47 protein-coding genes, 1 tRNA gene and 2 pseudogenes (1 of these 50 running past the window's edge) are annotated in these 56,274 nt (G+C 72.8%); 19 read left to right on the top strand and 31 right to left on the bottom strand.

Going from position 1 to position 56,274, the window contains the following annotated elements:
- Positions 1-635: the 3' portion of an aldo/keto reductase gene (locus P9K36_RS08220; RefSeq protein ID WP_053609750.1), read on the top strand. It extends 475 nt beyond the left edge of the window; the window shows 635 of its 1,110 coding nt (coding positions 476-1,110); its start codon lies off the left edge, out of view; its stop codon occupies positions 633-635.
- Between the two features lie 62 nt (positions 636-697).
- Here the strand turns inward: P9K36_RS08220 and P9K36_RS08215 are convergent, their stop codons facing one another.
- Positions 698-2,971: a xanthine dehydrogenase family protein molybdopterin-binding subunit gene (locus P9K36_RS08215; protein WP_278306880.1), complete on the bottom strand. Its 2,274-nt coding sequence runs from the start codon at positions 2,969-2,971 to the stop codon at positions 698-700.
- 239 nt (positions 2,972-3,210) lie between these two features.
- On the bottom strand, positions 3,211-3,780 hold the full coding sequence (locus P9K36_RS08210; protein WP_043382364.1) for a PepSY domain-containing protein: 570 nt from the start codon (positions 3,778-3,780) through the stop codon (positions 3,211-3,213).
- Positions 3,781-3,990: 210 nt separating this feature from the next.
- On the opposite strand from P9K36_RS08210, the gene P9K36_RS08205 reads away from it, so the two are divergent.
- Positions 3,991-4,239, top strand: a complete 249-nt coding sequence (locus P9K36_RS08205) for a hypothetical protein (protein WP_043355542.1) — start codon at positions 3,991-3,993, stop codon at positions 4,237-4,239.
- Between the two features lie 4 nt (positions 4,240-4,243).
- On the opposite strand, the gene P9K36_RS08200 is transcribed toward P9K36_RS08205, so the two are convergent.
- A complete protein-coding gene (locus tag P9K36_RS08200; protein WP_236952901.1) occupies positions 4,244-5,008 on the bottom strand; it encodes a 3-hydroxyacyl-CoA dehydrogenase in 765 nt (254 codons plus the stop codon).
- A 379-nt stretch (positions 5,009-5,387) separates the two neighbouring features.
- On the opposite strand from P9K36_RS08200, the gene P9K36_RS08195 reads away from it, so the two are divergent.
- Together P9K36_RS08195 and P9K36_RS08190 are read left to right on the top strand one after the other, a co-directional pair.
- Positions 5,388-6,164: an SGNH/GDSL hydrolase family protein gene (locus P9K36_RS08195; RefSeq protein WP_278306879.1), complete on the top strand. Its 777-nt coding sequence runs from the start codon at positions 5,388-5,390 to the stop codon at positions 6,162-6,164.
- A 26-nt stretch (positions 6,165-6,190) separates the two neighbouring features.
- Positions 6,191-6,478 (top strand): hypothetical protein, encoded by a 288-nt coding sequence (locus P9K36_RS08190; protein WP_244538853.1) that lies wholly within the window; start codon positions 6,191-6,193, stop codon positions 6,476-6,478.
- A gap of 11 nt (positions 6,479-6,489) precedes the next feature.
- Here the strand turns inward: P9K36_RS08190 and P9K36_RS08185 are convergent, their stop codons facing one another.
- Both P9K36_RS08185 and P9K36_RS08180 read right to left on the bottom strand, forming a co-directional pair.
- Positions 6,490-7,269: a GNAT family N-acetyltransferase gene (locus P9K36_RS08185; protein ID WP_278306878.1), complete on the bottom strand. Its 780-nt coding sequence runs from the start codon at positions 7,267-7,269 to the stop codon at positions 6,490-6,492.
- The gene (locus P9K36_RS08180; RefSeq protein WP_278306877.1) at positions 7,266-10,214 is read right to left on the bottom strand and encodes an amino acid adenylation domain-containing protein; all 2,949 of its coding nucleotides are present in this window, start codon (positions 10,212-10,214) and stop codon (positions 7,266-7,268) included. Before P9K36_RS08180 ends, P9K36_RS08185 begins: the two co-directional genes overlap by 4 nt.
- A 185-nt stretch (positions 10,215-10,399) precedes the next feature.
- Between P9K36_RS08180 and P9K36_RS08175 the strand changes: the two genes are divergently transcribed.
- Genes P9K36_RS08175 through P9K36_RS08165 form a run of 3 tightly spaced genes read left to right on the top strand, consistent with a single transcriptional unit; the run spans position 10,400 to position 14,176 of the window.
- A complete protein-coding gene (locus P9K36_RS08175; protein WP_244538854.1) occupies positions 10,400-11,404 on the top strand; it encodes a GNAT family N-acetyltransferase in 1,005 nt (334 codons plus the stop codon).
- A gap of 31 nt (positions 11,405-11,435) precedes the next feature.
- On the top strand, positions 11,436-12,767 hold the full coding sequence (locus P9K36_RS08170; protein ID WP_043354124.1) for a lysine N(6)-hydroxylase/L-ornithine N(5)-oxygenase family protein: 1,332 nt from the start codon (positions 11,436-11,438) through the stop codon (positions 12,765-12,767).
- Positions 12,764-14,176 (top strand): MATE family efflux transporter, encoded by a 1,413-nt coding sequence (locus tag P9K36_RS08165; protein ID WP_043382375.1) that lies wholly within the window; start codon positions 12,764-12,766, stop codon positions 14,174-14,176. Before P9K36_RS08170 ends, P9K36_RS08165 begins: the two co-directional genes overlap by 4 nt.
- 24 nt (positions 14,177-14,200) lie before the next feature.
- Here the strand turns inward: P9K36_RS08165 and P9K36_RS08160 are convergent.
- Positions 14,201-14,632, bottom strand: a pseudogene (locus tag P9K36_RS08160) (sigma factor); the annotation flags it as partial.
- Between the two features lie 429 nt (positions 14,633-15,061).
- Between P9K36_RS08160 and P9K36_RS08155 the strand changes: the two are divergent.
- Entirely contained in the window at positions 15,062-15,457 is a 396-nt protein-coding gene (locus P9K36_RS08155; protein ID WP_043756514.1) for a DUF3307 domain-containing protein, read from the top strand.
- A gap of 34 nt (positions 15,458-15,491) precedes the next feature.
- Here P9K36_RS08155 and P9K36_RS08150 read toward each other — a convergent pair whose 3' ends face one another.
- Positions 15,492-17,747, bottom strand: coding sequence for a cyclic nucleotide-binding domain-containing protein (locus P9K36_RS08150; protein WP_182592963.1), 2,256 nt, complete (start codon positions 17,745-17,747; stop codon positions 15,492-15,494).
- 296 nt (positions 17,748-18,043) lie between these two features.
- Here P9K36_RS08150 and P9K36_RS08145 point away from each other — a divergent pair, with 296 nt between their 5' ends.
- Complete coding sequence (locus tag P9K36_RS08145; protein ID WP_278306876.1) at positions 18,044-19,489, top strand: hypothetical protein; 1,446 nt, start codon at positions 18,044-18,046, stop codon at positions 19,487-19,489.
- 4 nt (positions 19,490-19,493) lie between these two features.
- Here P9K36_RS08145 and P9K36_RS08140 read toward each other — a convergent pair whose 3' ends face one another.
- The 14 genes from P9K36_RS08140 to P9K36_RS08075 all read right to left on the bottom strand — a co-directional run bounded on the left by P9K36_RS08140 (position 19,494) and on the right by P9K36_RS08075 (position 34,265).
- Positions 19,494-19,763 (bottom strand): hypothetical protein, encoded by a 270-nt coding sequence (locus P9K36_RS08140; RefSeq protein WP_043357569.1) that lies wholly within the window; start codon positions 19,761-19,763, stop codon positions 19,494-19,496.
- 149 nt (positions 19,764-19,912) lie between these two features.
- Complete coding sequence (gene ssuD, locus P9K36_RS08135; protein ID WP_043382379.1) at positions 19,913-21,088, bottom strand: FMNH2-dependent alkanesulfonate monooxygenase; 1,176 nt, start codon at positions 21,086-21,088, stop codon at positions 19,913-19,915.
- Between the two features lie 19 nt (positions 21,089-21,107).
- Positions 21,108-21,959 carry an ATP-binding cassette domain-containing protein gene (locus P9K36_RS08130; RefSeq protein ID WP_278306875.1) on the bottom strand — a complete coding sequence of 284 codons (852 nt, stop codon included), beginning with the start codon at positions 21,957-21,959 and terminating at the stop codon, positions 21,108-21,110.
- Entirely contained in the window at positions 21,959-22,741 is a 783-nt protein-coding gene (gene ssuC, locus P9K36_RS08125; RefSeq protein ID WP_043357563.1) for an aliphatic sulfonate ABC transporter permease SsuC, read from the bottom strand. Before ssuC ends, P9K36_RS08130 begins: the two co-directional genes overlap by 1 nt.
- On the bottom strand, positions 22,741-23,763 hold the full coding sequence (locus tag P9K36_RS08120; protein ID WP_043382385.1) for a sulfonate ABC transporter substrate-binding protein: 1,023 nt from the start codon (positions 23,761-23,763) through the stop codon (positions 22,741-22,743). Before P9K36_RS08120 ends, ssuC begins: the two co-directional genes overlap by 1 nt.
- Before the next feature lie 18 nt (positions 23,764-23,781).
- Positions 23,782-24,741: an aliphatic sulfonate ABC transporter substrate-binding protein gene (locus tag P9K36_RS08115; RefSeq protein ID WP_179698516.1), complete on the bottom strand. Its 960-nt coding sequence runs from the start codon at positions 24,739-24,741 to the stop codon at positions 23,782-23,784.
- An 8-nt stretch (positions 24,742-24,749) separates the two neighbouring features.
- A complete protein-coding gene (msuE, locus tag P9K36_RS08110) occupies positions 24,750-25,325 on the bottom strand; it encodes an FMN reductase (protein WP_043355222.1) in 576 nt (191 codons plus the stop codon).
- A gap of 445 nt (positions 25,326-25,770) precedes the next feature.
- Positions 25,771-26,133 carry a hypothetical protein gene (locus tag P9K36_RS08105; RefSeq protein ID WP_043382391.1) on the bottom strand — a complete coding sequence of 121 codons (363 nt, stop codon included), beginning with the start codon at positions 26,131-26,133 and terminating at the stop codon, positions 25,771-25,773.
- 145 nt (positions 26,134-26,278) lie between these two features.
- Positions 26,279-27,319: a sensor histidine kinase gene (locus P9K36_RS08100; protein WP_278306874.1), complete on the bottom strand. Its 1,041-nt coding sequence runs from the start codon at positions 27,317-27,319 to the stop codon at positions 26,279-26,281.
- The gene (locus tag P9K36_RS08095; RefSeq protein ID WP_179698514.1) at positions 27,306-28,814 is read right to left on the bottom strand and encodes an ATPase domain-containing protein; all 1,509 of its coding nucleotides are present in this window, start codon (positions 28,812-28,814) and stop codon (positions 27,306-27,308) included. The genes P9K36_RS08100 and P9K36_RS08095 overlap by 14 nt, the downstream gene beginning before the upstream one ends.
- Positions 28,815-29,062: 248 nt before the next feature.
- Positions 29,063-30,601, bottom strand: a complete 1,539-nt coding sequence (locus P9K36_RS08090) for a carbohydrate porin (RefSeq protein ID WP_278306873.1) — start codon at positions 30,599-30,601, stop codon at positions 29,063-29,065.
- Positions 30,602-30,700: 99 nt separating this feature from the next.
- Positions 30,701-31,627, bottom strand: coding sequence for a Gfo/Idh/MocA family oxidoreductase (locus P9K36_RS08085; protein WP_075379945.1), 927 nt, complete (start codon positions 31,625-31,627; stop codon positions 30,701-30,703).
- Between the two features lies 1 nt (position 31,628).
- Complete coding sequence (gene araD1, locus P9K36_RS08080) at positions 31,629-32,609, bottom strand: AraD1 family protein (RefSeq protein WP_278306872.1); 981 nt, start codon at positions 32,607-32,609, stop codon at positions 31,629-31,631.
- 72 nt (positions 32,610-32,681) lie between these two features.
- Positions 32,682-34,265 (bottom strand): aldehyde dehydrogenase (NADP(+)), encoded by a 1,584-nt coding sequence (locus P9K36_RS08075; RefSeq protein WP_278306871.1) that lies wholly within the window; start codon positions 34,263-34,265, stop codon positions 32,682-32,684.
- Between the two features lie 174 nt (positions 34,266-34,439).
- On the opposite strand from P9K36_RS08075, the gene P9K36_RS08070 reads away from it, so the two are divergent.
- Positions 34,440-35,180, top strand: coding sequence for a FadR/GntR family transcriptional regulator (locus tag P9K36_RS08070; RefSeq protein ID WP_043756504.1), 741 nt, complete (start codon positions 34,440-34,442; stop codon positions 35,178-35,180).
- A gap of 40 nt (positions 35,181-35,220) precedes the next feature.
- Here P9K36_RS08070 and P9K36_RS08065 read toward each other — a convergent pair whose 3' ends face one another.
- Entirely contained in the window at positions 35,221-37,020 is a 1,800-nt protein-coding gene (locus tag P9K36_RS08065; protein WP_043756503.1) for an IlvD/Edd family dehydratase, read from the bottom strand.
- Positions 37,017-38,180, bottom strand: coding sequence for an aldose epimerase family protein (locus tag P9K36_RS08060; RefSeq protein ID WP_278306870.1), 1,164 nt, complete (start codon positions 38,178-38,180; stop codon positions 37,017-37,019). Before P9K36_RS08060 ends, P9K36_RS08065 begins: the two co-directional genes overlap by 4 nt.
- 160 nt (positions 38,181-38,340) lie before the next feature.
- Here P9K36_RS08060 and P9K36_RS08055 point away from each other — a divergent pair, with 160 nt between their 5' ends.
- Positions 38,341-39,666, top strand: coding sequence for a sugar MFS transporter (locus P9K36_RS08055; RefSeq protein ID WP_278306869.1), 1,326 nt, complete (start codon positions 38,341-38,343; stop codon positions 39,664-39,666).
- A gap of 29 nt (positions 39,667-39,695) precedes the next feature.
- Positions 39,696-40,559: an SMP-30/gluconolactonase/LRE family protein gene (locus P9K36_RS08050; protein WP_043352263.1), complete on the top strand. Its 864-nt coding sequence runs from the start codon at positions 39,696-39,698 to the stop codon at positions 40,557-40,559.
- A 292-nt stretch (positions 40,560-40,851) separates the two neighbouring features.
- On the opposite strand, the gene P9K36_RS08045 is transcribed toward P9K36_RS08050, so the two are convergent.
- Complete coding sequence (locus P9K36_RS08045) at positions 40,852-41,073, bottom strand: hypothetical protein (RefSeq protein WP_043382412.1); 222 nt, start codon at positions 41,071-41,073, stop codon at positions 40,852-40,854.
- Positions 41,074-41,311: 238 nt separating this feature from the next.
- Here P9K36_RS08045 and P9K36_RS08040 point away from each other — a divergent pair, with 238 nt between their 5' ends.
- Both P9K36_RS08040 and P9K36_RS08035 read left to right on the top strand, forming a co-directional pair.
- Positions 41,312-41,518 carry a hypothetical protein gene (locus P9K36_RS08040; RefSeq protein ID WP_043382414.1) on the top strand — a complete coding sequence of 69 codons (207 nt, stop codon included), beginning with the start codon at positions 41,312-41,314 and terminating at the stop codon, positions 41,516-41,518.
- A 563-nt stretch (positions 41,519-42,081) separates the two neighbouring features.
- A complete protein-coding gene (locus tag P9K36_RS08035; RefSeq protein ID WP_278306868.1) occupies positions 42,082-43,146 on the top strand; it encodes a LacI family DNA-binding transcriptional regulator in 1,065 nt (354 codons plus the stop codon).
- Positions 43,147-43,184: 38 nt separating this feature from the next.
- Here the strand turns inward: P9K36_RS08035 and P9K36_RS08030 are convergent, their stop codons facing one another.
- From P9K36_RS08030 to P9K36_RS08020, 3 genes are read right to left on the bottom strand one after another with little or no spacing between them, the layout of a single operon-like run.
- Positions 43,185-44,933 (bottom strand): ABC transporter ATP-binding protein, encoded by a 1,749-nt coding sequence (locus P9K36_RS08030; protein WP_278306867.1) that lies wholly within the window; start codon positions 44,931-44,933, stop codon positions 43,185-43,187.
- A 13-nt stretch (positions 44,934-44,946) separates the two neighbouring features.
- Positions 44,947-45,711 (bottom strand): siderophore-iron reductase FhuF, encoded by a 765-nt coding sequence (gene fhuF, locus P9K36_RS08025; protein WP_278306866.1) that lies wholly within the window; start codon positions 45,709-45,711, stop codon positions 44,947-44,949.
- A complete protein-coding gene (locus P9K36_RS08020; protein ID WP_043382488.1) occupies positions 45,708-46,952 on the bottom strand; it encodes an MFS transporter in 1,245 nt (414 codons plus the stop codon). Before P9K36_RS08020 ends, fhuF begins: the two co-directional genes overlap by 4 nt.
- A 222-nt stretch (positions 46,953-47,174) precedes the next feature.
- Here P9K36_RS08020 and P9K36_RS08015 point away from each other — a divergent pair, with 222 nt between their 5' ends.
- From P9K36_RS08015 to P9K36_RS08005, 3 genes are all read left to right on the top strand, one after another.
- Positions 47,175-47,393, top strand: a complete 219-nt coding sequence (locus P9K36_RS08015) for a hypothetical protein (RefSeq protein ID WP_043356299.1) — start codon at positions 47,175-47,177, stop codon at positions 47,391-47,393.
- Between the two features lie 153 nt (positions 47,394-47,546).
- Positions 47,547-50,408, top strand: a complete 2,862-nt coding sequence (locus P9K36_RS08010) for a PAS domain-containing protein (protein WP_278306865.1) — start codon at positions 47,547-47,549, stop codon at positions 50,406-50,408.
- A gap of 6 nt (positions 50,409-50,414) precedes the next feature.
- Positions 50,415-52,178: a sensor histidine kinase gene (locus P9K36_RS08005; protein ID WP_278306864.1), complete on the top strand. Its 1,764-nt coding sequence runs from the start codon at positions 50,415-50,417 to the stop codon at positions 52,176-52,178.
- A gap of 228 nt (positions 52,179-52,406) precedes the next feature.
- On the opposite strand, the gene P9K36_RS08000 is transcribed toward P9K36_RS08005, so the two are convergent.
- From P9K36_RS08000 to P9K36_RS07985, 4 genes and pseudogenes are all read right to left on the bottom strand, one after another.
- Positions 52,407-52,796 (bottom strand): phage holin family protein, encoded by a 390-nt coding sequence (locus P9K36_RS08000; protein WP_278306863.1) that lies wholly within the window; start codon positions 52,794-52,796, stop codon positions 52,407-52,409.
- Positions 52,797-52,875: 79 nt separating this feature from the next.
- Positions 52,876-53,298 carry an RNA polymerase sigma factor region1.1 domain-containing protein gene (locus tag P9K36_RS07995; protein WP_278306862.1) on the bottom strand — a complete coding sequence of 141 codons (423 nt, stop codon included), beginning with the start codon at positions 53,296-53,298 and terminating at the stop codon, positions 52,876-52,878.
- A gap of 61 nt (positions 53,299-53,359) precedes the next feature.
- Positions 53,360-54,406, bottom strand: coding sequence for an acyltransferase (locus P9K36_RS07990; RefSeq protein WP_278306861.1), 1,047 nt, complete (start codon positions 54,404-54,406; stop codon positions 53,360-53,362).
- A gap of 582 nt (positions 54,407-54,988) precedes the next feature.
- Positions 54,989-55,154 (bottom strand): annotated as a pseudogene (locus P9K36_RS07985) (IS3 family transposase); the annotation flags it as partial.
- Positions 55,155-55,216: 62 nt separating this feature from the next.
- Here P9K36_RS07985 and P9K36_RS07980 point away from each other — a divergent pair.
- Together P9K36_RS07980 and P9K36_RS07975 are read left to right on the top strand one after the other, a co-directional pair.
- Positions 55,217-55,996 carry a hypothetical protein gene (locus tag P9K36_RS07980; protein ID WP_278306860.1) on the top strand — a complete coding sequence of 260 codons (780 nt, stop codon included), beginning with the start codon at positions 55,217-55,219 and terminating at the stop codon, positions 55,994-55,996.
- A 70-nt stretch (positions 55,997-56,066) separates the two neighbouring features.
- A tRNA-Arg gene (locus tag P9K36_RS07975) sits at positions 56,067-56,143 on the top strand.
- Positions 56,144-56,274 lie beyond the last annotated feature (131 nt).

Genomic DNA, 56,274 nt, shown 5'->3' with positions numbered 1-56,274 from the left:
GGATCGACCTCGTCCAGCACCACGAGATCCTGCGCTTCGACGACCCGGACCGGGTCTTCGCCGAGGGCGGGGCGATGGAAGGCTTCCTGGAGGCCAAGAAGGCCGGCAAGCTGCGCTACATCGGCTTCACCGGCCACAAGGACCCGCGCATCCACCTGCAGATGCTGGAGGTCGCCGCCGAGCGCGGCTTCCACTTCGATTCCGTGCAGATGCCCGTCAACGTGATGGACGCGCATTTCCGCTCGTTCAGCCACCTCGTCCTGCCCTATCTCGTGCAGAACGGCATCGCGCCGCTCGCCATGAAGACTTTTGGCGACGGGGTGATCCTGAAGGCGGACGCGCCGATCAAGCCGATCGAGTACCTGCACTTCTCGTTGAACCTGCCGGTCTCGGTGGTGATCACGGGCATCCAGAACCAGCGCGACCTCGACCAGGCCTTCGAGGCGGTGAAGACCTTCAAGCCGATGGACAAGGCGGCGGTGGCCGAGCTGCTGTCGCGGTCGAAGCCCTATGCGCTGGAGGGCAAGTACGAGCTGTTCAAGACGAGCGCGACCTTCGACGGCACCGCCAAGAACGCGGCATGGCTGGGCGAGGACGTGGCAAGCGTGAAGAAGCTCGCGCCGACGATGGAGTAGAGCGGGTCGCAGAATGGCGCGCCCTCCCTCCCCCGCAGAGGGGGAGGGAGAAGCGGCCGGCGTTACGCCACGTCCTCCAGCCGGATCGGCAGGCTGCGGATGCGGCGGCCGGTGGCGTGGTGGACGGCGTTGGCGATGGCGGCGTTCACCCCGATGATGCCGAGTTCGCCCAGACCCTTCAGGCCCAGCGCGTCCACCCGGTCGTCGGGATCGGGTAGCAGCAGCGCCTCGACCTCCGGCGCGTCGGCCGCCGTGGGGACGAGGTATTCGGCCAGATCCGGGTTGCGGTAGGCGGCACCGTCGAGCACCGTCTCTTCGAGCAGCGCCGAGCCGAGGCCCCAGATCATCCCGCCCGTGAGCTGGCTCCGCGCGGTCAGCGGGTTGAGGATGCGCCCCGCCGCGAAGGCGCCGGTGAGCCGGGCCACCCGGATCTCCCCGGTCTCGGCATGGACGTGGATCTCCGCGAACTGCGCGCCGAAGCCCCAGGACACGGCTTTCCCGCCCCCGCCCAGGCTGAGCCCGATATGGCCCTGCCGCAGGCCCGCGAGCGCCGTCTCGCGGTCGCCGCCTTCGGGCACGAACGCCGCGACGGTCTCCACGCCCGCCGGTCCGACCGCCTCGGCCAGCGCGATCCCGGCCCCGTCCGGGGCCACGAGCCGCCCGTCCGCGAGGCGCAGCGTCCCCGGATCATGGCCGGCGAGGCGGCCGCCCTGCCCGGTCGCGGCCTGCGCGAGGGTCTCGCGGATCTGCCCGCAGCCCAATGCCAGGGCGTTCATCAGGCTGGTGGTCGTGCTCGATCCGCCCGAGATGCCCGCGGCCGGCAGCTCCGTGTCGCCGAGCCGGACCGTGACCCGCTCCACCGGCACCCCGAGCCCGTCCGCGGCACCCATGGCGAGCAGCGTGGTGATGCCGTTGCCGATCTCGTGGTGCGCGCAGGCCACCTCCGCGGACCCGTCCGGGCCCAGCCGGACCCGCATCGTCGCGGCGGCGATCTTCACCGGCCGCACCGAGGTGGCGCAGCCGAGACCCACCCGCCAGGGACCGTCGCGCATCGAACCCGGACGCGGCACCCGGCGCGACCAGCCGAAGGCCTTGGCGCCCGCATCGAAGCAGGCCATCAGCGGCCGGGTCGAGAACGGCTTTCCGCTGACCGGATCCACCGCCGTGTCGTTGAGCCGGCGCAACTCGATCGGGTCCATGCCGAGCGCCGCCGCCATCTCGTCGACGGCGCTCTCCAGGGCGAACAGGAACGGGACCTCCGGGGGCGCCCGCATCGGCCCCGGCGTGTTGCGGTCGACCCGCACGGCCCGCTCCTCGGTCCGGATGTTCGGGCAGGCGTAGAGGCTCGCGGTCACCTCCGCGCCCTCCATGACGAAGGGATCGAAGCGCGAGGTCACGGTGTCGGCTTCGTGGACCAGGGCGGTGAAGCGGCCCGTCCGGTCGGCGCCGAGCCGGATACGGTGGCGGGATTCCGGCCGGTAATTGGCGATGGTGAAGCATTGCCGCCGGCTCGGGACCAGGGAAACCGGCCGGCCGAGGCGCTTGGCCGCCAGGGCGACGAGCGCCGTGTGCTGCGACAGCGCGAATTTCGAGCCGAAATGGCCGCCGATCAGGCCCGCCACGACCCGCACCTGCGCGGGATCGAGGCCGAGCTGCGCGGCGAGTCCGTGCTGGACCGCGCCGACGTAGCGGGTCGGCTCGTGCACCGTGAGCCTGTCGCCGTCCCAGGCGGCCCGGGTGGTGAACAGCTCGATCGGGTTGTGGTGCTGGACCGGCGTCTCGTAGCGCGCCTCGATCCGGACGGCCGCCGTATGCAGGGCGGCTTCGGCATCACCGCGGGCGATGTCCTCGTGATGGGGCTTCAGGTCGGCCAGCCGCACGGTCTCGGCGCCGGGCGCATCGAAGCCGCCGGCGGCGGGCTCGGCCGCGTAGGCGACCCGGACCGCGCCCGCCGCCGCCGCGGCCGCTTCCTGCGTCTCCGCCACGACCAGCGCCACGATCTGGCCGGCATAGGCGACCGCGTCGGAGTCGAGGGGGCGGTGCGAGCTGTTGGCGAAGCCGCCGGCCATCAGGTGCTTCACCGGCGCCACCGCGCCCGCGAAATCCCGGTGGGTGAAGATCCCCAGGAGACCCGGCACCCGCCCGGCGGCTTCGAGGTCGAAGCCGGTGATGCGGCCCCGGGCGATGGTGCTGGTCACCAGGGCGGCGTGGGCCGTGGCGGTCTCCGGGCCAATGCGGTCGGAGCTGTAGAGGGCCCGGCCCGTGACCTTGTCGGGGCCCTCGACCCGGGTATGGGCCCGTCCGAGATGACCCTCGTCCAGCGCGCGTGCGTCCATCCTGCCCTTCCCGTCCGCGGCCGCTCCGGCCGCCGCTTACGAACGGAATGGACGAGACGGTGGTTCGGGTCCGCTCGCCGCGGGGCGACAGGTTGCAGCGGCCGCTCCGGCCGAGCCGTCCTCGCGCATGAAGCGCTTCGGGGCAGCGCGGCCTGGATCGGCCGGGCGTCCCCCGGATTGCCGCGCGCCCCGCGCGAGGACGGGGCGGGCTGCGGCGGCCTGCGCCGCAGCCCGGCGCCTCAGTTCAGGACCTTGCCGTCCGGCCCGACCTTGATCTCCTGCTCCTTGTCGGCGCCGGCGACCTTGATCTCGTACTGGACCGCGGAACCGTCCTTCTCGACCTCGGCCTCGTAGGCCTTGCCGCCGCCGGCCTTCTGCTCGGCGATGGCGAGCGCGTCCTTCAGCGAGGTCTTGGCGTTCTGGAAGTCGGAGGCCTTCAGCCGGGTGAAGTAGCGCTCGATCGGCTGGTTCTCGGTCTTGTAGAGGGCGCCGGTATCGGCGTTGATGCCGTATTCGACCAGCTTGCCGCTCGGGTAGACGACCTTGATCGCGTAGTGGGCCGGATCCTTGCTGTCGGCCTTCTCGAAGTCGGCGTCGATGGCGCGGCCGCCCTTCTCGTCGCCCTGCGACTCGGCGGTGGCGAGCGCCTGGGCGAGGCCGACCTTGGCGACCTTGGCGACCTGCCACTCCTTCAGGTTGCTGTCGGCCTTGGTGGCGGGTTCGGCGGGGGTCGCGGTGGGGGTCTGGGCCACGGCGAAGCTGGCGGAGAGGGCGAGCAGGCCAGCGGCAGCGGTGAGGCGGGTGATCATGGCGGGTAGTCCCTTTGCGGGCTCGTTCACGGGAGCGTGAAACGTCGGGTCCGGAAATCCGGTTGCCCGCGCCCGGAAAAAATTCTGCCGCCGTCGCCCCGGAGCGCGGCCGGGCGCCCCGCGAGACGGGCGGCCGGGGCCCCTGTATGAGACGCTGACGATCCGGCGTGCCCCTCGGCGACGGCGGAGCCCTCACGGATGGAGCAGGCCATGACCGCGCACGAGCCCGAGCCGCTGGACGATTTCACGCGCCTGCACGCCAAGCTGTCCGCCCTGGAGATCGTGCTCGGCGTCCTGATCGGGCGGCTCTCCGAGGAGAACCCGGAGATCCGCGAGGACGTGAAGCGCGACGTGGCGGCGATCCTGTCGGATATGCCGATCGACGGTCCGAGCGAGGAGATGATCGCCGCCGAGGTCCGCCGGGCCGCCGCGGTTCTGACCAGCGTGTCGATCGGCTGAGCCGTCAGCGCGGCGGCATCCGCAGCGCCCCGTCGAGGCGGATCGTCTCGCCGTTCAGCATCGGGTTCTCGCAGATGTGGCGGACGAGGTCCGCGTATTCCGACGGGCGGCCGAGGCGCGGCGGGAAGGGCACGCTCTGGCCGAGGGTGTCCTGCACGTCCTGGGGCAGCCCCGCCATCATCGGGGTCTCGAAGATGCCCGGCGCGATGGTCACCACCCGGATGCCGTGCCGGGCGAGTTCCCGGGCGAGGGGCAGCGTCATGGCGACCACGCCGCCCTTCGAGGCCGCGTAGGCGGCCTGCCCGATCTGGCCGTCGAAGGCCGCGATCGAGGCGGTGTTGACGATCACGCCCCGGGCGCCCGCCGCGTCCGGCGCCTCCCGGGCGATGGCGTCGGCCGCCAGCCGGATCATGTTGAAGGTGCCGACGAGGTTGACCGAGACCGCCCGCGCGAAGGTCTCGAGCCGGTGCGGCCCGTCGCGGCCGACCACCTTCTCCCCCGGCGCGATGCCGGCGCAGTTCACGAGCCCGTGGAGGTGCCCGAAGGCGTCCAGCGCCGTCCGGACCGCCGCCGCGCCATCGGCCTCGCGGGTGACGTCCGTCTCGACGAAGCGCGCCTGCGTCCCGAGATCCGCCGCCACCCGGGCGCCGGCCTCCCGGGCGATGTCGGCCACGACAACCCGGGCCCCCGCCGCCGCGAGGCCCCGCGCCGTCGCCTCCCCGAGGCCGGAGCCCGCGCCCGTGACGATGAAGACCCGATCCCTGATCATCTCGCTGGCCATCCTGGCCCCCCGACGGTTCCGGGCGACCGACGGCGCCCCGCGGCCACCGACCTAGCGCGGCGCCGCAGCGGCCGGAAGTCGTCCCCGTTCGGATCCGGGACCGATCCGTTCCGCTGGCCGATTGACGTGTGAATTTTTCCCACATAAAACATGCGAAGACGATCTGCGGTCGCGGATCGGATGTCCCCGTGTTTCCCGCGCTTCGGTGCCCGGTCGCCAAGTCATGCCGTGTCCATGTCAGGGAACGGCCAAGTCATGGTGCGGCCGAGTCGTGCGGTCGTGACGGTTCTGTCGCGGGCCGCACCCGTCATTCTCCGGTCCCGGCCATCCGGGAGCGGCCGAGCCCTCACGCCTGATCAGGACAGTCATGGACGTCCCCTGGATCGAGACCGCCGCCCGGCACTGGCGGCATGGGCGGATCGTCGGGCGCCGGTTCGCCGACCGGCGTCCCGGCATCCGCGCGGCCCTGCGGGCGGCCGCGCCGGACAGCGTGCTGCTGGCCGGCAACTCCCACGCGGAGTTCGTCGGAACGCCGGATCTCGGCGGCCGGGCCTGCATCAACATCGCCGTCGGCGGCAGCACCGCGGCCGATTGCGGCCGCCATCTCGCGGAGCTGCGCGTTCCGGCCCGCTGCGCGGCCGCGGTGCTGATCATCGGCACCAACGACCTCCAGCGCTGGCGGCATCCCGAGCGGGCCCGCGTGGTCGACCGGTTCGAGGCCGATGTCCGGCGCATCCTGCGCAGTCTGGAGGCGTGGTCGGCACAGGTGTTCGTCGCCGCCGTACCGCCGGTCGGAATCGGGGCGACCGGCCGGGATCCCGCCGCCGTCGCGGTCTTTTCGGACCGCTTGGGGAGGCTGTGTGCCGAGGGGGGCCACACCTTCTTCGACCCGTTCGCGGCGTGGCGCGCCGGCACCGGGGGGCTCGCCGGCCCCGGTCTCCACCGGGACGGCGTGCATCTGGCCGATTACGCGCCCCTGGCCGCGGCGCTCTCCCGCGCGGTGGCGGGCATGGTCCCTCCGGCCGGGCGGCCGCTCCGCCCGGATGTGCCCTGTCCCGGGCCCCGCCCGACGCCCGTCGCGACCGCGCCTGCCGCGACGGCGCCCCTGCGGGTCCTGCGCGCGGCCTGGGTCGGCCGGCCGTGAGGATCCGCGCGCTCCGGGTCGCGGCCATGCGCCCGCCCTCGCGCGGCGACAGGCCGTCCCTGCCGCGCCGGGTCTGGCCCGCCGACGCGGCGGCGTGGCGCGACGAGAACGGCGTCCGGCAGCCCCGGGCGGCGCGGCGCACCCTCGCGGCGCTGGCGGCCCTCGAGTCCCGCGGACGGTACGACGCCTGGGCGGAGGGCGAGGGCAAGGTCGTCGCCGGGCCGGTCAGCGCGCTGGTCCTGGGCGACGCGGAGGCGGAGATCGGGTTCGTCTTCAGCCTCACGCCCGACGGGTATGGCGCGGAGCCGTTCTGAACGGATCCCGATCAAGGCGGGCTCGTGCACAGCAGGGTGGGCGCGCAGACCGTCCGGAAGCCCGCCCGGACGTAGAGCGCCTCGACCGCGCCGCCGGCCGGGCATTGCAGGAAGACCTGGGTGGCCCCGCGGACCCGCGCCTCGCGCAGGGCCGCGACGGTCACGGCGGTGCCCAGGCCGCGACGCTGCCGGTCGGCCCGCGTGCTGACATTGTACAGCCCCGCCCTGTCGCCGCGCAGGTAAAGGCTCGCGCAGGCCGCCGGACCGGTGGCGTCGCGCAGGACGAGGTGCAACGGCGCGAGTCCGGTCCTGCTCCGGGCCGCGCGCAGGGCCGGGATATAGAAGCGGCGCAGATGCGTCCGCACGCCCGGGTCGTCGGACAGGTGAGCGAAGACCCGCTCGAAATCCGGCCCCGGTGCGGGCGCCGCCTGCACGGTGATCGCGCCACCCGCCGCGGACGACGACGGCCGCGGCCACGCCACCATCCAGCTCGCCGGGTAGAGCGCCGCCGGCTCGAACAGATCGCGCAGCAGCGCCACCTCCGCGTCGTCCCGGGCCAGGAAGGCCGGCGCCCGGGCACGCCCGAGGGCCGCGGCCCCCGCCCAGGCGAACTGGTCGGGCCGATGCACCCCGAAGGCGAAGTTCAGGGTCGGGTCCGGAATGCTCCGCGACCAGACGTAACCCGCCCCCCCGGGGCCGTGCTCGACGCCGTCGATCAGGGAGCCGGTGAGCGCGGCCACATGGGCGTCGCGCAGGGCCTCGAAGGTCAGATCGGGATCCCGCGGAGTCATGCGGCGGTCCCGGCGGCGGCTCCGGCGGCAGTCCCGGCGACGGTCCGCGCGGCCCGGCCCCATGCCCCGGCACCGGGCGCCATCAGCGCGGCGATCCGGTCGTGGAGATACGGCGACAGGACGATGTCGAGATGATCGGTTTCCGGTACGGTCTCCACCGCGAGAAGCCGGCTGGTGAGCGGGGACCAGTCGATCACCGGCAGGCCGCGGGTCAGGGACTCCGCCGCCACGAAGCTGTGGACCGGCACCGCGGCGGGTTCCAGCTGGAGGCCGCGGAACTGAATGGCGTGGTCGACCAGCGTCCAGAGCATCCGCTCCCGGCTTCCGACCTCGGGTCCGTCGGTCGGCAGGGGCTGCGGCTCGGCGGCCAGGAAGCGCAGGAACTGCAGGTCGGCCTCCGGGTCCATGCGGGCGCGCAGAGCCGCCCAATGCGCACGCATCGGCGAGCGCTCGAGCCAGGCGCCGACCAGCGATTCGTGGGCCGCCCGCTCCTCGGGCGCGATCGGCCGGCCGGCGCCGGGGGCGAAATTGGCCTCCAGGCCGCAGGCATCGAGCATGCCGACGCACGCCAGGGGGAAGCCGGGGCCGAGCCGGCGGGCGGTCTCGTAGGCCAGCACTCCGCCCCAGGACCAGCCCAGGAAGACGCACGTGCCGGCGCGGCCGCGCATCAGGCCGCGCACCCGCTCGGCATAGGCGTCGGCGAGGTCGGCCACCGCCGGCAGCGGCCGGACCGCCTCCACCAGGGAGGCGCACAGGAAGCCGTGCGCCTCCTGCCCGGGACCGAGATGGGCCACCAGGGGCTCGTATTCCCGGGTGCTCACCAGGAGTCCCGGGAACAGCACCAGCACCGGCCGGTCGCTCTCCGGCCGCCCGGCGGACAGCCGGACCGTGGGGGCGAGGCCCTCGTCGGCGGCCTCCGATCCGGCATCGATCCGCGCCGCCAGCTCCCCGATGGTGGGATCGCGCAGGAGGTCCGCCACGCCGATCCCGCCCCGGGGCGCGATGAGGCGCAGGCGCGCCACCAGCCGCAGGGCCGACAGGGAATCGCCGCCGAGTTCGAAGAAGCGCCGGTCCGCCACCCGGACCGGAAAGCCCAGGACCTCGGACCAGATCCCGGCGAGCCGCCGCTCCGTGGCGGAGCCGGGGGGCCGCCCGCGCCGGTCGTCGGCGGCGGGGTCCGGCAGGGCGTGGCGGTCGAGCTTGCCGTTGGCGGTCACCGGAAGCCGGTCGAGGAGGGTCAGGCTCGCCGGCACCATGGGCTCCGGCAGGGTGCGGGCGAGGCCGGCGCGCAGGCGGCCGGGCTCCGGGCGGCGCCCGCGTGACGGCACGACGTAGCCCGCGAGATAGGCACCGGCCGGGCCCTCCCGGCGCAGGACCACGGCCTCCGCGACGCCCGGCAGCCCCCGCAGGGCCGCCTCGACCTCGCCGATCTCGATCCGGTGGCCGCGGATCTTGACCTGATCGTCCGCCCGTCCGGCGAAGGCGAGGCTGCCGTCGGGGCGGCGCCGCACGCGGTCGCCGGTTCGGTACATCCGGCCGCCGCCCGCGGCGAAGGGGTCCGGCAGGAACCGCTCGGCGGTGAGCGCCGGACGCGCCCAATAGCCCCGGGCGAGGCCGCCGCCGATGTAGAGCTCGCCGGTTTCCCCCGCGCCCACGGGTTCGAGATCGGGCCCCAGCACGTAGGCCGCCCGCGCGCCCACCGGGCCGCCGATCGGCGCGTAGGGCTCGTCGAAGGTCGCGTCCGGCGGCACCGCCCAGATCAGCGGCGAGATCACGCATTCGGTCGGGCCGTAGCCGTTGATCAGCAGCCGGGGCTTCAGGGCGCGTCCGAGCCGCGCGAAGGTCTCCCGGGGCATCCCCTCCCCGCCGAAGGAGTAGACCTGGACCGAAGGGGCCTCGCCCAGGCGCTCGGCCCAGTCGGCGAGCTGGCCGATGAAGCTCGTGGGGAAGCCCGCATGGGTCACCCGGTGCCGGCGGATCTGCGCCAGGGTCTCGGCGGCGGTCCAGAGGTCGGGGCCGCGCAGCACGATGCAGCCGCCGGCCACGAGGGGCGTCATCCAGCGCTCGTGGGCGCCGTCGAACGCGAAGGACAGGACATGGAGCTCGCGCGACTCCGCGTCCATCGCGTAGGCCGCGGCCGTGGTCCGGCAGTGCATGGCGAGCGGGCCGTGTTCCACGAGCACGCCCTTCGGCATGCCGGTGGAGCCCGACGTGTAGATCAGGTAGGCGGCATCCCCCGGCTCCGGCATCACCGGGGCGGCGGCGGCTCGGTCGGCTTCCAGGGCGGCTGGATCGAGCCGGGCGAGGCCCGCCGGAAGCTCCAGGCGCGCGGCGATCGCCGGCGTCGTGACGCAATGCGCGATGCCGGCATCCGCCAGCATCAGCTGCACCCGGGCGGCGGGGTATGCGGGATCGAGGGGCAGGAAGGCCGCGCCGGCCCGCAGAACCCCGAGCAGCGCCACGATCATCTCCGGCGACCGCTCCAGCGCCACCGCGACGCGGTCCCCGCGCCCGATCCCGCGGGCCGCGAGCCCGGCCGCGAGGGCGCAGGCCCGGGTGTCGAGCTCGCCCCGGGTGAGCGTCCGGTTCCCGAACACCACCGCCGGCCGCCCGGGCTCGGCCGCGGCGAGGCGGGCGAGCCGGGCCGGGACGCTCTCGCGGTCGGCGTCGGGGGCTGGCTCCGACAGGGGGACGGCTTCGGGCGCGTGCGCCGGATCGGCGATCCAGTCCCGCGCCGCCGCGATCCCGCAGGGGCCGTATGCCCGGCTCCAGCCGGCGGGCAGCGCCCGGCCGGCCGGCCAGAAGGCGCCGTGCCCGGCCCGGTCGAAGGCCACCACCACCGGTGCCAGGGTCCAATCCCCGGCCGCGTCCGCGGTCGTGTCCGCGCCCGTGTCCGCGATCGCCGCCTCGTCCGCCATCGCCGCCTGGCCGGTCTGCCTGTCCATCCGCTCGCTCCTGCGCCGCTCCGGGCCTCGATGAACTGACGGTTGAGGCGGGGGGCCGTTCACGGCGGCGCCCCGGGGCCTCCGGGCCGCGCCCGCACGAAAGGTCTGAACGCCGGGCGGCCCCATCCGTCAGGGAGGTGCCGGCGACACGCGGAGGACGGATGACGGACGCTTCGAGGCCCAGCATGTCCAGGGACGGGATGCACGACGACACGGCGCACGCCGACGCGCGGGTGCCGCTGACCCTGGAGGGGACCCGGGAGGTGCCGGTGATCCGCCTCGCCGGATCGGTCGAGCCGGCGGCCGCCGTGGATGCGATCCTGGCGCGCGCCGAGGCGCTGACCGCCGAGGACACGCGGGTCTTGCGCATCGCCGTGACGGCCGATCCGGCGACGACCGGGCGGCTGCTCGACCTCGGCGCGGCCCGGCGCAGCGGCGACGGGGTCGAGATCCTGCCGGGGCTTCTCTGGCAATGCGCCGCTCGCTGGCTTCCCGCGGTCCGGCCGCCGTTCCCCGAGCTGTTCACCGCCACGGACGGGCGCCGCCACCCGCTGCGGCCCGGGACGCCCGCCGGCACGGTCTACGCGCGGGCGATCCCCTGGCTCGGCCGCACCGTGAGCTTCCGCACGATGACGGAGCCCGGCGACGTCGCCCTGTTCTCCGCCTGGATGAACGATCCCCGGGTCGCCGCGATCTGGCAGGAGACCGGCACCCTCGCGGCGCATGCCGCCTACATCGCCAAGCTCCAGTCCGACCCCGCGACCCTGCCGCTGTTCGGCTGCCTCGACGGGAAGCCGTTCGGCTATTTCGAGCTGTACTGGGCGCGGGAGAGCCGCCTCGGGCCGCTCTACGAAGCCGGGCCCTACGACCGCGGCTGGCACGTGGCGATCGGCGACGAAGCCGTCCGCGGGCGGCCCGTTCTCTCGGCGTGGCTGCCGTCGCTGATGCATTACCTGCTCCTCGACGAGCCGCGCACGCAGCGGATCGTCGGCGAGCCCCGGGCCGATCACGCCCAGCAGATCCGGAATCTTCACGCCTCCGGCTTCGCGACGATCGCCACCGTCGACTTCCCCCACAAGCGGGCGGCCCTGGTCGCCCTGTCGCGCGAGCATTTCGTCCGCGACCGGCTCTGGGTGCCGGGCGCGGCCGCCGCCGACGCCGCGCCGCGGCCCCCCGCCGTGCCGGCCTAGACCGCCCCCCGAGCGAACAGAGATGCGAGCGATGACGGATCACCCCGCGACCGACGACATCATCGGCATCGGCTTCGGCCCGGCCAACCTGTCCCTGGCCATCGCCCTGCGGGACGCGATGGGCGACGGGCCGCCGCGGACGTCCCTGCGGTTCATCGAGCGGCAGGATCGGTTCGGCTGGCACCGGGCGATGATGCTGCCCGGCGCCGACATGCAGATCAGCTTCGTGAAGGACCTCGTGTCCCTGCGCGATCCGACGAGCCCGTTCAGCTTCCTCAACTACCTGCACGTGAAGGGGCGGCTCAGCACCTTCCTCAACCTCAAGACGTTCAACCCGTCTCGGGTCGAGTACAACGACTACCTGGCCTGGGCGGCGGACCATTTCTCGGACGTGGTCGCGTATGGCGAGACCGTGGAGGCCGTGCGGCCGGAGATCCGCGACGGCCGGCTCGCCGCCTTCGTGGTCGAGGCCCGGGACGGCGCCGGGACGCGCCGCCTGCGCCGCTGCCGTCACCTCGTCGTGGCCGCGGGCGGCGACCCGGCGATCCCGGCCCCCTTCGCGGCCCACGCGCAGGACCGGCGGCTGATCCACTCCTCCTGGTACCTGCCGGGGATCGCGCAGGCCCTCGGGGCGCCGCGCCTGGACGGGCCGGAGCCCCGCATCCTAGTGGTGGGCGGCGGCCAGAGCGCCGTGGAGATCGTCACCGATCTCGGCGCACGCTACCCGCGGGCGCTCGTCGACCTCGCGATCCGCGGGCCCGCCCTGAAGCCCGCCGACGACAGTCCCTTCGTCAACGAGATCTTCGACCCTGCGGCCGTCGACCGGATCCACGGCGCCCCCGCGCCGGTCCGGGCCGAGCTGATCGCCGCCCACCGCGCCACCAACTACGCGGTGGTCGACGCCGACCTGATCCAGGACTTCTACGCCACGCTCTACGAGCAGACGGTGAGCGGCGTGACCCGCTACCGGCTGCGGCGGAGCACCCGGGTGGTGGCCCTGGAGGCGGCATCGGAGGGCTTGCGCGCGACCCTGCGCGACGACGTCGCCGGCACCGAGGAGCGGCAGAGCTACGCGGCGGTGATCTGCGCCACCGGCTACCAGCGCGCCGCGGTGCCGGCGATCCTCGATCCCGTGCGCCCGTTCATGGCCGGCGAGACCGCGGACCGGCACTACCGCCTGCCGCTGGAGCGCGCCGAGCCCCGGGTGAGCCTGCACCTCCAGGGCTTCAGCGAGCCGACGCATGGTCTGACCGAGACGTTGCTGTCGATCCTGCCCGTGCGGGCCGGCGCCATCGCGCAGACGATCCTCGAAGAGGAACGCGCCGCCCGGGCGGCCATCCGGTCGGCTGCGGCGGCCCCGTGAGGCGGCCGGTCGATCTCGACCAGGACCGGGTCGTCGCCCTCGTCCTGCGGTTGTCGGGGCCGGCGATCCTCGGCATCTCGGCCCACGCGCTGCAGATGCTGGTCAATGCGTGGTTCGTGGCCGATCTCGGCGCGGCCGCGATCGCCACCATCGCCATCGCGTATCCGGTCACGCTGCTGGTCGCGGCGCTCGGCTACGGGGCGGGGATCGCGGCGGCCTCGCAGGTCTCCCGCGCCCTCGGGGCGGGGGACGACGACCGCGCCGCGGCCTCTGCCGGCCTGGGCTTCTGGCTGAGCCTGCCGGCCGGGCTCGCCGTCACGGCCGCGATCGTCGCCGACACGCCGTTCTGGCTGCGCCTCCTCGGCGCCGATGCCGCCCTCGCCGCGGAGGCCGCGCCCTACACGGCGCTCGCCACGGTCGGCACGGCGCTGATGCTGGTGATGATCGTCGGCGGCTTCATCGTGCGCGCCCAGGGCCATGCGCGCCTCAGCGGCGCCGTCATGGTCGGCAGCTTCGGCCTCAACATCCTGCTCGACGGGGTGCTGATCCGGGTCTGCGGTCTCGGCACGGCGGGAGCCGGCTGGGCGGCGATCGGCGCGCAACTCGCGGGGGCGGCCGCTTACGGCCTGCATTTCGCCCGGGCGCGGGGGCCGGACCGCATCAGCGTCCGGTGGCCCGGCAGCCGGGTCGGGCGGGCGGCTCTCGCCGAGGCCCTGACCCTCGCCGTGCCGGCCACCGGCTCCAGCCTTCTCGCGGCCGTCGCGATGGCGCTGTTCGTGGAGGCGGCCGCCCCCTATGGCGACGCCGCCGTCGCCGCGCAGGGCATCGCCCTGCGGCTGACCCTGGTGGCGGCGCTGCCGCTCCTGGGGACGATGGCGGGCGCCCAGGCCGTCCTCGGCCACGCCGCCGGTGGCGGCCGCCGGGATCGCCTGCACCGCGCCCTCGCCTTCGTGCTCACCGCCGCCCTCGCCTATGGAGCCATCGTGGGCGGCCTGATGATCGTGCTGGCCGAGCCCCTCGCGGGCCTGTTCGCGCAGGATCCGGGGACCGCCCGGGAGGGTGCGCGCGCCACCGCGATCTTCGCCGTGGCCTTCATGCCGGTGGGCCTACAGCTCACGGCCGCGACCCTGTTCCAGGCGATCGGCGCGCCGCGCCGGGCCGCCGCCGTGTCGCTGGCGGCGCAGGGGTTGGCGCTGATCCCGCCGCTCCTGATCCTGCCGCCGCTCCTCGGCTATACGGGGGTGCTCGCCAGCCGGGTCGCGGCCGAGTTCCTGGCCGACGGGATCGGCTTGGCGCTGATGCTCGCGTGGTGCGTCGGTGCGCGCCGGACAGGCGGCGCAGCGCCGGTCGAGGGCCGCGAGGCAATGCAGGTGGCCGCGGCGCACGAGGCCGCACACCAGGGCACGTGAGACCCCGAGCCGGGCCGCGATCTCGATCTGCGGAACGCCCTCGACCCGGTGGAGCTGGAAGGCGGTCCGCACCGGCTCCGGCAGCTCGGCCACCGCGGCCTCCACCTGCCGCAGGGATTCGCGCGACGCCGCGGCCGCCTCGGGGGTTCCGATCCCCGGGTCGGCCGGATCCGGGGCGGCATCGAGGCCGGTGAACAGGCGCCGCTCGAAGCCCTGCCGCCGAGCCCGGTCGAGGGCGAGGTTGCGCACCATCCGCCCGACATAGGCGGCCTGGACCGCATCCCCGGCCTCAGGCGGATCCGCGATGAGCCGGAGCAGCACGTCCTGCACCACGTCCTCGGCCTGGGCCGGGCAGCCGAGGATGCGGCGCGCGCTCGCCAGATAGGCGGCGCGATGGCGCTCGAACGCCGCGAGGTTCCAGGATCCGCCGGGCGGCTGCCGGCCGGAGCCGGGCACGGGAGCCGCCGTGATCCTCTGGCCGGAGAGGCCAGCGTCGTAATTCCGGGCCGCCACGATCCCGCTCACATTGTCCCGCCTGCGTAGCTCACGCAGCCGGGACAGCTATCATGCGGTCGATTTGGACAACAATGTCTATCTTCGTGAATTAGAATGATTAAAATATTCGCTGTTCGGGATTTATTCGCAGCGATTATCGAAAAGATCTGATTTCCGGGTGCGAAGAAGGTCGTGACGACTTTCTGGGTCTTGAATCCTGCGGTCCGGCGTCTGGTGTCTGGCGTCCGGTGCCGGAGCGGCCGTGGGATCGGATTTCCGTCCGCGCCAGGGCCGGTCGGCGCGTGTATGCTGGCGGCCTGTCGATTCGGAGCGCGGGATGCGCATCCGAACCCTTCCCCGCAGGATCGCGTCAGGAGAGCCGGGGCCGCGATGCCGTCCGTCGATACGCTCGTCCCGGTGGGTGCCTTCGCGCTGCTGGTCCTCGCGTTCGCCGTGAAGCACCTCGCGGCGGATTTCCTGTTCCAGACCAACTGGATGGCTGAAGGCAAGCAACGGCCGTCCGCGTGGCTCGTCCCGCTCTGCGCCCATACCGGCCTGCACGGCCTCGGCACGCTGCTGATCGCCCTCGCGGTGAAGCCGGCCCTGTGGTGGCTGGCGCTGGCGGACTTCGCGATCCACACGGCGATCGACCGCGGCAAGGCGCTGGTCGCCCAGCGGACGCGCCTGCCCACCACGGATGCCCGGTTCTGGTGGCTGGTCGGCATCGACCAGTTCCTGCATCAGGTCACCCATCTCGGGTTCGCCGTGATGCTGGCGGCGGCCTGATCCGCGGTGCGGAGGGCGGGCGCCGCCGGGCGCGTCACAGCATCTCCGCCTCGAGCAGCCGGTTCGTGTCGGAGACCTTGCCGGCGAGTTCCAGCATCAGGAAGCGCTGGAAGGTGAGCGCCAGATCGGGGCGCTCCCGCTCCATGCGGGCGAGTCCGGCGCGGTCGATGCCGACCACCCGGCAGGGGCTCTCGGCGATGGCGGTGGCGGTGCGCCGGCCGCCCTGGACCAGCGCGATCTCGCCGATCACCGTGCCCGCGGTGGTGGTGCGCAGGCGCAGGTTTCCGCGGCCGGGAACCTCCATCTCGATGGAGACGACGCCCTGCTCCAGGAAGTAGAGGGCGTCGGCCGCCTCCCCCTGGCGCATCAGCGTCGCCCCGGCCGTCAGGTCGCGGACCGTCAGATACGGTGCGAAGTCGTCCGGCCCGAACGTGCTGCCCAGCCGATCGGCCATGTGCCGGGCGAAGACGGCGACCTCCCCCGGGCCGGCCCCCCCGGCCTCCGCCAGCAGGGTGGCCTCGGCTTCGCGCAGGGCCTCGTCCAGGGTGTCGCGGATCCGGATATGCGGGTCCGCGGTGAGGCCGTTGCGGGCGATCTGCAGGCGTGCGGCCGGATCGAGATGGACCAGCAGCACGTCGAAGCCCCGCTGCTCGGCGAGCTGGCCGACCTTGCGGAACGCGATGAGCGCCGAACTGTCGAGCCCGACCGTCTCGCGGAAATCCAGGATCAGGACGCGCAGATCCCCGGCCTCCGCGCCGGCGCGCCGGTAGATCGCCTGTGCGTTGAGGAAGAACAGGTAGCCCTGCAGGGTGTAGATCCGGGTGCGGCCGCCGGCTTCCTGCAGTCGCGCCGCGGCGTCGGGACCGCGGATGACGCTGCTGCGCCGCTCCGCCCCAGAGAGCGACCGGCGGATCGCGCCGATCTGCCCGTACTGGACCCCGAAGATCAGGATCGCCAGCAGGACGCCGACCAGGAAGCCCGTGGTGGCTCCGAAGAACGCCGTGGCGGCGCACACGACCAGCGCGATGGCGATCTCCCAGCCCGGAAGGGTCCGGCAGGCGATGTTCAGGTTGAACAGCAGCCCGATGCCGATGGCGATCAGGGCGCCGCCGGCCAGCGGGCGGGGCAGAAGCGCCAGGGGGCTCGCGCCGACGATGAGCAGCGCCGCCATGACGGCCAGCGTCAGCCACCAGCCGAGCCAGTGGCCGCCGCCGATGTTGTGCAGCAGGAGCGTCGAGGTCCGGCCGAAGCCCATCGCGGAGCTGCCGAACAGGCTTCCGACCATGTTGGTGGCGCCGGAGGCGACGAACATCCGGTCGATGTCGAGGTCGCGCCGGATCTCCAGCTCGACGCTCACCACGTAGAGGATCTGGATGATCACTGCCACGACGACCAGGGTGGCGATCTTGGGCCAGATCGGCAGGAGCAGGTGCGGGTCGAAGGCCATGAGGCTGCCGATGGCGGGCGGCCGCAGCAGCGACCCCGCCGGCAGCGGCTCGATCAGCCATCCCGCGGCCTGCCCGGCGGCGACGCTGGTGCCGGTCCAGGCCAGTCCGAGATGGACCACGGCGAGACTCGACAGGATGACCGTGGGATAGGTCCCCCAGTGCCGGACGATCCGGGGCAGGTAGAAGGCGCAGAAGCCGATGCCGAGGGTCAGGGCGATGCGCGCCAGCGCTCCGGCATCGATCCGGCCCGGATCGAGGGCCGCCGGGTCGACGGTGCGGAGCAGGGCCGCCAGCGGATCGTCGACATGGCCGCCGATCTGCACGCCGCTGCGCAGGAACAGCAGCCCGACGCCGCCGAGGAAGCCGGCGAGCACCGGATAGGGCAGGAGCTGCACCAGCAGGGAGGCCCGCAGGGTGCCGAGCAGCGCGAAGACCAATCCGGTGGCGAAGGTCGAGACGCCGCAGGCGACGAGGACGAGCTGGCCCACCGTCTCCGGATCGGTCACGCCCGCCGCTTCCAGCTGCCCGGCGACGCCCGCGGCGATCGCCGCCTGCACGATCGCGGCCGCGCCGATGAAGGAGAGCGAGATCCGCGCGGTCCGGCGGAGCGCGATGAAGACGAGGCTGCCCAGCACGTAGGCCGCGAGCAGGCCCGACAGGCCGGCGGCGCGGCTCTCCGCCAGCGGCCCCGCGAAGATGAGCTGGGAGTAGCTGATGAGATCGAGCAGCAGCACCATCACGGTCACCGCCGCGGCGGCGCCGATGCGTGCACCGCGCAGCAGCCCCTCGCGGCCGCCGGCCCGGGAGGCGGTTCCGGCGGACGTCAGGTCGGGTGTCGTCATCGGCACGGCCTCCACATCGTGCAGTCTCCGGGACTGCCGAGACAGGTTCCCGATAGTCGCGCGGGCCGATCATCACAGAGCCGCAGGACTCAGAGTTCGGCCGCGCGTGTCCTAACCTGATGGCGGCCACGGGCTTAAATTATCGTGCAGGCGTGAGGCTGCCCGAAGGCAGCATCGGCGCGGGCGGCGGACCGACGAGGCCCGGTTGCGGCGCGCGGGTCCCGGTCGGGTATCCGGGATGCGATCCTGGACGGCGCGCCCGCACCTGCTAAGCCGACGACGCCCAGGAGTCGCCGATGACCGCACCGATCCGACCCATCCGTCCCGCCTGCGCGGCGCTGCTGCTCGCCGGCTTCGCCGGGTCCGCCCGCGCCGCGGATGCGCCGTCGATCGCATGGCCCGAGCCCGGCGGCCGGGCGACGATCAGCCGGCCGTTCAAGGGATCGCCCCTCGCCGTCGGCGTCTCGTCCCGGACCGCGGGCGCCATCGACAGCCTGACCTGGGGCGGCACGCAGTTCATCAACGCCCGCGACCACGGCCGGGAGCTGCAATCGGCCGCCGCCTTCGACGGCTACGGGGAGTGCCTGAACCCCACGGAGGCCGGCAGCGATGCCGACGGCACCGGCCCGCGCAGCACGAGCCTGCTCACGGCCCTGCAGGTCGGCGCCGACACGCTCGAGACCCGGTCCCAGATGGCCTACTGGATCGGGCCCGGTGCGACGACCGGCAATTGCCCGAAGGGCCCCGGCCCCCATGCCGGGCCGCGCTCCAACGACGTCCTGGCCAAGCGCGTCACCCTCGGCGCCGAGGGCGTGGCCAACGCCATCGCGTACCGCGCCACCTACGTCACCGCCGAGCCGCATGCCTCCGCGACCTTCGAGGCGGCCACCGCCTACATGCCCCCCGACTTCGCGCAGTTCTGGAGCTACGATCCGGCGACGGGCCGCTCCGCGCCGCTCTCCGCGGGGCCGGCCGAGCAGGGCGTGCCGGTGATCCTGGCCAATGCCGACGGATCCCGGGCCATGGGCGTGTACAGCCCCGCCCTCCCCCAGCCGAGCGTGCCGAACGCGGGCTACGGCCGGTTCAACTTCGCGACCCTGCCGGGCCCCGGCAACGCGACGGTGAAGTGGAACTGCGTCTTCCGCGAGAACAACGTCCCGGCCGGGGCGCACAGCTACACCTGCTACGTGGTGGTCGGCACGCTGGAGGACGTCAAGGCGGGGATCGCGGCCCTGCGGACGGCGCTCGGCGGCGGGCCGGCCGCTCAAGCGCCGCAGGCTGCCCAAGCGCCGCAGGCTGCCCAAGCGCCGCGGGCCGCCCAAGCGCCGCGGGCTGCTATCGCGCCGCAGGCGGCCGTCGCGCCGCCCCCGGCCGCCCGGGCGCCCGGTACGGCGCTCTATGTCGGCACGCAGGGCGGCTGCAACGCCGGCGAGGTGACGATCGACCCGGGGTACAAGGGCTGCGCCACGGCACCGATCGGCGCCACGCTGGCGCAACCGGGTAACCCCGGCGACCCGCCCGTCTATGTCGGCACGGCGGCCGGGCTCGATGCAGGCCTCGTCACCAGCAATCCCCGCCATCTCGACGCCGGCACGCGGCCGATCGGCTACCTCGCGCGGCCCGGATCCGGGGGGACGCCCCTCTATGTCGGGACGCAGGCGGGGTGCAATGCCGGGGTGGTCTCGACCAACCCGGCGCATCTCGACTGCAGCGGCGCGCCTCTGGGCGTCGCCGTGCGGTGACGGTTCAGCGCGCCTCGCTGAAGCGCTTGGTCGCCCGCTGCTCCTTCTTGTAGGCGGTGATCGCCGCCGAGCAGTTGGGCGAGAGCTTCTTGAGATTGGCCTTGAAGCAGGCTTCGACTTCCGGGCCGCCCGGCGCGTAGGCGCTGCAGAAATCCATGTAGTCGCCGGTGCAGTACTGCTTGAGCGCTTCCCGGGCCGGGGATTGCTCCGCGAAGGCCGCGGCGGGGCCGAGGCAGAGACCGATGGCCAGCAGGGCCGTCTTGGTCGAAGTCATGGACATCCTTCACTCGTCCCGGCCGCGCGCGTACGGCGCGCGGCGATGGGCGGGGCGGATGGACGCCAAGGATGGCGTCACCATGACACCCGGGCAGCGCGAATGCAGATCAGCCATGCCCGGTCCCGGAGGGCGGCCCGATCCTCCGGTCAGTGCGCGCCGACGCGGCGGCTGGGCACGATGTCGTTGGCGACGATCTCCCCGAACGGGCCGTCGTTGCGGGCATTGGTGGCCGGGCGACCCGTGGTGGCGCGCAGCGGCAGCTTCGGGAAGACCAGCTCGGCGAAGCGGTAGGCCTCCTCCAGGTGCGGGTAGCCCGAGAGGATGAAGCGGTCGATCCCGAGATCGATGTACTCCTTCATCCGGTCGGCGACCTGATCGGCCGAGCCGACCAAAGCCGTCCCGGCACCGCCGCGCACGAGGCCGACGCCGGCCCAGAGGTTGGGCGACACCACCAGCTTGTCGCGCTTGCCGCCGTGGAGGGCCATCATGCGGCTCTGGCCGACGGAATCCTGCCGCTTCAGGGTCTCCTGCGCCTTGGCGATGGTGGCGTCGTCGAGCTTCGAGATCAGTTGCTCGGCTGCGTCCCAGGCCTCGCCCTCCGTCTCCCGGGCGATAACGTGCAGGCGGATGCCGTACGAGAAGGTCTTGCCCTTCGCCTCGGCGGCCTGCCGGGCGGCGGCGATCTTCTCCGCGACCTGCGCCGGCGGCTCGCCCCAGGTGAGGTAGACGTCGCAATGCTCGGCCGCCACCGCCATCCCGGCGGGCGAGGAGCCGCCGAAATAGAGCGGCGGATAGGGCTTCTGCACCGGCGGGTAGATCAGCCGGCCGTTCTCGGCGCGCAGATGCGCGCCCTGGAAGGTCACGGTCTCCCCCGCCAGCAGGCCGCGCCAGATCGTCAGGAACTCGTCGGTGACGGCGTAGCGTTCGTCGTGGGACAGGAACACGCCGTCGCCGGCGAGCTCCACCGGGTCGCCGCCGGTGACGACGTTGATCAGCAGGCGCCCGCCGGAGATCCGGTCGAGGGTCGCGGTCATGCGGGCGGCGGCCGAGGGCTCCATCAGGCCCGGCCGCACCGCCACGAGGAAGCGCAGCTGCCGGGTCAGGGGCGCCAGGGCCGAGGCGACGATCCAGGAATCCTCGCAGGAGCGCCCGGTGGGCAGCAGCACGCCGTAATAGCCGAGGGCGTCGGCGCCCTGCGCGATCTGCTGGAGGTAGCCGAGCGACACGTCCCGGGCGCCCTCCTGGGCACCGAGATAGCGCCCGTCGCCGTGGGTCGGCAGGAACCAGAGGACGTCGGCGCGCCCGTCGTGCGATGCGGTCATCGGGAAGCTCCGTTGCGGGTCAGGCGGCCTGCGGCGCGCCCAGAAGATGATCGAGAATACGGCCTTCGAGGCGTGCGAGATCCGGATCCCCGCGTCGGCGCGGGCGCGGCACGTCGACCCGCAGGTCGAGGGCGATCCGCCCGGCTTCCACCACGAGGATGCGGTCGGCCAGCGCCACCGCCTCGGCGACGTCGTGGGTCACGAGCAGCGCCGTGAAGCCCTGCGCCTGCCAGATCCGCTCGATCAGGTCCTGCATGCCGATGCGGGTCAGGGCGTCAAGGGCGCCAAGGGGTTCGTCGAGGGCGAGCAGGCCCGGCCGGCTCACCAGCGCCCGGGCCAGCGCCACCCGCTGCCGCTGGCCCCCCGACAGGGTCGCGGGCCATTGTCCCGCCTTGTCGCCGAGCCCGACCTCGGCGAGCGCCGCGAGCGCCCGCTCCCGGCGCTCGGCCCGGGAGCCGAGGCCCGACAGGCCGACCGCGACGTTGTCGACGACCCGCGCCCAGGGCAGGAGGCGCGGCTCCTGGAACATGATCCGCTTCGGCGGCTCCGACCGGCGGGGCGACGTCGCCGGCCCTTCCAGATCGATCCGGCCGCCGGTGGGCGTCTCCAGCCCGAGGATCAGGCGCAGCAGGGTGCTCTTGCCGCAGCCGGAGCGGCCCACCACCGCGGTGAACCCGCCGGCCGGCAGGAACAGGTTCAGGCCCTCGATGACGGCGGTGCCGTCGAAGCTCTTGTGCAGGTCGCGGACGGTGACGGCGATGCCGCGGCCCGCGGGCTCCGCGGGCGGGCGTGACGATGCGGATCCCCCGGCCTGACGGGGTGCCGATCCGGCTTCGGGGATCGCCTCGCGGCGGACGGCGTCGAGCAGCATCAGGCGCTCCTGTAGGCGGGATTCCAGGCGAGGCAGGTGCGCTCGAGCTGGCGGGTCAGGGCGTCGGCGAGCTTGCCGAGGGCCGCGTAGATCAGGATCGCCAGCACCACGACGTCGACCAGCATGAACTCGCGCGCCTGCATGGCCATGTAGCCGAGCCCCGACGAGGCCGAGATCGTCTCGGCGACGATCAGCGTCAGCCACATGATGCCCAGGCCGTAGCGCAGGCCGACGAAGATCGACGGCAGGGCGCCGGGCAGCACCACCCGGGCGAACAGCTCGCTGCGGGACATGCCGTAGACCCGGCCCATCTCCACGAGGCCCGGATCCACCGAGCGGATGCCGTGCAGGGTGTTGGCGTAGATCGGGAAGAACACGCCGAGCGCCACGAGGAACAGCTTGGCCTCCTCGCCGATGCCGAACCACAGGATCACCAGCGGGATCAGCGACAGGTGGGGCACGTTGCGCACCATCTGCACCGAGGTGTCGGTGAGCCGCTCCGACAGGCGCGACAGGCCGTTGGCGAGGCCGAGCGCGAAGCCGATGCCGCCGCCGATCACGAAGCCCGCGAGCGCCCGCAGGGTGCTGACGCCGAGATTGGTCCAGAGCTCCCCGGTCCGCCCGGCCTCCCAGCCGGCCCGGACCACGTCGAGGGGCGCCGGCATGAAGCGGTTGGAGACGAGGCCCGCCGAGACCGCGGCCTGCCAGCCGAGAAGGAGCGCCGCCGGCAGGAGCCAGGGCAGGGCCGTGTCGCCGAGGCGATCGAGCTTGGCGTTGCGCATCAGCGAGTCTCCGCCCGATTCTCGGCCCGGCGCTCGGGCTGCGTCCAGACCGCGTCGGCGACCCGGATCGGTCGCGGCAGGAGGCCCAGCCCGTGGAACGCGTCGGCGACTTTCTGCTGGTCGGCGACCGCCGCGGCGTCGAGGGGCGCGACGCCGTAGGACAGCCGTCCCAGGGCGACGCCGAGAACCGGCGCGGGGATGCCCACCGCGGGGGCGAGTTCCGCCGCCACGGCGTCCGCGTGGCCCTCCGCCCAGGCATCGACCTCACCGATCGCCTTGAGCACGGCCGACACGATCTCCGGGCTGGAATCGGTGAAGCCCCGCCGGGACAGGTAGAACTGGCGGTTGGGGGCGAGCCCCTGCCCGTCGGCCAGGACCCGGGCGCCCGTGGCGCGCTCGGCGGCGGCGAGATACGGATCCCAGATCGCCCAGGCGTCGACGGAGCCGCGCACGAAGGCGGCGTTGGCGTCCGCCGGCGCCAGGAAGGCGAGCTTCACCCCGTCATAGGGCACGCCCGCCTGCGCCAGGGCGCGCACCAGCAGGAAGTGGACGTTCGAGCCCTTGTTGAGGGCGATGGTCTTCCCGCGCAGGTCGGCGACGCTGCGCACCGGGCTGTCCTTGGGCACGAGGATCGCCTCCCCCCGCGGCGCCGGCGGCTCGGTGGCGACGTAGCGCAGCTCCGGGCTCGCGGCCTGGGCAAAGATCGGCGGTGCCTCCCCGGCGGAGCCGAAATCGATCGCCCCGGCATTCAGCGCCTCCAGGAGCGGCGGCCCGGACGGGAATTCCGACCACGCCACCGTGACGCCCAGCGGCTGGAGCGCCGTCTCCAGGCTGCCGCGGCCCTTCAGCAGCACCAGGGAGCCGTATTTTTGGTAGCCGATCCGGATACTGCCCGCGGCCCGGGCGGGGCGCAGCATCGCGGCCGCCGCGAGGCCGAGCCCGGCGGACAGGAGCAGGCGGCGGTTCGGCGCCGGGCGGTCGGACGGCGGCAGGGCCAGGGCGCGGGGCGTGCGGTCGGTCATGGCTCTCGGCAGTCGGTGTCAGCCGTTGCGGGCGGGGGCGGTCCAGACCGCGTCGGCGATCCGGATCGGCTTGGGGATCAACTTCAGGGCGTGGAAGCGGTCGGCGATCCGCTGCTGCTCGGCGGCGACCCGGTCGTTCATCGGGCCGATCACGTAGTCGGTCCGGTCCACCGCCCGGCGCGTGGCGGCGAGCGGCACGCCGGTGCCCTGCGACAGGAGGTCGGCGACGGCGCCGCGGTTCTGCGTGCACCAGGCCGCCACGTCCCCGAGCGCGTCGATCACCGCCTGGAGCACCGGGGCGCGGGTTTCCGCGAAGGGGCGACTCGCCAGGAAGTAGTTGTTCTGCGGGGTGATGTCGCTGGCGCGGGCCAGCACCCGCACCCCCTCCCCCTGCTCGGCGATGGCGAAATACGGGTCCCAGATCGTCCAGGCGTCGATGCTGCCCCGGGCGAAGGCCGCCGCGGCGTCCGCGGGCGCGAGGGTCACCGGCGTGATGTCGGCGTAGCTGAGGCCGGCCTTCTCCAGGGCCGCGATGGTCAGGTTGTGGGCGCTCGACGCCTTGGCGAAGGCGACCCGCTTGCCCTTGAGCTCGGCGAGGCTCTGGATCGCCGAGGCCTTCGGGAGCAGGATCCCCGCCCCCGACCCGCCGGCCTCCTGGGCGGCCGCGTAGACGAGGTTGGCGCGTGCGGCCTGCGCGAAGATCGGCGGCGCGTCGCCGGTCTGTCCGAAGTCGATCCCGTCGAGCGACAGGGCCTCCAGCAGCGGCGGCCCGAAGGAGAACTCGACCCAGCGCACGCTCTGGCCGAGGGGCTCCAGGCGCTTCTCGATGATTCCCTGCTGCTTGGCGACGACCAGGATGCCGTTCTTCTGGTAGCCGATCCGCACCACGCCGGGCTCGGCCGCGCGGGCGCCCCGGACCAGGGCCGGCGCGAGGGGCAGGGCCGCCAGGGCGGCCAGCAGGTTGCGGCGGTCGAGCATCGCCCGGCTCACTCGGCGGCGGCCAGGGCGAGGGGCGCAGCGGAGGCCGACCGGTGGACCAGCAGGGCCGCGAGCTGCCCGCCGGCCTCGGCGGCGCGGGCGCGCACGCCGGCCTCGGTGAGCACGCCGTCGCTGAAATCGGGATCGGAGGCGTAGACGGCCGTCGGGATCTGGAGGGCGCCGAAGAAGCCGAAGAGCGGCCGGAAGGCGTGCTCGACCACGAGCGCGTGGCGCGCGCCGCCGCCGGTGGCCACGATCGCCACGGGCTTGCCGGCCAGCGCCCCCGGATCGACGAGGTCGAACAGGTGCTTGAACAGGCCGGTATAGGCGCCCTTGTAGACCGGCGAGCCGACCACGAGACCGTCCGCCTCCTCGATCGCCGCGAGCACGCTGCGCGAAGACGCCGGGAGCTGGTCGCGGGTCCAGGCGGCGCCGAGGCCGGTTCCGGCATCGACGAAGTCGAGGAGGCGCACATCGAGGGGCGCCCGGGCGCCGGCCTCGCGCAGCACCGCATCCACCAGCGTCCGGGTCTTGGAGGGCCGCTGCACGTTCGCGCTCAGGCCGACGAGTCTCGGTCGTGTCATTCCGGGTGCCTTGCTGCGGGACAGGATGGCGAGCCGCCGCGATCTCGAAGAGCGAGGATGGTGCGGCCGGACATCCGAATAGGTCGATAGAATTGATCGCCCCACGTTCCGCCGTCAATGAAACGCGGTTCCCAATTGTCTCGCGAACGCAAAACGTTCTGCTCGAAACATCTCGCCCCGGATGAGATTTTATCTCAGGATGCCGGGCGGACGCGCGCCGAAATCTTGTGCCGCGGCGGCTTGGTCGCGCGGGAAACGAAGCTTTCGTCTCCCGGAGGGCCCGGCGGGAGAAGGGCGCTCTCGCATTCCGCGGGGCTATGGAAGGGCCTCGTCGGCCGGGAGCCCGGCGGGCCGGCAACCGGCAGACGCTCACCCGTCGGCCGCGAACCCTGGCGGCCGGAGGGCGGCGGGGGGGGGTCCAGCACGCGCCCGGCCGGCGGCCCGTCTATTTGCGGGCGAGGAGATGCAGCACGGTACCGTCGTCGCCGTACTTGTCCCACATCTGCGCGCAGGCCTGCTCCGGACGCTCCCGGAACTGCGTCGCCTCCGCGTCGAGGTCCTGCTGCAGGGCGACCGAGCGCTTCTTCGTGAAGAAATCGGCGTGGTTGAGGTGGTTCTCTCGCGAGAACTGGCGGAAGCGCTCCGTGTCGATACGGACATTCGGGCAGTTCCGGGCGGCCAGATCGGCTTCGATGCCCGGACGCAGGGCCGGAATATCCTTCTGGAGCGCGGATCGCCGGGCTTCGGCCCAGGTGCCGAAGGCGGCCCAGGCGAGGATGGCGGCGACGAGAGGGGCAAACTTGGTCATCGAGAAACGTGTCGCTGTGCTGCGACATCCCAAATCTCGCACCTGCGATCGGTTCGACCTGAGCCGGAGGATGCACCACACTTCTGTGTGAAAGCGCACATCCCGCGGTCGGATCCGGGCCGCCGGGTTTCGAGAACCGGTGCGCTCAGTAGGTCGGGACGACGCGCGTCTCGGGCAGCGGCGCACGCATGGTGAAATGCAGGCCGGCCGGCTGGAAATCGAAGGCGATCTCCGCCTGGCACTGGAGCTTCAGGACGCGTTGCAGCAGCGTCGAGCCGAAGCCCTTCCGCGTCGGTGTCTCCGTGAACGGACCGCCCCGTTCGGTCCAGTCGAGATGGAGCATGCGTGCCGCCGACGTCTGCTCGACACCCCAGCGGATCCGGATGCAGCCCTCCGGAACCGACAAGGCGCCGTGCTTGGCCGCGTTGGTCGTCAGCTCGTGGATGGCCATGCCGGTCGGGACCGCGAGGTCGCCCATCAGCTCGATCGGCGGCCCGTCCAGCTGGATGCGGGAGCCCTCGACGTCGTTGTAGGGCCCCAGCTCGTTCATCAGCATCTCGCGCAGGGGGGCCTGCTGCCAGTAATCCTCGGTCAGGAGATTGTGGGTCTTGGCCAGCGAGATCACCCGCGCCGAGAACGCCTCGTAGAACGCGTCCACGGTGGTGGCGGACCGGGCCGAAGCCCCGAGCAGCGCCTGCACCGTCGCCAGCGTGTTCTTCACCCGGTGATGCAGCTCGCGGATCAGGAGCGCCTGCCGCTCCGTCGTCCGCTCGCGCTCCTCGAGATGGGCCCGCGCCTCGAGCTGCCGGCGCTTGGCGCGATGGGCGGCCCGGGCCGCCATGATCAGGGTCGCCGGATGGAACGGGCGCTCCAGCACGCTCACGTTGCCCAAGAGGTCGGTCAACTGCGTGTTGGGCTCGGCGCCGCGCAGTCGCAGGAGGATGAACGGGAAGTCGGACCAGGGCGGCTGGGCGGCGATCCAATCCGCCAGCGCCTGCCGGTTCGATGAGAGCAGCGCCTCCTCGGTCAGGACTGCGCAGGCGGCCGTGTGGAGCCGGGCGACCACCTCCGCGAGGCTGCCGCAGATCTGCGACGCGATCTGTCCCTCGCCGAGGATGGTCGCGGCGACGACGGCGTCGCGGCCCCCCGGCGTGAAGAGGAGAACCGGCGGTTCAGCGTCGGTCATCAGCCCCGTGGGTGGGCAAGAGGGACGACCGTTCACCTTCGAATGTCGGAACGCCGGTCATGATACCCCTGAACGCGCTGAGTGGTTCGCCAACGCGGATCCCGTCGGAGTCGATCCGCAATTCGCGGATCGCGTTCTCATGGCTGCCGGTCCGCTTCTTCACCACCGAGATCGCGCGCCGCAGCCGGCCATCGGCCTCGAAGGTGCGGAACAGCAGGATCGTGTCGCTGAGATAGGTCAGGTCGACATTGGCGCCCATCGCCCCGATCATGCCGTGCTGGGCCAGGACCAGGAGCGTGACGACGCCCTGCTGGTTCAGGTAGGTCAGCAACTCATGCATCTGCAGGAGCAGGTAGTTCTCCTCCGGCATGGCGTTGTGATAGCCGGTCAGGGAATCGATCACGACCGTCGTCACGCCCTGGTGCTCGACCGCCTCCTGCACGATGTCGGCGAGTTCGCCGGGCGAGACCTCCGCCGGATCGATCTGTTCGACCCGGAGATCGCCGGAGGCGATCACGGCGTCGATCGGCATGCCGAGGCCGCGGGCCCGGCGGCGCAGCACGTTCGTGGTCTCGTCGAAGCTGAGGATCAGCACCTTCTCGCCGCGGGCGATCGCCGCGGTGACGCAGGTGAGCGCCACCGTCGACTTGCCGACGCCGGACGGGCCGATCAGCATCGTGCTGGTCCCGCGATCGATGCCGCCGCCGAGCAGCAGGTCGAGCTCGGGGCTGCCCGTGCCGCACTGGTCGTCGGCGAAGGTGCCGAGATGCTCGGCCGCGACGAGCCGCGGGAACACCGTGAGACCGCCGCGCCGGATGACGTAGTCGTGGAACCCGCCCCGGAACGGCGTGCCGCGCATCTTGATCACGCGCAGGCGCCGCCGCTCCCCGCCGTAGAGCGGCGCGAGCTGTTCCAGCCGGATCACGGCATGGCTGAGACTGTGCAGATTCAGGTCGTCCGCCTCGGCGGTCAGATCGTCGAGGAGCAGCGCCGTGGTGTTCTGGATGAGCAGGAAGCTGCGCAGGGCGTGGACCTGCCTGCGGTAGCGCAGCGAACCCTGCGAGAGCAGCCGGATCTCGGACAGGCTGTCGAACACGACGCGCTGCGGCTTGGTCCGCTCGATCTCGGCGATCGCCATGCGGATGGTCTCGCCGAGTTCGAGATCGGACGAATGGACGAGGCTCTGCTGCTGGTTCGGGTCGAGGCTGAGTTCCGGCGCGATGAGTTCGAAGATCTCGATGCCGTCGAGGGACCAGCCGTGGCGCCCCGCGACGTTCAGGAGCTCGCGCCGGCTCTCGGACAGCGTGATGTACAGGCAGCGCTCGCCCCGCCGCACGCCGTCGAGCAGGAACTGCATCGCCAGCGTCGTCTTGCCGGATCCGGGCCGGCCCTCGATGAGGTGCGAGCGCCGGGACGCGTAGCCGCCGTCCAGGATGTGGTCGAGGCCGGCCACTCCGGTACAGACCGGCGCCGCGTCTTGATCGGTCACTGCCATGTCCAGGTCTCTGCCGTCGCCCGACGGGCGGGCAGCCCACCGACCGCGTGACGGAACGCGGAGCCCGGTCTCGTACACGAAGGAGCGCGCAGGGCGAAACCCCGTCCGCCGCGCTCCTGCGCCGGCCGATACCGTCGGCGCGACCGGGATATCGGTCCTGCCGGACGGCCGCGCCGTGCGGCAGCCGGGATCGGCGCCGCGATGGAGGACCGGCGCCCGCATCCTGCGGGCGCCGGGGGTTCGCGCGCTCACGGGCTGCCCGGACCCTTCGCCAGGCCGGCCAGGGTGAACAGGTCCACCGACAGCTTCGCGCCGATCACGAAGGCATCCGGGATCGGCTTCGGACGGAACGGGAAGCGGGTCTGGTCCGGGTCGATCACGTATTGCAGGTTCGGCATCAGCCGCACCGCCGGGGTGAGCTGGATGCCGTAGCTCAGCTCCAGGATGGTCTGCAGGGATTCGACGTTCCGGGTGCCGAGCCCGAGCGCCGTGCGCGCCGCCCGGATGTTGGCCGTGCCCAGCGGCGAGAGCTTCTCCATGGCGAAGACGAAGCCGAGGGTGTCGTAGGGCCGGCCGGGGAAGGTGCCGGTCAGCACGGCGCCGCCCTCCAGGAAGTAATCCTGGGTCTGCCGGCCGCCGGTCCCGCCGAGCGCGACGCCGAAGACCGACAGGCCCTGGATGCCGTTCGGGTCCGGCCGCCAGACCATCTGGTCGAAGCGGGCGTAGACCGCCGAGCGGCCGAACCGGGTCAGCGGATCGAGGCCGCTGAAGACCCGGGCGCCGCCCCGCTGGTCGAGCACGGGATCCTTGTAGTCCGACCGGTCGAAGACGACGCCGACGCTGTAGTTGCGCGGCAGCGGGTCATTGCCGAAATTGGTCGAGTAGCCGACTTCCACCGGCACCAGGACACCGGTAGCGCCGTTGGTCGACCAGTCGATCCCGTTCTGCGTCGGCAACTGGTCGCGGGGGTTCACCTCGTAGATGCCGGCGTGCAGGAACACCTTGTCGTTGACCCAGGCCTTGGCATGGCCGCCCCAGGTGGCGATCGGCCAGTAGGTGAAGTTCGTCAGCTTGAAGATGGACTTCGGCGCGCCGCAGGTCGCGTTGTTCTGGAAGTTGCAGTAGAGCGGCGAGGCCAGGAAGTTCGGGTTGGCCAGCAGGCGGCCGACCTCGAGGTCGAGGCGGTTGTCGAACAGCTTCTGCTCATAGGACAGCAGGGTGAGATGGGCGGTCTGGCCGCCGCCGTAGATCTCCTGCACGCTGCCGTCGAAGCCGATGGAATCCTGCGCCAGGCTCCGTCCGTGGCGCTGGGTGACGACGGTGTGGACCGAGCCGCCGTCGATCCCCGCGAGACGCGCGAGATCGGCGTCGAGGCCGAAGGCGATCTGGCCGGCATAGGCCGATCCCTGGCGGATGCCGCCGGACGGGTTGGCGGCGAACTCGCCGGTGTAGTTCAGGATCATGCTGATCCCGTTGCCCAGATCGAGGGTGCCCGGCGGCAGGCTGGGCGGCGTCGCGCTGCTGCCCTGCACGTCGAGGCTGGCCGCGGCGCTGCTGGCGCCCGAGAAGCTCCGCGCCTCCCGGATGACCCGCCGCCGGGCGCGGTTCGCCCGGTACCGGGCCTTCTGCGCCGGATTCGCCTTCGGCCCCGGATTTACCAGCGACGGTCCCCCGTCCGGAGCCGTGGCTTCAACCTGTGCGCCCGCCGGACACGCGCCCGCCGTGACCGTCGCGGCGCAGAATGCGAGCGCGGCCCATCGCCTATGCTTTCTCCATTGCTTACCCATGTGACTCCCCCTTAACCGCGCGGCCTTGCCTGGCTCTGTCGCGTTCGTGTCCCGCAGGGGGCCTCCCGGTCAGTCCGTGTCCGGTCAGTCCGTGTCCGGTCAGTCCGTGAAGGCCTCCACCGTGCGGCGCTCGCCGCGCATGAAGGCGTCGGCGGCGTGGATCAGCGGATTCAGGTCGACGTCGCTGGCGCCGGAGCGGACCAGGGCGGCGAAACGGTCGTAGAGGCCGCGGTACTCCGCCTCGGGCGGGAGCGGCTGGTCGCGGCCGTCGATCGTCAGGACGGCCCCGCCCTGCGAAAGCACCAGGGTACCGTCGTCGGTCTCGACCCGGATGTCCCAGGTCTGCGGCCCGGTCTGGCGCCAGTCGAACCGGGCCCGGATCGGGGTGCCGGCGGCATCGGCGAAATGCAGGTCGGCGGCGATCGGCGCCTGCCGGTTCTCCGGCACCGACAGGGTCGCGCCGGTCAGGTGGAACGGCGGCAGGATATGCGTGGCGATGGACAGGGCGTTGATCCCCGGATCGAACACGCCCATCCCGCCCGCGTCCCAGATCCAGTCCTGGCCCGGGTGCCAGTGCCGGACATCCTCCAGCCAAGCGATCTCCACCGACCGGATCCGGCGGCCCGACAGCCAGCGGCGCGCGGGCTCCACCCCCGGCGCGAAGCGCGAGTGCCAGCTCGCGAACAGGCTCACGCCCCGGGTCCGGGCGGCCTCGACCAGGAGCCCGACCTCGGCCAGCGTCGCCCCCGGGGGCTTCTCGAGGAAGACGTGGCGGCCCGCCGCGATCCCCGCCAGGGCCGCCGCGAACCGCGCCTGCGGCGGCTGGCACAGGGCGACGGCGTCGAGGTCGCCGTGCGCCGCCAGCATCGCCTCCAGGCTGCCGTAGCTCGGCACGCCGTCGAGCCCGCCATGCCGGCTCGCCACCGCCACGAGGCTGTAATCCGGGGAGGCGGCGATGACCGGCAGATGCTGGTCGCGGGCGATCTTGCCGACACCCACCAGACCGATGCGGATCGGGCTCGCCATCTCAGAGCACCCGCACAGCCGGGTCGGCGGGCGGGGCGGCCGCCAGGGGGTTGCGCAGGGGCAGCGCGAACGGCGCGGCCTCGATCTCGAACACGTCGCCGGGCCGGGTCGCGACGCCGTCGCTGAACGACAGGGTGGCGGTCCCGAAGAAGTGGACGTGCACGTCGCCGGGGCGCCGGAAGGGTGCGTATTTGAAGTGGTGCCGCTCCAGGTTGGCGATGCTGTGGGACATGTTCGCCTCCCCGGAGAGGAACGGCTTCTCCCAGAGCACGGCGCCGTCGCGCAGGATGCGGCTGGTCCCGCGCACGTCCGGCGGAAGCGCCCCGAGCCACAGCTCCGGGCCGAGGGCGGCCGGGCGCAGCTTGGAATGGGCGAGCCACAGGTAGTTGCCGCGCTCGGTCACGTGGTCGGAGAACTCGTTCGCCAGGGCGAAGCCGAGGCGCACCGGGGTGCCGTCGGCGTCGACCAGGTAGATCCCGGCGATCTCCGGCTCCTCGCCGCCGTCGCGGGCGAAGGCCGGCGAGACAAGCGGCTCGCCGGAGGCGACCAGGCCGGAGCCGTCGCCCTTGTAGAACCATTCCGGCTGCACGCCGGCCTCGCCCGGCGCCGGCTTGCCGCCCTCGACGCCCATCCGGAACATGCGCATCGAGTCGGTCGGCGCCGGGTCGGCCGCGGCCGCGCGGTGCATCGCGTCGCGGCCCTCCGCGGAGCCGAGATGCGTCAGGCCGGTGCCGCTCAGCATCAGGTGGGCGGGATCGGCGTGGTCGATGGGCGGCAGGAGCCGGACCGTGTCGAGATCGACGGGCGCGCCGAGTCCCGCCCGCTCCGCCGTCGCGGCCAGATCGTCCCCCGCCTCGAGAGCCCTGCGCGCCAGGGCGCGCACGCTGTCGACGCCGAGCACCCGCCGCGCCCGACCGTCGGCGAGCAGCGCGACCCCCCGCTGCCCGTCGGCGGCGCGGAATTGTAGGAGTGATCGTCCCATCTGTGTCCTCCCGGGGACGACCGCTTCGGGTCGTCCTGAACGCGCGGCCGTCGAGGGTCGCGCGGCGGCCTGTCAGCGGCCGGGTTGCGGATCGAGAACGCCGTCGATCCGGCGCGCGAGATGCCAGGGATTGTCCGGGCGCAGGGGCGGCGGCAGGAGCGCGTCGGGCAGGTCCTGGTAGCAGACCGGGCGCAGGAACCGTTCGATCGCCAGCGTGCCCACCGAGCTGCTCCGGCCGTCCGAGGTCGCCGGGAACGGCCCGCCATGCACCATCGCGGGGGCGACCTCGACGCCGGTGGGCCAGCCGTTCGCCAGGATCCGTCCGGCCTTGCGGGCCAGCAGCGGCACGAGCCCGGCGGCGAGATGCTCGTCCGCGCGGTCGAGGTGCAACGTCGCGGTGAGCTGCCCGCCGAGGGACTCGAGGAGCCGGGTGACCTCCGCCATGTCGGCGGCGGCGACCAGCAGCGCGGCCGGACCGAACATCTCGTCGGCGAGGGCCGGATCCGCGAGGACGTGGCGCGCCTCCGTGCGCAGCAGGCAGGCGGGGGCGCCCCCCGGGCCGGCGGCCGCCCCGCGCGCCGCGACCGTCACTCCCGGTCGGGCCGCCAGCGCGGCGACGGCGTGCGCGAACCGGTCGCGGATGTCCGGGGTGAGCATGGTGTGCGGCACACTCTCCCGGATCGCCGCGGCGGCGGCCTCCGCGAAGGCGTCGAGGTCGGAGCCGGCGATCCCGATCAGCAGACCGGGATTGGTGCAGAACTGCCCCGCCCCCAGCGTCAGCGACTGGACGAAGCCCGCCGCCAGGGACGCGCTCCGGGCCCGCAGGGCGCCGGGCAGGAGCACGACCGGGTTGACCGCGCTCATCTCGGCATAGACCGGGATCGGCTCGGGCCGGCCGGCGGCCACCCGCATCAGGGCGAGCCCGCCCGCGCGCGACCCGGTGAAGCCGACGGCCTTGATCCGCGGGTCGGCGACCAGGGCGCTTCCGAGGTCCGTGGACGGTCCCGGCAGGTAGGAGAACGTGCCCTCGGGCAGGCCGCCGGTGGCCACCGCCGCACGCACGGCCCGCGCGACCAGCTCCCCGGTCCCGGGATGGGCCGGATGGCCCTTCACCACCACCGGGCAGCCCGCCGCCAGGGCGGCGGCGGTGTCGCCCCCCGCCACCGAGAAGGCCAGCGGGAAGTTCGAGGCGCCGAACACCGCCACCGGGCCGATCGCGACGTGGCGCCGGCGCAGGTCCGGCCGGGGCAGCGGCTGCCGCTTGTGCTGCGCCGGATCGATCGTCGCCCGGATCCACGCGCCGGAGCGGACGAGATCCGCGAACAGCCGCAGCTGCCCGACCGTGCGGGCGCGCTCACCCTCCAGCCGCGCCCGCGGCAGGCCGGTCTCGGCCATCGCCCGCTCGACGAGCGGCGCGCCGAGATCGGCGATGCCCTCGGCCACAGCTTCGAGACAGCGAGCGCGTGTTTCTGGTGGCGTCTCCGCGAAATGCGGGAACGCCGCTTCCGCCAGCGTGCAGGCGGCCTCCACCTCCCGAGGGCCTGCGGCCGAGAAGGCCGGCTCCAGGGGCGCTCCGGTGGCGGGATCCACGGCCCGGAAGAGCGCGGCTGTGGTCACGTCGGCGGCGCCGATCAGGACGCTGCCGCGGATCGTCACGGATCCTGGCGATTCACTACTCATACAATTAGGCTAGGGCAGTTCGCCTCCCGCCGCAAGCGCGGCCGCGATTCCGGTGCAGGGGGTGTTCCTCTTTGCGCTCCTACAACTTCAGGATAGAATCACGCCGATCCCGCCCCGACCGACCCGGTGGCCCGGACTGGAGGTGGACGAGTGAGGCAGGATCGCGGTCCGGAGAACGTCACGCTGCCCCTCGCCTCGGGCTCGCGCCGCATCCACGGCTCGGTCGCCCGCGATCTGGGGGTGGCGATCCTTGGCGGCCGCTACGCTCCCGGGGACGTGCTGCCCGGGGAGATCGAATTCTCTGAGAAATTGAACGTCTCGCGCACCGCCTATCGCGAGGCGATCCGCATCCTGAGCGCGAAGGGGCTCGTCGAGAGCCGCCCGCGCACCGGCACCCGCGTGAGCCAGCGCAGCCGCTGGAACCTGCTCGACCCCGACATCCTCGCCTGGGCCTTCGAGTCGGAGCCGAGCGAGTCCTTCATCCGCGACCTGTTCGAGCTGCGGATGATCGTCGAGCCGGCGGCGGCGGCGCTCGCGGCGGAGCGGCGCTCGGGCCTCGACCTCGCCCGGATGGGCCATGCCCTGGAGGAGATGGGCCGCCACGGCCTCGCCACCGAGGCCGGACGGGCCGCCGACCAGGCCTTCCACAACACGATCCTGGAATCGGCCCGCAACGGGGCGCTGATGGCCCTGTCGAGTTCCATCGCCGCCGCGGTCACGTGGACGACGATCTTCAAGCATCGCCGCCAGGGCCTGCCCCGGGATCCGATGCCCGACCACCGCGCCCTCTACGACGCGATCGTGGCGGGCGACCCGGCCGCCGCCCGGGAGACCATGACCGAGCTGGTCCGCCTCGCCCTCGCCGACACCGAGCTGGCGATGCGCCCCTGACGGAGCCGGCGGCGTCCGCACCGCCGGCCCGGCCCTCGTCTCAGTGGTTGTCGCGCGGCACGCCCCGGGTCTGGGCGATGCGCTGGAACGCCTCGGCGCCCTCCAGGATGGCCCCGGTGTGCATCTGCCCCACGGCTGCGCGCTGCATCGCCTGCCACGGCGTCTGCGAGGCCGGATAGGCGTAGCCGCCCGCCGCCTCCAGGGCGCTGCGGCGGCGGGCGATCTCGTCCGCGTCGACCAGCATGTCGGCGGTGCCGCGGCGCAGGTCGATCCGCACCCGGTCGCCGCTGCGCAGGAGCGCGAGGCCGCCGCCGGCCGCCGCCTCGGGCGAGGCGTTGAGGATCGACGGCGAGCCCGAGGTGCCGGACTGGCGCCCATCGCCCAGGCAGGGCAGCGCGTGCACGCCGGCCCGGATCAGCTGCGCGGGCGGGCGCATGTTCACCACCTCGGCGGCCCCGGGATAGCCGATCGGCCCGGCCCCGCGCATGATCAGGATGGTCTCCGCGGTGATGCCGAGGCTCGGGTCGTCGATCCGGGCGTGGTAATCCTCCGGTCCGTCGAAGACCACGACGGGACCCTCGAAGGCGTCCGGATCCTCCGGGTTCGACAGGTAGCGGGCGCGGAACTCGTCGCCGATGACGCTGGTCTTCATGACCGCGGCGTCGAACAGGTTGCCGCGCAGGACCAGGAAGCCCGCCGCCTCCTTGAGGGGCCGGTCGATCGGCCGGATGACGTCCTCGTCCTCGATCACGGCGCCGCGGCAATTGTCGCCGAGGGTGCGCCCGTTGACCGTCAGCGCGCCCTCCCGGATCAGGTCGCGGCGCATGAGCTGCGCCACCACCGCGGGCAAGCTGCCGGCGCGGTAGTAATCCTCGCCGAGATAGGTGCCCGCCGGCTGCAGGTTGACCAGCAGAGGCACGTCGAGCCCGTGGGTCTGCCAGTCCGTGATGTCGAGGTCGACCCCCATGTGGCGGGCGATCGCCGCGAGGTGGATCGGCGCGTTGGTCGAGCCGCCGATCGCCGAATTGACCGCGATGGCGTTGAGGAAGGCGTCGCGGGTCAGGATGTCGGAGGGCTTCAGGTCCTCGGCCACCATGGCGACGATGCGCTTACCGGTCTGGTAGGCGGCCTCCTGCCGGTCGCGGTAGGGCGCCGGGATCGCGGCCGAGCCGGGCAGCATCATGCCCAGGGCCTCGGCGAGCGTGTTCATCGTGGTGGCGGTGCCCATCGTGTTGCAGAAGCCGGTCGAGGGCGCCGACGAGGTGACGAGCTTGATGAAGCCGTCATGGTCGATCTCGCCGGCCGCCAGCATCGCGCGGGCCTTCCAGACGATCGTGCCGGAGCCCGTGCGCTGGCCCTTGAACCAGCCGTTGAGCATCGGCCCCACCGACAGGGCGATGGCCGGGATGTTCACGGTGGCGGCGGCCATCAGGCAGGCCGGGGTGGTCTTGTCGCAGCCCGTGGTCAGCACGACCCCGTCCAGCGGGTAGCCGTAGAGCAGCTCCACGAGGCCCAGATAGGCGAGGTTGCGGTCGAGGCCCGCGGTCGGCCGCTTGCCGGTCTCCTGGATCGGGTGGACCGGGAATTCCAGGACGATCCCGCCCGCCTCGCGGATGCCCTCGCGGATCCGCTCCGCGAGGACGAGATGGTGGCGATTGCACGGGGACAGGTCCGAGCCGGTCTGGGCGATGCCGATGATCGGCCTGCCCGAGCGCAGCTCCTCCAGGCTGAGGCCGAAGTTCAGGTAGCGCTCCAGGTAGAGCGCCGTCATGTCGATATTGTCGGGGTTGTCGAACCAGGCGCGGGAGCGCAGGGGCCGTGCAATCGGTCGGTCGGTCATTTCTGGGTCCGGTGAGCGGGGCTGGTCGAGAACCGGTAGGCGATCACGTTCCGGTAGGTCTTGCCGGGGTCGAGCCGGGCGGAGCCGAAGGCCGGCTGGTTCGGCGTGTCGGGGAAGAGTTCCGGCTCCAGCGCCAGGGCGTCCGACTGCCGGTAGGCGAGGCCGGATTTACCCACCACCGTCGCGTTGAGGAAGTTGCCGGCATAGAACTGCACCCCCGGCTGGTTGCTCGCCACCTCGAGGATCCGGCCCGATTCTGGATCCTCGACCCGCGCCACGAGGTGCGGCTCGGCCGTGGGCGCGTCGGTGACGACCCAGTTGTGGTCGTAGCCGCGCGCCCGCACGATCTGCTCGTCCCGCCCGTCGCGGATCCGCGCGCCGATCACCGTGGGCTTGCGGAAGTCGAAGGGCGTGCCGGCCACCGGCAGGTGCGCGCCGGTGGGGATCAGGGTGGCGTCGACCGGCGTGAAGCGCTCCGCCGGGATGGTCAGGGTCTGATCGAGGATCGAGCGGCCCGAGCCCTCACCCGCGAGGTTGAAGAAGCTGTGGTTGGTCAGGTTGACGATCGTCGGCTTGTCGGTCGTGGCCTCGTAGGTGACCGTCAGCGTGTCGGTCGCGTCGAGCGTGTAGGTGGCGGTGGCCGTGAGCGTTCCGGGATAGCCCTCCTCCCCATCCGGGCTGACGTAGCGCAGGGTGACCGACGGGGCCGCGCCGCCCTTGACCGCGGTGATCGTCCAGAGCCGCTTGTCGAAGCCGGCCGCGCCGCCGTGCAGGGCGTTCGGGCCGTCGTTGGTGGTCAGCGTGTAGGTCTGGCCGTCGAGGGTGAAGCGCCCGGCGCGGATGCGGTTGGCGTAGCGCCCGACGCTCACGCCGAAATAGCTGCCCTTGGTCAGGTAGGAGGCGAGGTCGTTGTAGCCGAGCACCACATCCGCGGCCTTGCCGGACCGGTCCGGGACGTCGAGGCTCCGCAGGAGCGCGCCCCACGACAGGATCCGGGCCGTGATCCCCTTGCCGTTCGTCAGCGTCACCTCCTCCACCGACCGGCCGTCCGGCAGGGTGCCGAACACCGTCCGGACCGGCTCGGCCGCCCGGACCGGAGCCGGGGTCAGGCCCGGGATCGCCGCGCAGGCGCACAGCGCCAGGGGTCCCACTCCACGCATCGCATCCTCCCCTCGATGAAGCCCTCCGTCCCGCCGATCCTGCGCCGGCACGCGACGGGGACGCGGTTGACGTCCGCGAATCCGATATATACTCAGACAAATGAAATGGACAACATGGGACCGTCGGCAAGGCGGCCCGGAGCGCAGAGGACAACGCCGGATGGCAGGACCGATCGCGACCGTCGGGACGACGGCGCCCCGGACGGGGGCGGAGGCCGCGCGCGACCGGGGCGCCTACCGCCCGGCCCTGTCGCTGCTGGCGAGCCTCTTCTTCATGTGGGGCTTCATCACGGTCATCAACAACACGCTGCTGCCGCACCTGCGCAGCGTGTTCGACCTCGATTACACGCAGACGACGCTGATCGAGTCCGTCTGGTTCATCGCCTATTTCGTGGCCTCGATCCCGGCGGCCAAGCTGATCGAACGGGTCGGCTACCAGCGCGCCCTGGTGGCGGGGCTGGGCATCATGGCGCTGGGCACGCTCGGGATGATCCTGGCCGCGCACCAAGTCTCCTACACGATCACGCTCACGGCCCTGTTCGTGATCGCCAGCGGCATCACCCTGCTGCAGGTCGCCGCGAACCCCTACGTGGCGGTGGTCGGCCCGGCCGAGAGCGCTCCGGCGCGCCTCAACCTCGTGCAGGCGTTCAACTCCTTCGGGACGACCCTGGCGCCGCTGTTCGGCGGCTACCTGATCCTCGGGCGCTCCGCCGCGGGCAACGCCGCCGCCGGCACCATCCTGACACCGGCCGAGCGCTTGGCCGACGCGCAATCGGTGCAGCTGCCCTACCTGATCGTGGCGGCGATCCTCGTCGGTCTCGCCGTGATCATCGCCCGCTTCCCGCTGCCCGCCCTGGGCGGCGCCGGCGGCGCCACGGCCCGGGCCGTCAAGGCTGAGCGCGCCGGCCTGTCCCTCTGGCGCCACCGCAACCTCGTGCTCGGCGTTCCGGCGATCTTCATCTACCTGATCGCCGAGATCGGGGTGTCGAACCTGTTCATCAACTTCGTCTCACAGCCGGAGATCGGCGACCTGACCCACGCCCAGGCCTCGCGCTACCTGTTCCTGCTCTGGGGGGGCATGATGGTCGGCCGCTTCGCCGGCAGCTACCTGATGCAGGCTCGGGCGGCCGAGACCGTGCTGGCCGGGGCGGCGATCGGCGCCTGCGCGGTGATGCTGGTGGCGACCTTCGCGACCGGCCACTGGGCGATGTGGGCCCTGATCTCGGTGGGCCTGTTCCACGCGATCATGTTCCCGACGATCTTCACCCTGGGGATCCGCGGCCTCGGGCCGCTCACCGAGGAGGGCGCCGGGCTGCTGATCATGGCGATCGCGGGCGGATCCCTGGTGGTGGTGCAGGGTTGGGCGGCGGACCGGTTCGGGCTGCAGCATTCCTTCCTGATCACCGCCGCCTGCGAACTCTACGTCCTGTTCTACGCTCTCTGGGGCTGCCGCCCCGCCGCCGCGGCGCGGCCGGCGGGCGCCTGAGCGTCGGCGGGATCGGGGAGCGCTCTGCCATGGACCCGCGGATCCGCATCCTGGACCGGCCCCGGCGCGACCGGCTCGGCGAAGGCCCGATCTGGGTTCCGGAGCGGGGCTTGCTGTTCTGGGTCGACATCGAGGCCCCGGCCCTGAACTGGCTCGACCTCGCCCGCGGCGAGACCGGCACCCATCCGTTCCCGGAGCCGCTGGGCTGGATCATCCCCCGCGCCGGCCGGCGCGACTTCATCGTCGGGCTGAAGAGCGGGTTCGCGATCTACGACCTCGAGGCCGACCGGATCACGCCGATCGGCGATCCGGAGCCCGACGAGCCCGACAACCGCCTGAACGACGCCAAGGTCGACGGCGCCGGCCGGATCTGGGCCGGGAGCATGCACCAGGCCGAGACCGCGGCTTCGGGATCCCTCCACCGGCTCGATCCCGACCTGACTTGGCGGCGGATGGACACGAGCTACGGCGTCGCCAACGGGCCGACCTTCAGCCGCGATGGCCGGATCCTCTATCACAGCGACAGCGCCGCCCGGACGGTCTACGCCTTCGACCTCGCCGCGGACGGCACGCTGACGGGCAAGCGCGCCTTCCTGCGCTTTCCGGAGGCCTGGGGCTGGCCCGACGGGATGACCACGGATTCCGAGGGCTGCCTCTGGATCGCCCATTGGGGCGGCGGCCGGCTCAGCCGCGTGGATCCCGAGGGGCGACTGATGCGGGCGATCCCACTGCCCGCACCCAACATCACAAGCTGCGCCTTCGCGGGAGAAGGGCTCGACCGCCTGTTCGTCACCTCGGCCGCCCGGGGCGCCGAGCACGTGCCGGCGGCGGGGGCCCTGTTCGAACTCGATGTCGGCGTGACAGGCCTGCCGCCCCGCGCCTTCGGGGGCTGACCGGCCCGGCGGCCGTGGAAGGTCTTTCCCTGTGGCTGTAGCGTCCCCGGACGGCGGGGCCTGATGGCGACCGGGTTGTCCCGGGCGGCCGACGCGGTCCGTGCGGCGGCCCGATCCGCGTCCGCGCGGGCCTCGACGCAATCCTCGCAGGATCGTGTGGCCGCCTCATCCGGATGGGGGATGCGCGGTCCCCGGCCGGTCTCTACGCTCGCCACTTCTCCGAGACGAGATCACCTTCAGCCCGCCCGGCCCTGCCGCGGCGGGCTCCTTGTCGGATGTCGCCGACACGGCGCTACCGCCGAATCGGAAGCCGGCGGATGGGCCGCCCGGCGGTGTCGCGCACCACCAGGCTCCAGGAGCGGCCGGGATCGGCCGCGCAGACCTCATCGGCCATCTCGGCGATCACGCTGCGTGCCTCGGCCAGGGCCTCGTCCAGGCTGCCGACCTCGACGCCTTCCTCGTCGCGGATCGTTTCCTCGCCGCTCTCGACGTCGAAGTAGAAGCGTTCGGACACCGCCCTCCCCCCTGCTGCCGCCCTCCGGCGGTCGTCCTGATCTCTCTACGTAGTCCGGAATATGACTGGGACCGGTCTTTGATCGGATAAACCTTAATGCATTTAAAACGCGGATTTGCCTGTATCTGTGCGAAGGCGGCCCAGTCTCGATTGAATTATCGATTATAAGAACCAGGCACGCCGCCGCCGATGTCCGATGGCTTGCTGAGGTGGCGCTCTTGGAGTCGGGACCCCTGACATGTCGACCTCCGCCGATCCGCCCAACGCGCGCGCCGAGAAAGCCGCGCTCCGCAAAGCCACGCTGCGGGCGCATATCAAGAACGTTCTGTCGACGATCCGCAGTCATCATACGGGGCGCGGCCGCGCGTCGATGCGGGTCTCGCGCTACACCCTTGGACGGTGGTTCCGGGGCATCGCCGCCGGAGCGAACCCGCTTTTTGCGTAGCAACGCTCGTCCGATGGACGTGTTTCTCAAGGCGCCGCGCTCCGGCGCTTCGAACCGCGTCCCATGGCCGAGACCACCCGCCTCCGATCCCATATCCGTGGCGTGCTGCTCAGGCTGATGCATCGGCTGCGCGCCCGGGCCGGCTGACGCGACAGCGGTCGGACGCCGGCCGTCGGGCGGCCGTCTTGCGCCCCTTCCCTCGGCTGCGGCGCCGTGGGGTGCGGGGGGCACGCCTGTGGATTGGGCAGGCCACGCGACACGCCCCGATCCCGCCTGGAGGTCCGGCCTGGAGATCCTGCCCGGAAAACCTGCTTGGCGAACCGCGCCGTCCAGGCCGGGGACGGCGCGGCGGAGCCGCCGAAAATCTGAGGGATTGACCGGATTTCACGCCGAAACGACCGGTCTAGTGCTGACACGACCCGTCTTCGTTGCCGTGCCAGCGGCTTTATCTCCAATCGATACAGATCTAGATTCGCGGGCCCAACGAGCCGGCACCGGGCCCGTCCCGGCGCGGGCGCGCCGTCCTGCCGGGCAGACCGGCTCCCGAGGTGACGATGGGCCAGATGACGATCAAGGACGTCGCCCGACGGGCCGGCGTGAGCTTCCAGACGGTCTCGCTGGTCCTGAACCATCCGGAGAAGGTCGCCCGGACCACGCGCGAGACCATCGAGACGGCCATGCGCGACCTGGACTTCGTGCCGAGCCTCGCCGCCCGGTCCCTGCGCAAGAAGCCCAGTCGCAGCATCGCCTGCGTGTTCTCCCTCGGGGCGCAGCCCGCCGATGCCGCGTTCCATCTGAGGGAGGAGGCCGATCAGGGCCTCGTCCTGCAGACCTTCGGGTACGTGACCGACCAGCAGGGCTATACCCTGGTCCACCGGTGTCGCCGCGGCGACGACCCGGACGGCCTGAGCCGGATCGCCAGCCTGGTCAGCGAGGCCCGGGTCGACGGCATCGTCGTCTTCGCCGATCGCCAGGACGACCCGCTGATCGGCGTGCTGCAGGCCAAGCGGTTCCCGTTCGTCGTGTTCGGCCTCGACGTTCCCGGCACGCACTACGCCATGCAGGCCGAGCGCGACGCGGCCCGCGACGCCGTCCGCCACCTGATCCAGGCCGGGAGCCGGTCCATCTGTTTCTTCACGGGCGCGGGCGACGGTCGGCGGTGGCATGCCGGGGCCGAGCGGTTCCGCGGCTACCGGGACGCGCTCGCGGAGGCGGGGCTGCCGCTGCGCGACGACCGCGTGGTGGCGTGCGACTGCACGTCCGAGGGCGGCTATCGGGCGACGCGCGCGCTGCTGGAGCGGCCGGACACGGGGTCAGGAGACCGGCCGGATGCCATCGTGGCCGCCAGCGATCGGGTGGCGTTCGGGACGCTGAAGGCGCTGCACGAGCGCGGCGTGCGGGTCCCCGCGGAGATCCGCGTCGTGGGCTTCGACAACCTCACCCAGGGGGCCTACTCGGTCCCGAGCCTGACCTCGGTCGATGTCCCGACCCTCGACATGGTCCGGTTCGCCTTCGCGACTCTGGTCGAGCTGATCGAGGGGACGCGCGCGCCGGACGACCTCGCCCAGCGGCTGTTTCCCACGCGCCTCGTCGTGCGCGAATCGACCGCGGCGCGGCCGCAGGCCTAGGAGGCCGAGGCCGGCGTTCCGCCGCCCGTATGGGCGCCTCACTCCGCCGCGAGGATGCCCGTCTCGGGGTCGCCCCGTCCGAACTGCGCCGCGTGCAGGCGGCTGTAGGGGCCGCCGGCGGCGAGCAGGGCCGCGTGCCGGCCCTCCTCGACCACGCCGCCCTCCCCCAGGACCACGATGCGGTCGGCGTCCCGGATGGTCGCGAGGCGGTGGGCGATCACCAGGGTCGTGCGCCCGCGGGCGAGTTCGGCGAGCGCCCGCTGGATCTCCCGCTCGGTCTCGGTGTCCAGCGCCGAGGTCGCCTCGTCGAGGATCAGGATCGGCGGGTTCTTGAGGAAGACCCGCGCGATGGCGATGCGCTGCTTCTGCCCCCCCGACAGGCGCACGCCGCGCTCGCCCACCACCGTGTCGAGGCCCTCCGGCAGGCCGTCGATCAGCCCGCCGAGCCGGGCGCGCCGGGCGGCGGCGTCGATCTCCGCCTCCGTGGCGTCGAGGCGGCCATAGGCGATGTTCTCCCGGATCGTGCCGGCGAACAGGAACACGTCCTGCTGCACGATGCCGATCTGCCGGCGCAGGCTCGCGAGGGTGATGTCGCGGATGTCGATCCCGTCGACGGTGATCCGGCCCGCCTCGACCTCGTAGAAGCGCGGCAGCAGGGCGCAGAGGGTGGTCTTGCCGACCCCCGAGGGGCCCACGAACGCCACCGTCTCGCCCGCCGCCACCGTGAGGTCGAGGCTGGCGAAGACCGGGCGCCCGGGGCCGTAGCCGAAGCCGATCCCCTCGAAGCCGATGTCGCCCCGCAGGGACTCCAGCGCGCGGGCCTCCGGCCGGTCGGTGATGTCGGGCGCGGTGGCGAGCAACTCCTGATAGCGGCGGAACCCCGCCACACCCTTCGGGTAGGTCTCGACCACGGCGCCGATCTTCTCCAGCGGCCGGTAGAACACCCCGACGAGGAGCAGGAAGCCCACGAAGCCGCCGGGCGTCAGGTCGCCCCGGACCACGAAGGCCGCGCCGCCGAGCAGCACGGCGATCTGCACGAGGCGCAGGCCCAGGTAGTTGATCGACAGGCCCGCCGCCATCAGCCGGTAGGCCTCGAGCTTGGTGTCGCGGTAGCGGGCATTGTCGCGGGCGAACAGGGCGCGCTCGTGGGGCTCGTTGGCGAAGGCCTGCACGACCCGCATCCCGCCGACATTCTCCTCGATCCGCGCATTGAAGGCCCCGACCCGGCCGTACTGGGCCTGCCAGTTGCGGGTCATGCGGCCGCCGTAGCGGATCGACACGAAGGCGATCAGCGGCAGGATCGCCGCCGTGATCAGCGCCAGCGGCGCGTGCACCGTGAGCATCAGCGCGAAGGCGCCCAGCAGTGTCATCACGGCGATGAACAGGTCCTCGGGCCCGTGATGGGCGACCTCGCCGATCTCCTCCAGGTCCTTGGTCACCCGGGCGACGAGGTGGCCGGTCTTCTGGCCGTCGTAGAAGCGGAAGGAGAGCTTCTGCAGGTGGTCGAAGGCCCGTTCCCGCAGGGTGGTCTCGATGTTGATGCCGAGCACGTGGCCCCAGTAGGTGACCACCACCATCAGGCCGGCATTGGCCACGTAGACCAGCGCCAGCGCCGCGGCGGCGAGCAGGATCAGGCCCCAATCCTGCCGGGGCAGCAGGCTGTCGATGAAGCCCTTCACGGCGATGGGGAAGCCGAGTTCGAGCAGGCCGGACAGCACCGCGCAGCCGAAATCGACCAGGAACAGCGTCCGGTACGGCCGGTAATAGGCGAGGAAGGCCTTCAGCATCGCGCGGCTCGGATCAGCGTGGGGCGGCGCACGCGACGGGGCAGAGCGCGCCGCAGGACGGCACCCCCGGCAGGCGCTGGCGCAGGCAGCAGACGCGCCGCCGCCGGCACCCCGACGTCCCCGGGCAGAGCGCCTGCGCCAGGGGGCTCCTAGCGCAGCCCGGGCCCGGACGCCATCCGAGGCAGGCCGCGACGTCGTCACAGGCGGCGGCGCAGGCGGGGGGCGCCCCGGCCCCCGTACCGTCCCCGCCCCCGTCCCCGAGCGGGGTCCCGAGTTCCCGGGCGACGTAGTCGAGGATCACCGCCGCGTTGCCCCAGAGGATCCGGGGGGCGATGCCACATCGGGCATGGCACAGCTCCACGAACGGGCGCAGATGCGCCTCCACCAGCCCGGTGAGGCCGGGCGCCGGGCAGCCCGCGCAGCCGGACCCGTCCGCGGGCAGGCGGAAGCGGCACGGCCGCCCCGCCGCGTCGAGTTCGAGGCGCATCGCATCGAAGGCGAGCGGCAGCGGCCGGCCGAGGCGGACCAGGGCCGTCAGCGCCGGCGTTGCCAGGGCCGCGAGGTAGAACTGGCTCCAGTACGAGACCCGGATCCGCGGATCCGCGGTCTGGAACTCCGCGCCGAACCCGGCCCCGAAGGCCGCCAGCGTCGCGTCGAACACGTCCGGGTCGCGCAGGGCGCCGAGGGGCACCGCCTCCGGGCCGCCGGGACCGTCCGCGACGCCGTCCCGATAGGCCGCGAGCGAGTCGGGTATCTGCGCGGCGACCTCGGCGATCATCGCGCCACCCCGTCGGCCCGCAGGGTCCGGCCCACCGCGACGGCGAGCCACGCCACCGCGGCGGCGTAGAGCGGCAGGCTGGCGGCGAAGTAGCCCGGCCAGCCGACCCAGCCGGCGAGCGCCGGAGCGGCGACCCGCAGGGGCATGGCGGCGAAGAAGGCGGCCCCGAACAGCAGCGCGTAGTCGGTGGCGGGCCTCGGCCCCTGGGCCCACCGGTAGATCATGTTGAAGACCGGCACACCCAGGAAGCCGCCCGCGACGAAGCTGAGCACCGTGGCGGCGATTCCGAGATCCGCCATCCGGCCGGCGCAGGCGACGGCCATCAGGCCCCCTGAGGCCAGGACGCCGAGGGCGCCCGCGGCGATCAGCCGGACCGTGCCGAACCGCGCGGCCAAGCCCCCCGCCGCCAGGGCCATCACCAGGTTCACGGCCGGCAGGACGGTGCCGGTGAGCGATCCGACCTGCCCGAGCGACACGCCGAGATCGAGGAGCGCCAGGGTGTTGGGCCCGGCGACGAGATAGGAGGCGGCGAAATAGGCCCCGAGGACGAGCACGCGTCCGGCCAGGCGGCGCAGACGCGCCAGCGCGCCCGACCCGCGCTCCAGGCTTGGCCCGGCCCCGCGCAGGCGCGCCTCCCCGTAGCCGAGGATCGGCAGCAGGCAGAGGGCGTCGAGCGCCGCGCAGGCCAGGACCGCCCCGTGCCAGCCCAGGCTGTCGTAGGAGCCGACCAGCACGCCGACCCCCAGGATCCCGCCCAGGGAGGCCCCGCACAGCTTGGCCGAGGCCACGTAGGCCCGCTCGTCCGCCGGGACGGTCTCGACCACCAGCGCCTCGAGGGCGATGTCCATGGTCGCCACGCAGGCGCAGGCGGCGATCGCCAGGGCGAGCAGCGCCGGGAGCGGCCAGGTCTCGCCGAAGCTCAGGGCGACCAGCAGGAGCACCGAAGCGGCCTGCGCGACCACGATCCAGCCGATCCGATGGCTGAGGAACGGCAGGCGCAGCCGGTCGAGGACGGGCGCCCACAGGAAGGTCAGCCCGACCGGCAGGTTGATCAGTTGCAGCAGGCCGACCTCGGCCAGCTCCACGCCCCGGGCCCGCAGGATCAGCGGCGCCCCGCCGGACAGGAAGCCGAGCGTGGCCCCGAAGGTCACGTACAGGCAGAAGAACGGCGCCAGCGGCCGCAGCCCGGCCAGGGCGTCGACGACCCGGGTGCCGATGGCGGGGCCGGCGGATCCGGTCACCGCGGCCCACACGCTGGTCTAAGTCCCGCGCCGTCCCGGGGGCTGCAGTTTATAATCACACTAATCTATTGATTTACCTCAGTTTTTGTTGTTTAGAGGGGGCCGGGTCTTGGATCAAGCCGGTCCGCAGATGCGGCGCGCTGTCCCGTCGCGGAGAGCGGATCCTGCGTTAACCTTTCGTCAACCATACCGCCGACAGAATCCCAGGCGGAGGGCAGAACCATGACCCGACGCCGGGATTTCGACGCGCTGAGCGAAGCTCAGATCGCCGCGGGACGCACGCAGAAGCGCTGGGTCGAGCCGAAGGCGGGGTTCCGTCCGGCCGCGCCGCAGGCCGTGGCCGACTTGCTCGACACGATCCAGCACGTGGCCGAAGCCGCTACCGGCGAGCGCAGCTTCCTGTACCTGCGCCCGCAGGCCGGCCGCCCCCGCGGGCGCTGAGGCGATCCCGCCCACGCTTCCGGCGCCCGGATCCCGCGGCGCACTGGCAAGGGCCGGCCGGTTCTGCAAAAACGCCGGTATGGCACCGCATCCCGCTCTCGAATCCGCCTGCGCGCGCGTGTCGATCGCGTCCGCCCGATCCGGCGGCGATTCATGAGTGTGGACGAGGTCGCGGATCTCCGGCAGCGCAACCGTGCGCTCGCGGACGAGGTCGCAGGCCTGCGTGCCGCCCTCGCGGCCCGGGCGGAGACAGACGCCGCGGTCGCACCGGCGGACGAGACCGCCTTCGGCCGCGCCTTCTGGCGCGCGCCCGCGCGGATCGACGCGACCCTGCCCGATCCCGACCCGGCACGGCTCGACGATGCCGAGTTCCGCAACCTCGCCGACCACCTGCCGATCCTGTGCTGGCTCGCCCGCAGCGACGGCTACCTGTTCTGGTACAACCGCCGCTGGCTCGACTATTGCGGCACCACCCAGGAGGCGATGGCGGGCTGGGGCTGGCAGGCTGTCCACGACCCCGCCGAGCTGCCGCGGGTCAAGGCGGTCTGGGCCGCCGCGATCGCCACCGGCGAACCGTTCGAGATGGTCTTCCCCCTGCGGGGCGCCGACGGCGTGTTCCGGCCCTTCCTCACCCGGATCGTGCCCCTGCGGGACGCCACCGGACGGGTGGCGCGTTGGTTCGGGGTCAATACCGAGATCGGCGCGCAGGCCCGGGCCGAGGCGGCTCTGCGCGCCTCCGAGGGCCGCCTGCGCCGGGCCCAGGAGGCCGGCGGCGTCGGCGTCTTCACCATCGACATCGCCAGCGACACCGTCCACGGGACGCCGAACTTCTTTCGCCTTTACGGGCTGCCGGAGCAGGACCGGCTCCCCGTCGACGTCATCGCCAGCCTCGTCAGCCCGGACGATGCCGGCCTGATCGCCCGGCGGGCCGACCGCGCGGCCGGCCGCGCCGCGCGGGACGTCGCCTACCGGATCCGGCGGGCCGATACCGGCGCGGAGCGCTGGATCGCCTGGCGCGGCGCGTTCGAGCGGGACGGCGCGGGGCGTGCGGTCCGGTTCGTCGGCGCGGTGCGCGACATCACCGACCACAAGGCCGCGGAGGGGCTCGCCGAGGCCAACGAGCGCGAGCTGCGCCTCATCACCGATGCGCTGCCGGTGCTGATCGCCTTCATCGGCCGGGACTACATCTACCGTTTCGCCAATGCGGCCTATCAGGACTGGTTCTTCCGCCCGGCCTCCGAGATCGTCGGCCGCGACGTGCGTGCGCTCCTGACTCCGGCGAATGCCGAGTTGCGGCGCACCTACATCGAGCGCGCGCTCGCCGGCGAGGCCGTCCTGTTCGAGGCGGCGTGGCCCCACGCGGACGGGCGCCACCGGGATGCCGAGATCCGCTATCTGCCCCGGCGCGATGCCGGCGGGGCGGTCGACGGCTTCCACGTGTTCGTCCAGGACATCACCGACCGCAAGGAGGTCGAGGCGGCGCTGCTCTCCGAGGTCACGCAGCGCACCCGCGAGCGCGACCGGCTGTGGGAGACCACCAACGACCTGATGGGCACGGCGGGGCTCGACGGCTTCCTCAAGAGCGTCAACCCGGCCTGGGCGCGCATGCTCGGCTGGACCGAGGCCGAGCTCCTCGGACGCCCGTTCGCGACGTTCATCGATCCGGACGACCATGCCGAGGCCGCCGCGGTGGTCGGGCGGCTCGCCGCCGGCGAGAGGGTGGCGGGCTTCGTCGACCGCGTCCTCACCCGCGCGGGCGACCGCCGGGTCGTGATGTGGACCGCGGTGCCCGAGCCCGGGGCCGGGCTGTTCTACATCGTCGGGCGGGACCTGACCGAGCAGCGCCGCGCCGAGGAACAGCTCCTGCAGGCGCAGAAGATGGAGGCGATCGGTCAGCTCACCGGCGGCATCGCCCACGACTTCAACAACCTGCTCACCGGCATCATCGGCTCCCTCGAGCTGATGCAGACCCGCATCCGGCAGGGGCGGTTCGACGCGATCGAGCGCTATGCCGGCGCCGCCATGGCATCGGCCAACCGGGCGGCGGCCCTGACCCACCGGCTGCTCGCCTTCGCCCGGCGCCAGCCCCTGGCGCCGCAGCCGACCGCCGCCAACCCGCTGATCGCCGGCATGGAGGAGCTCCTGCGCCGCACCCTGGGCGAGCGGGTGGAACTCGCCCTGGTCACGGCGGCCGACCTGTGGCTGACCCTGTGCGACCCGCACCAGCTCGAGAACGCGGTCCTCAACCTCGCCATCAACGCCCGGGACGCGATGCCGGAGGGCGGCCGCCTCGTGATCGAGACCGGAAACGCCCGCCTGGGCGACGCCGACGCAAGGCTGGAGGCCGGCGCGAGGGCGGGCTCCTACGTGAGCATCCGCGTCAGCGATACCGGGACCGGCATGAGCCCGGAGGTCGCCGCCCGGGCCTTCGATCCGTTCTTCACGACCAAGCCGCTGGGCCAGGGCACCGGCCTCGGCCTGTCGATGATCTACGGCTTCGCCCGGCAGTCCGAGGGGCATGTCCGGATCGAGTCGGAGCCGGGGCGCGGCACCGCCGTCACGCTCTATCTGCCGCGCCACCGCGGCGTCGCGGAGCCCGAATCCGTGGCCTCGGATCGCACGGTGCTGCACCGGGCGGCGCGCGGCGAGACCGTGCTGGTGGTGGAGGATGAGCCGGTGGTGCGGGACCTGATCGTCGAGGTGCTGGCCGACCTCGGCTACACCGCGGTCCGGGCCGCGGACGCCCGGGCGGGGCTCGCCCTGCTGCGGGGACCGGGCCGGATCGACCTTCTGATCAGCGATGTCGGCCTACCCGGCGGCCTCGATGGCCGACAGATGGTGGATGCGGCCCGCCCGCACCGGCCGGACCTGAAGGTCCTGTTCATCACGGGCTATGCCGAGAACGCGACCTTCGGCACCGGTCACCTGGAACCGGGGATGCAGATGATCACCAAGCCGTTCTCCGTGGAGGTGCTGGCCGCCCGGGTGCGGGCGATGATCGCCGGTCGCGACTGACCGCCGATGCCGCTCCGCGTCCCACGCCCCGCCGCGCCGCCGCCGTCGCCGCCGCCGTCGCTGCCTCTCTCGCTGCCTCTGTCGCTGACGACCCGCATCCTGCTGCTCGTCCTGCTCGCCCTCGCCCCGGCGCTGGCGATCCAGGGCTACAACGAGGTCGCCCTGCGGGCGAGCCGCGACGCGGCCGTGCGGGCCGAGGCCCGCGCCATCGCGCGGGACGTCGCGGAGGATTTCGCGCAGATTTCCGAGCGGATGCAGCAGGCTCTCGACCTGATCTCCGGGGATGCCTCCGTGCAGACCCGCGACCCGGCGGCCTGCACCGCCTACCTGCGGCGCGCCGCCGCCCGGCTGCCGCACGTGCTGCTGATCGCCCTCACCGATCCCGAAGGCGCCGTGCTCTGCGACAGTGCCGGTTCCCCGGCGGGTTCCTACACGAGCCGCGACCGCGCCTATCACCGCCGCGCCCTGGAGACGGGCGGCTACGCGGTGGGCGGCTACGCGGTCGGCCTGCAGACGCGGCGGCCCTCGATCCACTTCGCCCGGGCCGTCCATGCCGGCGACGCGACGGCGGCCCCCACCGGCGTCCTCCTCGCCGCCGTCGACCTCGACTGGCTCTCCGATCATCTGGAACAGACGCTCCATCAAGCGGAGACGGCGATCACCGTCACGGACCGCGACGGCCTGATCATCGCCCGCCGTCCGGACGAGGCCGCCTGGATCGGCAAGCCGATCCCGCCCGACCAGCGCGCCATGCGGGAGATCCAGGGCAGCGAAGTCCGCGTCGCCGAGGGGCTCGACGGCCGCCTGCGGATCATCGCGGCCGCAACGCCGGACGGCCCGCTGGCGGGGGTGCGCGTCGTGGTCGGGCGCGACCATGCCGCCGCCTTCGCGGATATCGACGCCGCCACGCGCCGCGGGCTGGTGCTGATCGCGCTCGGGGCGGCGCTGGCGCTGGCCGCCGCCCTCGTGGCCGGGCGGCTCTTCATCCGCCGTCCGGTCGAGCGGCTCCTGCACATCGCGGCGGCTTGGCAGGCCGGTGATCTCGCCGCCCGCACCGGCCTGCGCGGCGCCACGGAGTTCGAACGCCTCGGCAGCAAGCTCGACGCCATGGCCGGCACCCTCCAACGCAGCACCGCCGCGCTGCACGCGGAGATCCAGAACGGGCGCGCCCTGCAGGCGCAGCAGGGCACGATGCTGCACGAACTGAACCACCGGGTGAAGAACACCCTGGCGACCGTCCAGGCCCTCGCCCGCCAGTCCCGCGGCTCCGCGGACGTCCTGGAGGCGCGGATCCTGGCCCTGTCGAAGACCCACGACCTCCTGACCCGCGAGGACTGGAGCGGTGCGTCCCTGCGCGAGGTGCTGGAGAACGAACTCGGCCCCTACCGGACCGGCGGCGACCAGATCCGCCTGGACGGTCCGGACGTCTCGCTGAGCCCCCGCGAGGTGCTCGCGCTCGGCATGACCATCCACGAACTGACCACCAATGCCGCCAAGTACGGCGCCCTCTCGGTCCGCGAGGGCCGCGTCCGGGTGACGTGGTCGCTCGCGCCGGGCGCGCGACATCTGCGGTTCCGCTGGGAGGAGAGCGGCGGCCCGCCGGTGCAGCCGCCGACCCGGGTCGGCTTCGGGACGCGGCTGATCGCCGGCGGCGTGCGGCGCGAGCTCGCCGGCACGGTCGATCTCGCCTTCGAGCCCCAAGGCCTCCAGTGCCGGATCGACGTGCCGCTGGATCCGGGGCTCGGCACGATGCTGGCACCCACGGGCTAGAGCCCACGGGGTTCAGCAAGATTGTCTCGATGCGACAGGGCGTTGAGGCGACATTCTGATTGATCGGTTCAGCACATCCGGATCAGCCGGGCGCGATGGGCCGGCTGGCTTGGACAGGATGCGGAACGACGAAGCAGTCCCTCTACCGGCGAAGCGCCGGGCCGCTCGCGTCACACGTGAACGAACGGGCATAGCCACCTGACGGAAAACGACCTTTCGGTCCCGGGATCAGGTGCCGATGCGTGTCACCTCCCGGACGTCCCGCTTCACCTGCCGCCATGTCCGCCAGGGTTCCAGGTTCGAGAGCGCCATCCGGCGCACGCCCATCCAGCCGAGGCCGAGCGCGACGGCCAGGAACGGCGCGGCGACGAGCAGCGCGGCCGGCGCCTCCGCGCCGAACGGCACCGCCAGCAGCTTCACCACGGCGTCGAGGCCGAGGAAGAAGGTGACGATCAGGAGCACCGGGATCGTGCCGATGAGGGCGACCAGCGATACGATCGCCCGGATGTTGCCGTCGATCTCCGTCCGCGCCAGCGTCAGCAGCGCCTCCACGTGCGCGGTCCCCTCGCGCAAGGCCGCGATCAGCAGGGCGAGGGTTCCGTCCGGGGTCTGACGCATGGATACGATGGTCCTCGGGGCCGTTTCCGGCCGTCCCGGGCCAACGGGGCCGCGGGCCGAAGCGTTCCGCCCCCGACGCTCACAGCATCAGGAGCACCGCGCCGAGGATCAGCACGGTCGCGAGGCCGGCCAGGATGACCGCCCGGCTGGCATCGGCCCGGTCGTCCGGGATCGGCTCCGGCGGGGCCGCCGCAGCGGATCCGGGCGCAGCGAAGGTGGCGGCGCCGTATCCTGCCTCCGTTGCCCGGTCCGGCGGCGTGCCGAGCTTCGGTGCCGGGAGTTCCACCGCGGTCGAGACCGGCCGGTTCGCCGGGGGGCCGACGGCCTCGGGCTCGACGCTCACGCCCGCCGCCTCCAGCTCCAGCATCACCAGAACCAGGGCATCGACATCCATGCGCTCGACGGGCAGCGCGGTGCGCAGATCGTCGGCCGTGATGGCGCCCCGGCTCCGGCCGAGGGCGATCAGCCGGTCGAGCGTGCCGCGATCCAGACCCTGCGTCATGCCCCGCCCTCCCCGGCCGCGACCCGATGGTCTATCGCGAAACGCGCCCGGGCGGGCCCGGTTACCCGGCGGCGCCCGTTCCCGCGCGGAACCGGAGCATCGGCCGTTCGATCAGAAACCAGCTCAGCAGGCCGAGGGGCATGGCGGCCCCGAGCGCCAGGGCCGCGACCGCCCAGGGGGAAATGCCGGGGATCCGGGCGATCAGCAGGTTCTGCAGCGGCCAGGCGTAGAGGTAGAGCCCGTAGGACGGATCGATCTGGGCGGTGGCGCGGCTGAGGGCATTGGGACGCACCGCGAAGGCGAACCAGAAGATCAGATACCCGCCGAGGAGCGCGAAGGCCGGCTCGGCCAATGGCCGGCTGAACAGGAGCGGCACCAGCAGCAAGGCGGCGAGGCCGGCGCCGCGGCGCGTGTAGGTGATCCGGTCGGCGAAGAGCCGGAAGGCGCCGCCGCAGCAGAACACGAAGGTGAGGCGGATCATCTCCGACAGGGAGCCGAGGGCATCTCCCGGATGCCCGATGGGCAGGTAGAGCCAGCGCAGGGCGAGGAGGATGCCGAGACCCGTGAGGAGACCGAGATAGCGCCCGCGCCGGCGCAGGGCGCGGGCGGTGCCGACGAGGCCGAGCAGCAGGTAGCAGCCGAACTCGCAGGGGATCGTCCACATCGATCCGTTGAGCAGCGGATAGGGCAGCCCGGCGAAGGTGCCGGGGACCACCGGCATGAGGAGCAGCGACAGCCGCGCCAGGGCCTCCAGCGGAGAGGCCGCCGCGAGGTCGCCGCCGCCCAGGGGCGCGACCACGGCGATGCAGAGCAGGGACGCCACCACGAAGGCCGGGTAGATCCGCAGCGCCCGCCGCATCAGGTAATCCGCGAAGGAGCGCTTGGCGCGGTAGCTCGCGGTGATCAGGTAGCCGCTCACGAGGAAGAACCCGTCGACGGCGATCTCCCCGAGGGACAGGGTGCCGAAGGCCTGCGTCAGCAACTCGCGCGACCGGTTCCCATCTACGAGTTCGGGGGCGTGGGCCAGGATCACGAGGGTCGCGAACAGGAGGCGCAGGGACCCGAAATTGTTCGCCCGCGGATCCCGGCCGCCCGTCACCTCCGCCACCGCTGTTCGCTCCCGACCCCTCTGCCCGGTGTTCAGGGGTCAAGAAGCGGCGCGCGAAGGCAAGGACGCCGGCGCCACACCGGATGGGGATCGGGCGGCGCCGCGCGATGGGACGGGCGCCGTTGCACGGGCGACGCAGTCGGATCAGGGCATGGCCGTGGCCCGGGCCCGCCGCTCAGCCGGACAGCGCGTCGCCCTCCGAAGCTGGAGGGGCCGGCCCTCCAAGGTGCTGAGGGCTGCGATAGAATTCAGTCTTTGAGCCGATCGCCGAACTGCCGGTCATCGCGTGTGGCGCGCCCGCGGCGCCGTTGGGCCTCATCGGGCAACTCGCCGCGACTGCCTTCCGCAGCAGGCAAGCCGCGTCTGAAAGCCGCGTCCGTCGGGCCGGGCCGTCGGGCCGGCCCGATCGACGTGCGCCTTCAACGGCACTGTTCCTCCCTACACCACCCCAAGTGCCGCGCGAGATCCAGCCTGTCGGGCTCGTGTCGGTATCGGTAGCTCCGCTGCCGCGCGGGTGACGTCCTGGACGATCCGGCGTGCCGACGCGGGTGTGCCTTCTGTCGCCACCCGCATGGTCGTCCCAAGCGCCGCGCACGCCCGCGAGCTATCGTCGACCACGACGCGGATGCCGGAAGCGCCGTCCCTCGTCGCGCGTGTCGGGGGCGACGTCGCGGCTCCAGCGCGCGCCGCGCCTCCGTACCGACCGTTGCTCGTCCCGATCGAGGCGGAACAGCGTCTTGCGATCGAGAGGCCGCCCCGTCGACCTCGGCCCAGCCCTCGTCCCCAACCCTCCGTGCCCTCGTCGAAGCCGTGGACCGCAAAGCCGACATCGGTCTGGCTGTAGGCGCAGGTCAGGGACGCAACGCCTTCGAAACGAAACGCGCTCCCGACATCCGGCTGGTCGAAGGCGCTGAAGGCGGGCTCATCGTGATCGCGATCGTCGTGGTCCCCGGTGCCGGTTTCGGTGATGCGCCACGTGCCGCGCAGCCTGTCGTGGGCGCCGCTCCTGCGAGGACTGCATCCCGAATTCCGCGGCCGACTCCGACCACGGGGCCAAAGCCCAGCCGCGAAGAGATCCGCGCCTGCGGCCGCCCGATCCGCGCCGCGATCCAGGCTGTCCTCGCCGAAGCCGTGAAGCCGTGCGAGAAGCCGGATCTCGACCGGGCCGCCAAGCACCGCGACCGGACCGATCAGGAGCCGCTCGACGACGAAGCGACCGTCGCCAGGCTCCGTGACGGCGCGCTGTTCGAGCCCAACCGGCGCGGGCGCCGCGTCATCTTTGACGCTGGCCCGTTCTACGCAGGCTTCGGCATCGTCGTGCAACCTGATGCGGAGGCCCTCTCCTCCTGCACGGCCGCTATCTTTCGTGGGCAGCCGTTCCCGGTCCGGCATTCCCGCGCTGCTGCCCTCTGCGGCGACGCGATCCCCGGGGCGACCCTCCCCGTCTCGATCGGGATGGGAGCGCCGTTGATCGCGCTCGCCCGTCGCCTGTGGCGGCGCACGCGCGGCGCGCCATGCGCCGGCTGCCCTGGCTCAAATCCGGTCAACCCGCTCCGGCGCGCGCCCGCGACGTCCCCGTCGAGGCGATGAGAGGCAGAGCGCGATCGTATCGGCGCCGTTGCGCTCCTCGCGCGCTTGGGCTAGGAAATCGCCACGGCCTGCACCCGTAGCTCAGCTGGATAGAGCGTTGCCCTCCGAAGGCAAAGGTCACACGTTCGAATCGTGTCGGGTGCGCCAATTTTCCCTTTCACCGACAGCTACTTAGCTGCTTCGCCGATCTGGCGCCCCCGATCTTCCGAGGGGTGGTGTGCCAGGGGTGTGCCAAAGATGCTGGCGGTTTGCGTGGTGTCGGGCGCCTCCACGGCGTC

The organism is Methylobacterium sp. 391_Methyba4, from assembly GCF_029691625.1.
Lineage (GTDB): Bacteria > Pseudomonadota > Alphaproteobacteria > Rhizobiales > Beijerinckiaceae > Methylobacterium > Methylobacterium fujisawaense.
Note: the sequence above shows the minus strand (reverse complement) of the source record. Positions and strands in the feature narration are given on the sequence as shown.

Coding starts and splice junctions, on each gene's coding strand:
- P9K36_RS08055 (WP_278306869.1), top strand. CDS start 38,341: ATGGCAGGACCGATCGCGACCGTCGGGACGACGGCGCCCCGGACGGGG.
- P9K36_RS08010 (WP_278306865.1), top strand. CDS start 47,547: ATGAGTGTGGACGAGGTCGCGGATCTCCGGCAGCGCAACCGTGCGCTC.
- P9K36_RS08015 (WP_043356299.1), top strand. CDS start 47,175: ATGACCCGACGCCGGGATTTCGACGCGCTGAGCGAAGCTCAGATCGCC.
- msuE (WP_043355222.1), bottom strand. CDS start 25,325: ATGACACGACCGAGACTCGTCGGCCTGAGCGCGAACGTGCAGCGGCCC.
- P9K36_RS08115 (WP_179698516.1), bottom strand. CDS start 24,741: ATGCTCGACCGCCGCAACCTGCTGGCCGCCCTGGCGGCCCTGCCCCTC.
- P9K36_RS08140 (WP_043357569.1), bottom strand. CDS start 19,763: ATGACTTCGACCAAGACGGCCCTGCTGGCCATCGGTCTCTGCCTCGGC.
- P9K36_RS08155 (WP_043756514.1), top strand. CDS start 15,062: ATGCCGTCCGTCGATACGCTCGTCCCGGTGGGTGCCTTCGCGCTGCTG.
- P9K36_RS08090 (WP_278306873.1), bottom strand. CDS start 30,601: ATGGGTAAGCAATGGAGAAAGCATAGGCGATGGGCCGCGCTCGCATTC.
- P9K36_RS08120 (WP_043382385.1), bottom strand. CDS start 23,763: ATGACCGACCGCACGCCCCGCGCCCTGGCCCTGCCGCCGTCCGACCGC.
- P9K36_RS08000 (WP_278306863.1), bottom strand. CDS start 52,796: ATGCGTCAGACCCCGGACGGAACCCTCGCCCTGCTGATCGCGGCCTTG.
- ssuC (WP_043357563.1), bottom strand. CDS start 22,741: ATGCGCAACGCCAAGCTCGATCGCCTCGGCGACACGGCCCTGCCCTGG.
- P9K36_RS08205 (WP_043355542.1), top strand. CDS start 3,991: ATGACCGCGCACGAGCCCGAGCCGCTGGACGATTTCACGCGCCTGCAC.
- P9K36_RS08195 (WP_278306879.1), top strand. CDS start 5,388: ATGGACGTCCCCTGGATCGAGACCGCCGCCCGGCACTGGCGGCATGGG.
- fhuF (WP_278306866.1), bottom strand. CDS start 45,711: ATGATCGCCGAGGTCGCCGCGCAGATACCCGACTCGCTCGCGGCCTAT.
- P9K36_RS08185 (WP_278306878.1), bottom strand. CDS start 7,269: ATGACTCCGCGGGATCCCGATCTGACCTTCGAGGCCCTGCGCGACGCC.
- araD1 (WP_278306872.1), bottom strand. CDS start 32,609: ATGGGACGATCACTCCTACAATTCCGCGCCGCCGACGGGCAGCGGGGG.
- P9K36_RS08060 (WP_278306870.1), bottom strand. CDS start 38,180: ATGCGTGGAGTGGGACCCCTGGCGCTGTGCGCCTGCGCGGCGATCCCG.
- P9K36_RS08170 (WP_043354124.1), top strand. CDS start 11,436: ATGACGGATCACCCCGCGACCGACGACATCATCGGCATCGGCTTCGGC.
- P9K36_RS08100 (WP_278306874.1), bottom strand. CDS start 27,319: ATGACCGACGCTGAACCGCCGGTTCTCCTCTTCACGCCGGGGGGCCGC.
- P9K36_RS08150 (WP_182592963.1), bottom strand. CDS start 17,747: ATGACGACACCCGACCTGACGTCCGCCGGAACCGCCTCCCGGGCCGGC.
- P9K36_RS08030 (WP_278306867.1), bottom strand. CDS start 44,933: ATGCTGAAGGCCTTCCTCGCCTATTACCGGCCGTACCGGACGCTGTTC.
- P9K36_RS07995 (WP_278306862.1), bottom strand. CDS start 53,298: ATGACGCAGGGTCTGGATCGCGGCACGCTCGACCGGCTGATCGCCCTC.
- P9K36_RS08065 (WP_043756503.1), bottom strand. CDS start 37,020: ATGACCGACCGACCGATTGCACGGCCCCTGCGCTCCCGCGCCTGGTTC.
- P9K36_RS08105 (WP_043382391.1), bottom strand. CDS start 26,133: ATGACCAAGTTTGCCCCTCTCGTCGCCGCCATCCTCGCCTGGGCCGCC.
- P9K36_RS08180 (WP_278306877.1), bottom strand. CDS start 10,214: ATGGACAGGCAGACCGGCCAGGCGGCGATGGCGGACGAGGCGGCGATC.
- P9K36_RS08175 (WP_244538854.1), top strand. CDS start 10,400: ATGTCCAGGGACGGGATGCACGACGACACGGCGCACGCCGACGCGCGG.
- ssuD (WP_043382379.1), bottom strand. CDS start 21,088: ATGACCGCATCGCACGACGGGCGCGCCGACGTCCTCTGGTTCCTGCCG.
- P9K36_RS08200 (WP_236952901.1), bottom strand. CDS start 5,008: ATGATCAGGGATCGGGTCTTCATCGTCACGGGCGCGGGCTCCGGCCTC.
- P9K36_RS08040 (WP_043382414.1), top strand. CDS start 41,312: ATGTCGACCTCCGCCGATCCGCCCAACGCGCGCGCCGAGAAAGCCGCG.
- P9K36_RS08145 (WP_278306876.1), top strand. CDS start 18,044: ATGACCGCACCGATCCGACCCATCCGTCCCGCCTGCGCGGCGCTGCTG.
- P9K36_RS08035 (WP_278306868.1), top strand. CDS start 42,082: ATGACGATCAAGGACGTCGCCCGACGGGCCGGCGTGAGCTTCCAGACG.
- P9K36_RS08085 (WP_075379945.1), bottom strand. CDS start 31,627: ATGGCGAGCCCGATCCGCATCGGTCTGGTGGGTGTCGGCAAGATCGCC.
- P9K36_RS08190 (WP_244538853.1), top strand. CDS start 6,191: ATGCGCCCGCCCTCGCGCGGCGACAGGCCGTCCCTGCCGCGCCGGGTC.
- P9K36_RS08130 (WP_278306875.1), bottom strand. CDS start 21,959: ATGCTGCTCGACGCCGTCCGCCGCGAGGCGATCCCCGAAGCCGGATCG.
- P9K36_RS08005 (WP_278306864.1), top strand. CDS start 50,415: ATGCCGCTCCGCGTCCCACGCCCCGCCGCGCCGCCGCCGTCGCCGCCG.
- P9K36_RS08210 (WP_043382364.1), bottom strand. CDS start 3,780: ATGATCACCCGCCTCACCGCTGCCGCTGGCCTGCTCGCCCTCTCCGCC.
- P9K36_RS08095 (WP_179698514.1), bottom strand. CDS start 28,814: ATGGCAGTGACCGATCAAGACGCGGCGCCGGTCTGTACCGGAGTGGCC.
- P9K36_RS08050 (WP_043352263.1), top strand. CDS start 39,696: ATGGACCCGCGGATCCGCATCCTGGACCGGCCCCGGCGCGACCGGCTC.
- P9K36_RS08215 (WP_278306880.1), bottom strand. CDS start 2,971: ATGGACGCACGCGCGCTGGACGAGGGTCATCTCGGACGGGCCCATACC.